The following is a 57,671-nucleotide window of genomic DNA, read 5'->3' as shown; positions in this document are numbered from 1 at the left end:
AAATATGTAGCTACTATGAAAAGCAAACCGGCAGAAATCGTTGTTATGTGCTTGGTGCAAATCAGGTGCAGCGCCTCAGCATTCCTGTAATGAAAACTGAGGCTGCCAAAGTACCTTATGCGCAAGTAAGGATAGACTACCGCCAGCGCTGGCAAGACAACCACTGGCGAACGATTTACTCTGCCTATGGCAAAGCACCTTACTTCGAGCATTATGCCGATGAACTTAAAGCCGCTATCTACTCAGGCGAGGAGTATCTGGTGCAATTAAACCTTAAGATGCTGACACTTTGTCTTTATTTTTTGAAAATGCCTGTCAATATTTCAGTTACAACGCATTACCAAAAAAGTTATGAAGGCACTTTAAAGGATATGAGAGGACGAATAGCCTATCTACCCGATGATACGACTGACAGGAAAGGCTATATCCAGCTATTTGGTCAGAAATTTGTCCACAATCTTTCCATATTAGACCTTTTATTTTGTGAAGGCGCGCAAAGTGTATGCTACTTGCAGCAAAACCTGCTGGAAATGCAATAAAACAATAGTCTTCAGATTTGGGTTTTAAAATTTAAATGCTATCTTTACAAAAAGCCAAAAGAGGAATTAAATGGAAGCAAAGTTCTCAAAAGTCGTCAAAGACGTAATCTCTCTTAGCCGCGAGGAAGCGCTTCGGCTCGGACATGATTATATCGGTACCGAGCATTTGACTCTCGGGCTTATCCGCGAGGGAGGCAGCATGGGTGTGATGCTGCTCAAGAAGTTAAACGTACCTTTTAACGACTTACGCGAGGCGATTGAACATGCTACGCGTAAATCGGTTAATTTTAATGTGCGCAATCTGGCGAATATTCCTCTGACCCGTCAGGCTGAAAAAGTACTTAAACTAACAGTTGTGGAAGCAAAAAACTTTAAAAGCGATATTGTAGGTACTGAGCATTTATTACTGGCAATTCTACGCGATGATACAAGTGTTGCTACCCAGTTGTTAGCGCGATTCAATGTTAATCACGAAGTTGTTCGACAGTTGTTAGAATATCACTTGCAAAATCCTACTGCAGAGTTGCCTGATACCGATGATTCGGACGAGGACAGCGGTCGTATGTTCGGCTCGGGTGGAGGCGCCTCAAGAGGAAGCGAAAGCAAACCAGGTGAGAAATCTCGCACTCCTGTATTGGATAATTTTGGTCGCGATCTGACTAAGATGGCTGAAGAGGGTAAACTCGATCCCATTATTGGTAGAGAAAAGGAAATTGAGCGCGTAGCACAGATCCTCAGTCGTCGCAAGAAAAACAACCCTATCTTGATCGGTGAGCCGGGCGTTGGTAAAACTGCCATCGCCGAAGGTCTGGCGCTGCGTATTGTGGAGAAGAAGGTCTCTCGTGTACTTTTCGGCAAGCGTGTTGTTACCTTAGATCTTGCTTCATTAGTTGCAGGAACCAAGTACCGCGGTCAGTTTGAGGAGCGCATGAAGGCTGTAATGAACGAACTTGAAAAAGCACCAGAGATCATTCTTTTCATTGACGAAATTCATACTATTGTAGGTGCAGGCGGAGCTTCCGGCTCGCTGGATGCTTCCAACATGTTCAAACCTGCGCTGGCTCGCGGCGATATCCAATGCATTGGAGCAACCACATTAGACGAATACCGCCAGTATATAGAAAAAGATGGCGCATTGGCGCGTCGTTTCCAGATGGTTATGGTAGAAGCTACTTCACCTGAGGAAACCATTGAAATCCTGCATAACATTAAAAACAAGTACGAAGACCATCATCACGTTTACTACGAGCCCGGAGCAATTGAGGCCTGCGTCAAACTGTCTGATCGCTACATTAGCGACAAGTTCTTGCCAGACAAAGCAATTGACGTGCTGGATGAAGCTGGCGCCCGTGTACACATCAGCAATATTCACGTCCCTGAAGATATTGTCAAACTCGAAGAACAAATCGAGCAGATCAAAAAGCAGAAAAATCAGGTCGTGAAAAGCCAAAAATACGAAGAAGCAGCCCAATTGCGCGACCGTGAAAAGCGCTTGATGGAACAGTTGGAAATGGCTAAAAACCGTTGGGAGAGCGAAACACGTAAGCAGACCTATCCTGTAACTGAAGAGAACGTAGCAGAAGTAATTGCGATGATGACAGGCATTCCTGTCAATCGCGTAGCGCAGAGCGAAGGTCAGAAATTGCTGACAATGAAAGCCGACCTGATGGGCAAGGTTATTGGTCAGGACGAGGCAATTATTAAACTGACTAAGGCAATCCAGCGTACCCGCGTCGGACTGAAAGATCCCAAGAAGCCCATCGGCTCGTTTATCTTCCTTGGCCCTACAGGTGTAGGTAAAACCGAACTTGCTAAGGTATTGGCTACTTACCTGTTCGATCGCGAGGATGCACTCGTCCGAATTGATATGAGCGAGTACATGGAGAAATTCTCTGTATCGCGTCTGATAGGAGCCCCTCCCGGATACGTTGGTTACGAAGAAGGCGGACAACTGACCGAGAAAATTCGCCGTAAGCCGTACAGCGTTGTGTTGCTCGATGAGATCGAAAAAGCACACCCGGACGTATTCAACATCTTGCTGCAAGTGCTTGACGATGGTATCCTGACAGACGGCTTGGGCAGACGTGTAGATTTTCGCAATACGATCATTATCATGACTTCCAATATTGGAGCGCGCGATCTGAAAGACTTTGGTACAGGCATCGGATTTGCTACAAAAGCAAGAACAGAAAACCAAGATATGCTGATGAAAAGCACCATTCAGAGTGCCCTCAAGAAAGTATTCTCGCCTGAGTTTCTGAATCGTTTGGACGATGTGATTGTATTCAATCCATTAGAACGCAAGCATATCCATCAGATCATTGATCTCTCGCTGGGTAAACTGTTCCATCGCATTACTAATCTGGGCTATAAAATTGTCTTGACAGAATCGGCCAAAGATTTCCTTTCAGAGAAAGGCTATGATCCTCAGTACGGGGCACGTCCGCTGAACCGCGCGATTCAGAAATATTTGGAAGATCCAATTGCAGAGGAGTTGCTCAAAGGTGAAATTGTCGAGGGCGATACAATCCAAGCCGACCACGAGGAGGGTAAAGACGAACTAACTCTTACAATTCTCAAGCCGGTTACAGAAGAACAAGCCGGATAGCACGGTAAAAAGGTGTAGAAAATAAAATGAAAAAGGTTACCTGAATTATTCGGGTAACCTTTTCATTTGACGAAAGTAGTAAAAAAAGCAGTTCATGGTTTGTTTTCACCAGCGATGTAATACTAAAATGACTCATCTACCATGCAGTTTTTATCTCGTAGGAACTGTGTTCAAATGCAAGCCAGAGAGATTGCATGTTGGTAGCATTGAAATCATCGCTGCCCCCTTTTTTCTGAGGCTGTCCAAAAAGGCTGAATATAGCACAGACTTTAGTCTGTAGATATTTGATTATCAAGTGATTAACAAATCACAGACTAAAGTCCGTATTACTTTGGACACCCTCTGGTAACTGGTGAAACTCTTAATGGAGCAATCGAAGAGGGGATGCGACTATTACATTACCAATATCTAACCCACTTCGGGGTAATTTACCCATCATGCAATTCATAATGGTATCAGCTATAAAGCAAGCGTTAGCTAACTTTAGGTGCGCCGGCGAGGATTTCCTCGTTGGCTAATTGGCTGAACTTTTCAAAGTTATGTACAAACATGGCAGCAAGTTGCTGCGCCTTTTCATCATAGGCTGCCTTGTCTGCCCATGTATTGCGCGGTATGAGCAACTCATCCGGCACGTTAGGGCATGAAACAGGTACTTCTACGCCAAATACCGGATCTGGCGTCATAGCTATCCCCGACAGACTGCCGTCCATAGCTGCGGTAATCATTGCGCGGGTGTAAGACAGTTTCATACGAGAACCTACACCATACGGGCCACCTGTCCAGCCGGTATTAACCAGCCATACGGTCGTTTCATTTTCTTCTAACTTTTTGCCCAGCAGTTCTGCGTATTGCGTAGGGTGCAATGGCATAAACGGCGCACCGAAGCACGTTGAGAATACTGCCGTAGGTTCAGTAACACCCAACTCGGTACCGGCTACTTTGGCTGTGTATCCCGACATAAAGTGATACATCGCCTGCCCTTTAGTAAGACGCGAAATAGGAGGCAAGACTCCATAGGCATCACATGTAAGGAAGAAGATATGGCGCGGTGGGCCGCCTACTGAGTGTTCTAAGGCATTGCTAATGAAGTAGATAGGATAAGAAACGCGCGTATTTTCGGTAACGCTTGTATCTGTAAAATCTACTATACGCGTACCTGCTTTGAAGCGCGTATTTTCCAGTAAAGAGCCAAAGCGGATGGCATTCCAGATGTCCGGCTCATTTTCTTTGCTCAAATTGATAACTTTTGCATAGCAACCGCCTTCAAAGTTGAAGATACCTCTGTCTGACCAGCCGTGTTCATCATCACCGATCAGGAAGCGCTTCGGATCGGCAGAGAGGGTGGTTTTACCTGTTCCCGATAAGCCGAAGAAAACAGCAACGTCGCCGTCTTTGCCTACGTTAGCCCCGCAGTGCATCGGCAGTACGCCGTGATCTACAGGCAGCAGGAAGTTCAGAATGCTGAAAATGCTTTTCTTGGTTTCGCCGGTATAGCGTGTGCCACCAATAATGACCAATTTTTTGGTGAAGTTTATAATTACAAAATTTGGACTGCGCGTACCGAAGACCGTAGGATCTGCTTCAAATTCAGGAAGAGCGAGTATTGTAAAGTCAGGTGTAAATCCGTTCAATTGCTCGACTGTCGGACGGATAAACATATTGTAGCAAAACAGGTTGTGAGAGGCATGTTGCCCAATGATACGGATGCGAAAGCGGTACTTTTCGTCAGCGCCCGCGAAGGCATCGCGCACAAACAGATCTTTGCCTGCTGCCCATGCAATCATGGCTTGTAACAAAGCATCAAATTTATCCGCATCGAATGGTAGATTGATATCGCCCCACCAAACTTTATCTGTCGTGATGGCATCTTTTACAATGAAGCGATCTTTGGGGGCGCGCCCTGTAAACTTGCCTGTGTCGTACATTAGGGCACCATTATCGGTTAGTGTGCCTTCTTTTCTTTCAATTGCCAGCTCGACCAGTTCGCCGACAGATAAATTGTAAAAAATTTTGCCCGGTTTTAATCCTAAACCTGCTAGTCCTTCAGATACATGAGTTATGTTTTGCATGAGAAAAATTTGTGTGTTGTTAGTAACTGAGATTCAATTCCGATTTCCAACGCTGATATCCCTTGACAGCCAATATAAGCAAAATTGCATATACGAGGCTGGTCGCAAAAAGATCTTTCATAAAATAGATACCTATGTATAAAACATTGACAAAAATCCAGAAAAACCAATTTTCAATTTTCTTTCTGGCTAACAGCCACTGAGCAATCACGCTGAAGGAGGTCGTTGTCGCATCCCAATATGGCAGTGAGGCTGGGGTGTAGTTCGCCAAAATTTCTCCAAATATAAATGCTGTAACCGAACTGACAATGATGTAAGTCACCAATTCTTTTCTTGTGAGTTTGGTAACAGGCAGTTTTTCCTCTTTCCCCCTGCCGTGCAGCCAGTTATACCATCCGTAGATGCTTAAAAGCAGGAAATAAATATTGAGCATGAAGTCGCCCAACAGATATACTTCATAGAAAACCCAGATATAGCAGACGATGCTCAGAATACCGATTGGCCATCCCCAAATATTTTGCCTTGTATTGAGCCATACGCAGACGACCGTTAGTATTGCGCCTAACAATTCGATTGGGCTATTGTAAAAATAATCGGCAATAGCTTGCCAAAACTCAGTCATTAGGAGTGGCTACGGTTTTACGAGTTGCTTTTAAGCGTCTTGAGCATAGTGCGGACGTGTTGGCTGCTTTCAAAGATAGCTTCGTGCACAGCAGCAATTTGATGGGAGGCATCTAAAAGATAGGTAATCCGCTTGGGCATTCCAATAAACGGCATTGTTGCGCGGTACAGTTTGGTAACGCTGCCGTCTTGATCTGACAGCAGGTCAAACGGCAACTGATATTGTTTGATAAACCGCTGATGTGTAGCTATGCTATCTCTGCTGATGCCGATAACGGCTACCTCTAAATCGCGAAAGGCCTCGAAGTGGTCGCGGAAACTACAGGCTTCGGCGGTGCATACACCTGTGAAATCTTTGGGATAAAAGTAAATTACACATGGCTTGCCTGCCATATCGCGCGAGAGTTGAAAATTGCTGCCGGATGTAGAGGGCAGTATAAAATCGGGCGCCTTCGTACCAATTGCTAAAGCCATAACCTACGGGGGATATTGTTTGACTAATAAAACAACAATGCCACAGGTTTGTTCTGTGGCATTGTTATGTAAAAATAAATTTATTTTACACGCTCGATGTACTCGCGAGTGCGCGTATCTACTTTGATTTTTTCGCCAATATCGCAGAACAAGGGTACTTTGATTTGTGCGCCTGTTTCCAATGTTGCAGGTTTCAAAGTTTTAGTTGCTGTATCGCCTTTAATGCCCGGTTCAGTATAGGTGATTTCCAGTACTACTGTATGAGGCAATTGCCCTTGAACGGGAGTTTCACCATCAAAACTTACCATTACGGCTGTGCCTTCTTTCAGCAAATCTACATTATCGCCAAACAAAGTTGCGCTGATATAAGGCTGCTCATATGTTTCGTTATCCATACAAACCAGATTATCTCCTTCGCGATAGAGATATTGTAATTCGCGCGTTTCTACACGAACGATCTCAACGGATTCGTCTGTGCGGAAGCGTGTTTCTGCTTTACCGCCGGTGCGCATATTGCGCATAGTTGCTTGATAAAAAGCGCGTAGGTTTCCCGGCGTGCGATGCTGCCACTCAATAATTTGACAAATATCACCGTTATACCTAATGAATGAACCTATCGAAAGATCTGATGCTAATGCCATAATTGATTTTTTTGGCGCAAAATTAGCCAAAATAGTCTTTCAGTGCCTGCTGATTAAAATTTAATTTCGCGAGCAGCGTTATTTGTAAACACTTGCTTAGCTAAACACCTTTATATTTCATGGATCATTTTCGCCTTGGGATATTGCGTCATATCTTTTTACCAGTCGTTTTGTGTATCTCTGCTACAGCAGGCGCACAAGTAAAACCGATCCCCTTACTCGATTCTGCAGCACTTGCCAAAATTAAGCCATATACTTCGTTGGAAGCGGCACTTAAAGAACCGCAAAAAGTCATACGCTTGCACCTGACCCGCAATCTGGATGATTTTTGGGATGTGAACAGCTCTGATACCCTGCATACCCTGCCCGAAACTATCACCCAGTTGGTCAATCTGCAAGAGTTGGTTATTGTGGACTACAACCTGCGGCGGCTGCCCGCTTACTTAGGTAAATTGCGCAACCTGCAATTCATCAGGATTCAAAAAAGCAACTTGATGATGTTGCCGCGTGAAATCGGCCTACTGCACAATCTACAAGTGCTTGATCTACAGGGAAATATGCTGGAAGCGCTGCCCGAGTCGGTTTCCTTACTGGTAAAATTGCATACCCTGAACCTTGCAGACAATAGATTTTCGCAGTTTCCGCGACAAATCTATTCCTTGAGCAAATTGAGAAGGCTCATCATGAGCGGCAACGAACTGATGAGTTGGACAATGCCGCAGACAGAGACGGCCGTCTTACTCGAAGAAATAGATCTTTCAGAAAATCATCTCAAAACACTGCCTCGAAATCTGACATTGCTGCCCAAACTGGCAATGATTAATGTACAGAACAATCAGTTGCAAAGTATCCCCCCCGGATTTTCTAAGGCTGTACAGATCCGTCATTTAGATTTATCGCTCAATTCGCTGGATGCGCTTCCGATAGACTTTGCTCAGTTGCAGCAACTGGAAAGCCTAGATCTGTCGCACAATTACTTCACCACTGTTCCGGAGGTATTAGCGCAGATACCATCGCTGCAAAGTCTGGATATGTCCCATAATTTGCTCCGCGTACTTCCCGAATCTATCGGTAATTTGAAAAACTTGCGCCAACTCAGCCTGAGCTACAATAAAATCGTCAGTTTGCCGCGCAGCATCTCGCAACTTAAGCAATTGAAAGAGTTGGTACTCTGGAAGAATGAAATCAGCACCTTGCCTGCTGAGCTGTTCGATCTGCCTTCATTAGAAAGTTTGGATCTTAATTCCAACAAAATTTCTCATTTACCTGCCGAAATAGCTAAATTACAACGCCTAAAGGTTTTAATATTGTGGGGCAACAAACTGACGCAAATTCCTAATGAAATTTGCAAACTTGGCGAATTGCTGGCTATAGACCTGATGAATAATGAGTTGACCTCCTTTCCCGGTTGTATTAGTCAAAGTAAGTCTCTGAAAGTGATTGAGTTAGGAAATAACCGTTTTTCTGCCGAAGAGAAGCATCGGCTCTATCGCACATTTGATAAAGTGCAGATATCATTAGACTAAACAAACAATGAACGCAAGAAAAATTGCTATCGGATCCGATCATGCCGGATTTTACTACAAAGCAGCCATTATTAAACATCTGGAAGCGGCAGGTTATCAGGTAATTGATAAAGGCACGTATTCGGAAGCCGCTGTAGATTATCCTGACTTTGCGCACCCTGTAGCAGCAGCTGTGGAATCAGGCCAAGCCGATAGTGGCATACTGATTTGTGGCAGCGGAAACGGTGTGGCTATCACGGCTAACAAGCATCAAGGCATTCGTGCGGCACTCTGTTGGACAGTTGAACTTGCAGCACTTGCCCGCCGGCACAACGACGCAAATATTATCAGTTTGCCTGCGCGGTTTGTGTCTTTGGAAGATGCAATTGCTATGGTAGATACTTTCCTCAATACTGCATTTGAAGGCGGCAGACATCAGAACAGAATCAATAAAATTGCTTGCTAAACTAAAAATTATTTCTCGTCATGAAAATCGCTGTTATTGGAACAGGCTATGTAGGGCTTGTTTCGGGTACTTGTTTTGCAGAAACGGGCAACCACGTAGTGTGTGTGGATAACAATGTTGAAAAAGTAAATAGGCTGCTCAAAGGCGAGTTGCCAATCTATGAACCCGGTTTAGAATTGCTTTTTGAGCGCAATACTCGCCAAGGCAGGTTGAAGTTTACCACCAATTTGGAAGAGGCGATCAAACAAGCAGAAATCATCTTTCTGGCGCTGCCAACTCCTCCCGGAGAAGATGGCTCGGCTGATCTTTCCTATGTATTGGGTGTAGCTCATCAGTTGGGTAAAATTATTGACAACTACAAAGTGATTGTAGATAAAAGTACTGTACCCGTAGGTACAGCCGAAAAAGTGCATGCAGCTATTGCTGCCAATGCAAAAGTAGCGTTCGATGTAGTGGCCAATCCTGAGTTTCTGCGCGAAGGGGTTGCGGTCGAAGATTTTCTGAAGCCAGATCGCGTAGTTATAGGTACTACCTCACAACGCGCCCGCGAGATAATGCAACGTCTCTACGAACCTTATGTTCGCCAAGGTAATCCTATTATCTTCATGGACGAGCGTTCGGCCGAGATGACCAAGTATGCGGCAAACTCGTATCTGGCGATGCGTATTAGCTTTATGAATGAGATTGCTAACCTCTGCGAACTTGTCAATGCAGATGTAGATAATGTGCGCAGAGGGATGGGCAGCGACAAGCGCATCGGCCCCCGCTTCCTGTTCCCGGGCGTAGGCTACGGCGGCAGCTGCTTTCCTAAAGACGTACAGGCACTCAGCCTGACGGCTAAGCAATACAAGTATGATTTCCGCATCCTCGATGCAGTAATGGCAGTGAACTATAAGCAGCGCCATGTATTAGCTGAAAAAATCAAGGATTTTTATGGCAATGAACTGCGCGGCAAGCAAATTTCGATTTGGGGACTTGCTTTTAAACCGAATACGGACGACATCCGCGAAGCGCCTGCTTTGTACATCATAGAAGACTTGCTGGAGCAAGGCGCTATCATCACAGCGTTCGACCCTGAGGCGATGGAAAATACACGTAGCGTACTTGGTGATCGCATCAATTATGCAGCAGATCCTTATGAGGCACTACAGGGTGCTGATGCCTTAGCTATCGTTACGGAGTGGAGTGAATTCCGCACACCTGATTTGGAAAGAATGGCTGCCTTAATGCGCGCTAAAGTAATTTTTGACGGACGCAATCTGTACAACCTGTCCATCTTGCAACAGGCAGGTTGGTACTATGCCAGCATTGGCAGACGCGTAGTTGTTCCGCAATAATACCATATATCCTTTAGCGCATGACTATGTAACATGCCTTCTTCGGTTGAGGCTGTCCAAAAAGGCTATATGTAGCACAGACTTCAGTCTGTAGCCGTCTGATTATCAAGTAGTTCAATGATCACAGACTAAAGTCTATGTTACTTTTTTGACAGCCTCAAAAACTGCATGGCAGATGATTCATTTTAGCATTATACAAACTCGTTAGCTTGCCACATTTGTTTTTAACAGATGCCTACACCTGATTTGCATACCTTATTTTCACTGCTTTTGGGTTCAAACAATGGGGTACACTGCAACCCCCAAATCCCCTCTCACCCTATCTTTGCGGCATGAAAAATCAGCCGCTACAACCTGTTCGCCAAGAGGACTTCTGGTACGAACTGCCCGATGAGCGCATTGCCCGTTTCCCGCTGGAAGAGCGCGATGCTTCTAATTTGTTGGTGTATCGCGAGGGCGACATTCGCCACAGCCGTTTTCGGCAAATCGCGGAGGAGTTGAAAAGCGGCGACACCCTGTTTTTCAACAACACTAAAGTGATTCCCGCAAGGATTTACTTTCAGAAGGAAACCGGAGCGCTCATCGAGGTATTTTTATTGCATCCTGTAGCCCCTACGTCGGATGTAGCGCTGATCATGCAGCAAACCGAACGCTGCACATGGGCTTGCGCCGTCGGCAACCTGAAACGCCTCAAAGACGATACACTGTTGGAGCGCGAAGTACAAATAGAGGGCAATACGGTCAAACTGCAAGCTACTTTGCAAAACCGCGAAGTACAATGGATTGATTTTCAGTGGAATAGCTCAGATGTAAGTTTTGCTGAACTGCTAACCTATGTAGGTGTAACGCCGCTGCCGCCATACTTGAAACGCCAAGCAGACGAGAAAGACAAGCATTTGTATCAGACTGTTTATGCCCAACAGGAAGGCGCTGTTGCCGCACCTACCGCCGGCCTGCACTTTACCGATTACATCCTCAACGAAGCGCTGCCGCAAAAAGGAGTGCAAACCGATTACCTGACGCTGCACGTGGCTGGCGGGACTTTCCAGCCAATTAAGCACGAAAATGTGTTAGACCATCCGATGCACTCCGAGCAGATGATTGTCAGCGTAGAAAATATGGATCGTTTGCTGGCTGCCGAAGATGTGGTAGCTGTCGGAACGACATCTATGCGCACATTGGAAAGCCTGTATTGGTACGGCGTACTGCTCGGCGAAAATCCCGATGCGACTTTCTATATCCCCAAGTTGATGCCTTATGGTTATGAAGCCGCACAGCTGCCTACACGCAAGGAGGCCATTGCCCGTGTAAAGGATTACATGCAGCGCCATCAGCTCAAGAAATTGCAGGGCGAAACCGAAATTATGATTATTCCGGGTTATGATTTCAAAGTTTGCGATGCATTGATTACCAACTTCCACCTGCCGGGAACTACGCTGATTATGTTAGTAGCGGCTTTTATTGGTCAGGATTGGCACAAGGTTTATCAGGAAGCATTGGCAAATAACTATCGTTTCCTGAGCTTTGGCGATTCGTCGCTGCTGTTTCGCAGGAGGCAATAGGGTAGCAGTTTGAACGCATACCAAAAACACATGAGGCTGTCCACAAAGGCTACATGTAGCACAGACTTCAGTCTGTAGCCGTCTGATTATCAATTATTTCAATGATCACAGACTAAAGTCCGTGTTACTTTTTGGACAGCCTTATGCAACAGCGCTACTTCAAATGCTAACGATCGTTAGTCTTCGGAGGTAGTTTTCTTATTTTTTCCTGTGAAAAACTTAAGCCTGATCACCTCTTGCTGAGTCAGGAAGCGCCAATGACCGCGTGGAAGTCCTTTTTTGGTCAGGCCTGCATAGGTTGCGCGATCCAGTCTTACAACCTCATAGCCGAAATGCTCAAAAATGCGCCTGATGATGCGATTTCTGCCGCTGTGGATATCAATAGAAATAATCTGGCGATCATCGGTCATGTACGACATGTTATCAGGTTTGATAAAACCGTCTTCCAGCTCAAAACCTTTCATAATCTGGTCAAAATGGGCTTCCTCCAATGGTTTATTCAATTCCAACTGGTAGTTTTTCTTTACCTGATTGGAAGGGTGCGACAGTTTTTCTGCTAAGGCGCCGTCGTTGGTGAGTAGCAGCAAACCCGTTGTATTTCGGTCTAAACGTCCTACGGGGTAAATACGCTCTTGGCAGGCATCCTTAACCAGTTCCATCACTGTTTTGCGTTCTCGTGGATCATCGGTTGTAGTGATGAAATCTTTAGGCTTGTTGAGTAATACATAAACCAGACGCTCGCGTTTTAGTGTTTCGCCGTCCAACTCTACGCGATCGGAAGGTTTTACGCGATAGCCCATCTCAGTAACTACCTGATTGTTGATCTTGACACGTCCGCTTTCGATGATTTTATCAGCTTCGCGGCGCGACGAGATGCCCGCATTTGCGATAAATCTATTCAAGCGAATACCTTCATTGGGGTTTTTGCGGATGCCTTTAGACTCGGCAATACTTTTGATCTTTGTTAAGTCGTAGTCAGGTGTGCGCAGCGTACCTGCCCGACGCGGACGCAGTACTTTGTTTTCGTCTCTGCGGCTTTTGTTATTGCGCTCGTAGCCTTTAGGAATATCTTTCCACCAGTAAGTGCCTCTCTCTTTATTACCTCCGTGCTGATTGCTACTGCCCTTGCTGTCATTATCAATGCGCTTGCGGAATGGCGGACGATCGTTATTGCTGCCACCACCATCGTTGTTCCCTCCCTCGCGGCGGAGCGAGGGTTTGGTATTAAAATTACCTCTGTTGTTGTCGCTTGAGGAATTGCGGAAAGATTTTCTGCCGCCCTTAGCCTGACCAAAGCCTGATTTTCCCAGCTTTGTTGGTTTCTTGTTCATAAAATAGATGCTTGGAAATTAATTAGCATATGGTTGGTCGCTTTACGGTCTATCTCACGACAGGCCGAAAAAATAATTTTATTGGAATATGCAAAGGTAAGCGATCTCAATGGATAAATCGCAATTTACTCGCTTTCAGGGGTAAGGAAATTTTGTGCTTCCTCTTCCGGCAGATCTTTGGGCTGTGGCAGATCCTTCAAATCGTTCAGGTTGAAATACTGCATAAATGCGGGGCTAGTGCCGTAGAGCAACGGGCGACCGGGGCCTTCGGACTTGCCTCTGATTTCGATGAGTTCTTTCTCTAATAGCTTCTGTAGGGCATAGTCGCAGCCAACGCCTCTGATTTGCTCGATCTGAGCCTTAGTAACCGGTTGTTTGTAGGCAATGATGGCGAGAGTTTCCAAAGCAGCCTGCGACAAGCGTTTTTTAGACGTGTGCTTGAGCAAAATAGCAACACTTTGCCTGTAGGCTGCTTTAGTCAGCAATTGGTAACCGCCAGCAACTTGTACCAACTGGATGGCACTATTGTCTGCATTGTAACGCGCCGTAAGTGCTGCAAGCGCATCGCTGACATCGGCAAGGGGCACCTCGATAGCCAGCATTTCCGACAAACACTGCTGCATATCTTCCAAACGCACAGGCGAAGGGGCGCAGAAAATCATCGCCTCTACGTGGTTAATCAGAAATAAGGAGGCTTCGGGCATGGCTATAATAAATATGCTGCAAAACAAAAACAATCCTGACAGATTTTCAAGCCTGTCAGGATTGTTTGGCAGTAGATATGCAAAAAATATCAGCGTGTTTTATTAAGTTTGGCTTCAATTGTTTGCTGGGTGTGCGGTACTGCTCTGAGGCGCTCTTTCGGAATGAGTTTGCCTGTGTCTATGCAAACGCCATATGTACCATTCTTGATGCGTACAAGTGCATTTTCAAGTTGGGTTATATATTTCTGAGTACGAGCAGCCAACTGATTGAGTTGTTCTTTTTCCAACGCGTCTGCACCGTCTTCCAACGATTTCAGGCTGTTTATATTATCATCGCTGCCGGTGTTTCTGCGCGTGATAGAGTCTTTTAAATGTTGCAATTCTTCCCTAGATTTTTGCAACTTGCTCATAATCAGTTCTTCAAATTCCTTTAGTTCCGATTCAGAGTAGCGAAGTTTTTCTTCAGATTTCATACGTTGTTAGCCTGATGATTTTGTGCGCAAAAGTAAATGAATCTCGCTTAAACTGCTAACGGTGAACAGCGCCACGACTTTAAGTTTGTATGAATATTAATACGCACAAAACCAATTAGGGTTGTAGATTGTTTGACAGAGAAATTTATTTGCATTCCTTAACACTTTTTTCCCATGCAACAGGCACTTTTAACAGGGTCGCTTCAGGCGGTTAGCGTAGTTACCAACTGCTGGCAGCAAAGTTTACGATTCTATAAACAGGCACTCGGCTATCACATCCAGAAAGAAGGCACGCTGAATGCGGCGCAGCGCAATGCTTTCGGGCAGCACTTGGGGCGCTACGCACTGCTTGGGCATGAGGAAGGTTCGCTGGTGCGCCTTATCGAAAGCGCGCTTGCAGATGCACTGCCCAACAGGCTGGGGGCGCGTCCATGGGACTTGGGCATGGCGGTTATCGAGGCAGGCACTCCCGATATTGAAGAGGCCTATTACCGCGTATTGCGCAATCGCTTCGGAGCAATTTCTGAGCCTGCCGAGTTTGATGCCCAAGGCCCCGAGCCGCTGGGAATGGTGGTAATGAAAAGTGCAGCATTTATGGGCCCAGCAGGCGAGCAGTTATTTGTTACACAGATTGTCCGCCGCAAAGGAGGCGTTTCGCTGCTCAAAGAGTCGGCAGTAGCAGGCATTAATGCGCCTGCCAACGTAGTCATTTCGATGAAAGACCGCCGTCCGATCGAACAGTTTTGGCAGCCTGTACTAGGTATTTCACCAGTCAACGACCTGCCGCTGAAGCAGCCGCTTGCTGCCAAAATCATGGCAGGGCCGCCCGATATGGGCTTCGATATGCTGCTCATGGGGCATGGTACGCATCGCATCGGGATGGAGCAGCACGTTTATGCGCCGCACAATCCTACCTATGACTACGTAAGTTTTCCCTGTTCGTTTGAAAAAACCGGCATCGCATCCGCCTGTTGGCAATCGGCAGATCTGGAACTGGCTGCACAGAAAATTGCTACAGCAGGCCATGAAATCATCAGCCGCGTAGGACTACCTGTACGCCATGAGGAAGCACCCGAAGCCGTTGTTTTCAGAGGCCCGCTGGGCGAGATCATCGAATTGATAACTACCTGATAATCTGCAAAAAATAGCGCCTACCTATTGCAAAGGTATTGGGATGTGTATAACTTTAAGAACTAATTGACCCAAAGTCAAAAGTATTGACTAAGTTTCAAGTATGGGAGTACTGGAACGTCAGGAACGCGAGCAAGCGATTATCCGTGCAGCTGAGGAGGTTTTCTTCAGCAAAGGTTTTTATCATGCCAAAATGGATGAGGTTGCAGCTAAAGCCGGGCTGAGCAAAGGTTTGCTATACTTCTATTTCAACAGCAAAGAAGATTTGCTCATGGCGATCACTTACAAGGCTTTTAAATTGATTATCAGTACGTATGAGCAGTTACTTGCGGGAATTTCGGAGCGTACAGGCAAGGAAAAAGTACTGGCTGTGATGCGCAGTTACACCGAGTTCAGTAAAAAATATTTTTATTACCACGAGGCAATCCTGAATTATATGTCTGCCATCAGACTTTCTGTACGACAGCAAAAAGAGGGCGAGAAGGGAGTGCTGAATACCGAAGTTGCGCAACAAAGCAGCTATTACCAAAAAATCAGAGCCATTCACAACCTGCCCGTTTCTATTGTGATTAATCTAATCAAAGAAGGGGTAAAAGATGGCAGCATCCGCAACACGCAAAAGCCACAAACAATTTATGTAACGCTTTGGGCAATTATTATTGGTTATGTAAAGCTCAATATCAGTATGGGCGATCAGGATACAACTATTTATCACGTGAACCCCGACCAATGGCAGGAGTACTTGTTTCAAATCGCTGATCATATTCTTTCTAACCCCTAACAACAGCAGTTCGCCGCAACAATCAATCTATCAACCCAATTTAAATTAATTAGAATAATGAAAACACTCTACACCAAAATGCTCAAATTTCTGATATCTGTTTTACTGTTGCTGCTTACGGCGGCTTTAGCCTATGCGCAGCAAAGTATCACAGGTGAAGTTAAAGACAGGGCAGGTAATCCTGTCATTGGTGCAAACGTTTTACTGCAAGGCACGAATAGAGGCACACTGTCCGATGCTGCAGGCAGGTTCACAATCACGGGTGTTGCTCCCGGAAAATATACGCTTGTCATGTCGTTTATCGGCTACAAGACAGTGCGTCAGGAAGTAGAGGTAGGAAATGAGCCGCTGACAGTCAATATCAGCACAGAGGAGGATTTGCTTTCGCTAGACGAAGTAGTAGTAACCGGTGCTTTTGACGAGCGCACCAAACTTGAATCCAGCATTGCTATTACGACGCTCAGCCCCAAGTTGATGGATATGCGCGCCCCCCGCGGTACAGGCGACCTGTTGCAAGCCGTTCCTGGAGTTTGGGTAGATAACTCTGCGGGTGAGGTAGGCAACCGCGTAATTACGCGCGGAGTTACGCCGGTAGGTAATCAAAATATTGGTTTTCAGTACGTTTCTCTCCAAGAAGAGGGACTGCCGGTAATGGCTTCCCAACTGGGGTTTGCCGTAGTGGACATGTTCCACCGAAACGACCTGACCGTGGCACGCATGGAAGGCATTCGCGGCGGTAGCGCTTCTATCGCTGTTGCCAATGCGCCGGGCGGCATTTTTAATTTTATTTCTAAAATGGGCGGACTAAAAACAGGTGGTGCGGCAAGGCTGCAAACAGGGCTGCACAACAACGGCAAAATGTTGTATCGCGCAGATGTGGAAGTTGGCGGTCCGCTTGCCGCAGGCTGGACGTACCATGTCGGCGGCTTTTACCGCATAGATGAAGGCGCTCGTACTATGGATTTTAACGCTAACCAAGGCGGGCAGTTTAAAGCCAACATTAGTAAAAACTTTGCTCGCGGACAGTTCCGTCTGTACGGCAAATATTTGAATGACCGCAATACATTTTTCAAAGAAATTCCACTGACCAGCGATATGAAAAGTGGCTATGGGGGCTTTGATATTATCAACTCCACTACTTTTCTGAACATCAGGACAACTATTCCTGACGCATCGCGTTTTCGCCCCGAAATTCCTTTTGATCAATTACCAACGCGCACTTTTGATGCTTCCAGAGGCATTACTAACAAATCCTTAGCTTTTGGCGCCAGCTTCGATTACGATTTGGGCAATAACTGGGGGCTAAGTTTAGCTACCAAATTCAGCGACTTTGATCAGGACTACCTGCAATATCAGGGTAATGTAACTATGTCAGTAGTGCCGAGCGCAGCTGACCCCGGCTACGCGCAGTTTGGTCCGGGGGCTTATCCGGCGGTAGGCACACCTATTCCGGGCTTTTTGTCGCCGACTTATTTCGATTCCCGCACAGGCGAGGTGCTCGCCCGCGTGATCAACGGACAGTTAGACCCTAACACTCCTAATAGACTGGGGCGCTACCTCTTTGCTACCGCGCCGTTGAATATGAACAATCAAATCAGCGACTTGCAAGGTATTGCTCGATTGAACAAACAGGCTGGCAAACACAACCTCACATTGGGCTGGTACACAGGGCATACCTCGATGCAAACCCGTTGGTTTGTAGATGGTATCGCTTCCTCTTTCGATGGTCGTCCGGTGCGCATCACTTTCCCCTTTGCAGGGCAGACCGTACAAGCGACCGATCCTAACGGATTCCTGCTTTGGAGCGGCTTAGCCTACACCGTTACCGACATGCGATCTAACATCAACGCATTTTTTGCTAATGATCTGTGGAAAGTTAATGATAAGTTAAATATAGATTTGGGCGTGCGTTTTGAGTCTGTCAATCATAGCGGCACGAAGGAAGGTTGGCGCACCGGTGCCAGCGTAACAGCAGGCGCGCCGGGATTAGCCGCACTGGGAGGATTGGATCGCAATCCGTTTACTTCTTATGACTTAGGCTCGCGTCTTTTCAATGGTGTAACTTACGATTGGAACGAAACCTATAACTATTTTTCGGCCTCTTTAGGCATCAACTACAAAATCAGCGATAAATCAGCAACTTATGTGCGTTTTTCGCGCGGTAACAAAGCGCCTGAATTAGATTACTACGCCAATAACTTCGTTAATGTGCCTATCAAACGTGGCGTAATTGAAACAATTACGCAGGCTGAAATTGGCTACAAAATCAATTCACAGAAGATTTCCGCCACTATTACGGGTTTCTACAGCTATCAGGACAACGTATTGCTCCAGTTGTTTATTACGCAGGGCGCAAATAGTTTCTTCACTGACCCAACTTTTAACGCCTCCCGCACAATAGGCGTAGAAATTGAAACGATCTGGCAGCCTGTAAATAATTTCAATATTCGTTTGTCTTCTACGCTGCAAGATCCGCGTTTTGCCCGTCTGACTTACCAAAATACGGCACGAGGAACAAATCCTGATAATTTTTTTGATGAAGACTTCTCGGGCAACCGCGTGGACTTCTTGCCCGTTATCATGTTTGACATTACGCCCTCCTACAAAATCGGCAAATTTACCCCTTATATCAACTATCGCTTTTTCGGCAAGCGCTATGGCAATCGCCGCAATACAATCGAACTGCCTGCTTACGGCGTTGTGAGCGCAGGCATCATGGCAGACATCAACCGCTTCAACTTCGCCTTGCAAGGCAGCAACTTGCTGAATAGCACAGGCATTTTAAACTTTGGCGGCTATGGCGCTTTTGGATCTACTGCCGAAGATTTGGCGGTTGGAGGCATTCGCACTCCTACTGGAGCCATACTTTCCAACTCTGACATTACGGCTTTAAACGCCGCTGATTTCCCCGTGTGGGCGCGTCCCATTTTGGGCCGTCAGCTAACGTTATCTGTTACTTACAGTTTCTAATTGCATCACGGGCTAATTTGAATGAGCCGCTTCATAGTTGCGAGGCGGCTCATTATTTTTACATCAACACGTTCTTGATTTTGCCGGGCAGTTTTTTGCCTAAAATCTCTTCCATTTCGCGGGCAATGTCAATAATGGCTGCTATGTCAATGCCCGTTCGGATACCCATTTCGCTTAGCATATGAATTGTGTCTTCAGTGGCGATATTGCCTGTCGCTCCTTTAATGAACGGACAGCCGCCCAGCCCTCCAAAAGCAGTGTCGAAGTGGCGAACGCCTACGCGCATAGCAGCTACGAGGTTGGCGAGCCCTTTTCCCTCGGTGTCGTGCAGGTGGAGCATGACTGGTACGCTGCCTGCCATGTCCACAATGCGACCCATTAGCTCCTCCATCTGGCGCGGGTCGCCCATGCCGGTGCTGTCTGCCAGCGCAATCTCGTCTATGCCTAAGTCCAAATGCCGTTTGCTGAGGTCTAAAACCCGTTGGGCAGGAATTTCGCCTTCGTAGCGGCATCCAAACGCACATTGCAAGCCGCCACGCACGCGCAAACCTGCGGCTTTGGCAGTTCGAACCATGCTTTCAAACTCGACCATTGCCTCTTCTAAGCTCCTGTTGGCATTTTTGCGGCTGTGTGTGTCGCTGGCAGAAATAGAGGCAGCTATATGCGTAAATCCCGCTTCTACGGCGCGTTCTACTCCTTTGGTATTCAGTACTAAGGCATTAAGCGAGACATCAGGGCGCTTGTGAACAGCAGCAAAAACGGCTGCCGTATCTGCCATCTGCGGGACTAATTTGGGATTGACGAAGGATCCGACCTGAATCCGTCGCAGTCCTGCATCTATCAGGCGGTTGATGAGTTCAACCTTCTTCTCGGTAGGCAGCAGGGTGCTTTCCACTTGTAGCCCGTCGCGCAAACCTTGCTCTTCCAAAATAACTTCTGCCGGATACATAGGCGCTTCGTTTTTTATTGCGTCGTAAAATTAGGACTTTTGTAGTTCTAACCGTTGGGAATTAATGGCGCAAATAACGCATCAAGAAGTGGCAGCGGCATTTATTGCACTGGGCAATCGGCTGCAGCAACTCTCCGATCAGGATATGGAACGACTGTGTGCGGGCGCTGCTGCACGTAACAGTTGGTTTATTGAGTCGCACGTGCGGGCTGCTTTGGCAGGGGTTGTGCATATGCTGGAGCCTGTAGCGCTGCAAAACTGGCTGTCTGCCTACGATTTACCGGCCGGCAGGCGCAAAACCGTTGGGGTGGTAATGGCAGGCAATATTCCGTTGGCCGGTTTCCACGACTTCCTCTGTGTATTGCTTAGCGGTCATCGGCTGGCTGCCAAAATGAGTTCGCAGGACAATTTTCTGCTTCCGCAATTAGCCGAAATGTTGTTTGAAATAGCCCCCGAACTTCGCCAGCGCGTACAGTGGGTAGAAAAACTCAAGGACGTTGATGCAATCATTGCCACAGGCAGCGACAACTCTGCCCGCTACTTTCAATATTATTTCAGCAAGTATCCGCATCTGATCCGGCAGAATCGCGTATCGGCGGCAGTGCTGGACGGCTCTGAAACTACAGAAGAGCTTGCCGGATTGGCTTACGACGCGATGCTGTACTTCGGTTTGGGTTGTCGCAGTATCGCCAAACTGCTCGTGCCAGCAGATTATGATTTCACTCCTTTTTTGCAACAAACTGAAAAATTACATGCAACCGTCAACAGCCACAAATACCGCAACAATTACGATTACCAGAAATCAATTCTGTTGGTTAATCGCGTAGCACATTTGGATAGCGGCGTGTTGCTACTTACTGAAAACCAAGCCTTTGCCTCGCCTATGTCAGTAGTTTATTACCAGACCTACAGCAGCCGCGAAGAAGCGGCGCAAATTCTTGCAGCGCAAACGAACAAGTTGCAATGCGTTGCTACACACGATACCCGCCTGTTCAGTCGAACGGTAGATTTTGGTCAGGCGCAGCGCCCCGGCGTTGCCGACTATGCCGACGGTACGGATACAATGGCTTTCCTGTTGCAAGTATAGTTGCTGTCAAAACTTTTCTTAGACAACGGCAAACATTTTGCGATTAGTATCGCTTATTAATGAGTTAGTGAGCGCGTATTTTTAGACTCATAAGATTGTGCGATGTCCAACACGCCTATTTCTATCATCTTTTGGAAACGACAGTTTTGACAAATACACCGAAAAAAATAGCTGATAACGACCCTACAGCAGTAGCCCGAAAGAAAGACCACATTGAGATGGCATTTCGTTCGCAGGTGGCTCAGGCACAGTTAGACAGTCGTTTTTTTTACGAACCTGTACTTGCTGCCCATCCTCGCAGTATCGAACCCTTCAGTTTCTTGGGTAAAACTTTCTGCGTGCCGATGTGGGCATCGAGCATGACAGGCGGTACGCAAATGGCGCGAACGATCAATACCAATCTGGCTCGCGCTTGTGGAGAGTTTGGTTTTGGTATGGGTTTAGGTTCATGCCGATCGCTGCTCTATTCCGACGAGCACTTTGAAGACTTCAACGTGCGCCCGATCATGGGATTCGAAGTGCCACTGTTTGCCAACTTAGGTATTGCGCAGGTAGAACAACTCCTGAAAAACAATCATTGGCACATAGCCGAGGAGATGGTGTTGCGTTTGCAAGCCGATGGACTCATTATCCATATTAATCCCACGCAGGAGTGGCTACAGCCTGAAGGCGATCTTTTAGACAACCCTCCCCTACAGATTATTGAAGAGGTGCTCTCGCTTACCCAAATGCCAATTATTGTAAAAGAAGTAGGTCAGGGTATGGGCCCCGAGAGTTTGCGTGCCTTGTTCAGATTACCGCTTGCTGCTGTTGATTTTGCTGCAGCAGGAGGCACTAATTTTGCCCTGCTGGAACTGCTTCGCTCCGATCAAGAACAACAAAACACATATGAATGCCTTACTACAATCGGACATTCGGCACAGGAAATGACCATATTTACCAATCAGGTAGTGGCAGAATTGGGCGAAAGTTGCCTGTGTCGCCATGTAATTGTTTCGGGCGGAGTGCGCAATTTCTTAGATGGTTACTATCTGATCCATCAGCTCAAAGTACCTGCTGTGTACGGGCAGGCCTCAGGATTTTTAAAATATGCTCGCGAGGATTACGCCCTTTTACATCGCTACATCAGCTTACAAATAAAAGGCTATTCCTACGCACAACAATATCTCAAAGTTCGCTAAGATCAACAAACAACTGCAAACGAAACAAAATGATTGCTTATTTTACGCTTAACTCATCACCATGCAAACCATCTCAGGATACTCAAAATTGAGCAAAGAACAAAAGTTAGAATGGTTAGCCCGTCAGGTCAGCGATGAGCCACAAGCCTTTGTGGACGAAATGAAAAGCTACTGGCATACCGATCGTGCCGTACAAAAGTTGTTTGACGAGTTCAGTGAAAATACACTGACCAATTTTTATATGCCTTTTGGTATTGCCCCCAATGTGTTGCTGAACGGGGAAATTTATGCAGTGCCGATGGTAATAGAGGAAAGTTCGGTAGTTGCTGCTGCATCGCGAAGCGCCAAATTCTGGCAAACCCGCGGCGGATTTAAGGCAAAAGTAATCAGCACTAAGAAGATAGGTCAGGTACACTTCCTCTGGGAAGGCGATTTCCTGAAATTAGATGTCCTGTTCGATGAGTTGAAAGAAAAAATGCTGGACAATACTGCGCTGATTACCAAGAACATGCGTCAGCGTGGCGGAGGCATTACCGACATAGAGTTAGTCAATATGACGCATATAGAACCGCACTACTACCAGTTCAAAGCAACCTTTGAAACATGCGATTCTATGGGCGCAAACTTTATTAATACTTGCCTCGAAGACTTTGCGCGCACCTTCCGGCAGTGGGCAGCGGAGCAGGAAGGTTTCAACGAGCGAGAGCGCAATCCAATGGTGATTATGTCCATTCTTTCCAACTACACGCCCGAATGTCTCGTAAAGGCATGGGTAGAATGCCCGGTTGCTGATTTAGGAAATTTTGATGAGATGGATGCCGAAACTTTTGCTTTCAAGTTTCAAAAGGCGCTAATGATTGCCAAAAATGATGTTTATCGGGCGACAACCCACAACAAAGGCATCTTCAACGGCATAGACGCTGTGATTTTGGCCACAGGTAATGATTTCCGTGCCATAGAAGCCTGTGGACATGCCTATGCCGCCCGCGACGGTCAATACCGCAGCCTGACAGACTGCTCGGTCGAAAACGGGATCTTCCGTTTCTGGATTACAATTCCTATGGCGCTGGGAACAGTTGGTGGGCTGACCAATCTGCACCCGATTGTGCGTCGTTCCTTCGAAATTCTGGGGCATCCCAACGCCGAGCAACTGATGAAAATTGCAGCAACTATCGGGTTGGCACAAAACTTTGCCGCCGTTAAATCATTGATTACCACCGGTATCCAAAAGGGACACATGAAAATGCACCTCATGAATATCCTTAAGCATTTTGACGCGACTGAAGCCGAAACTGCCGCAGCAGTAGCGCATTTCAAGAACCATGTGGTTTCTTTTAGTGCGGTGCGCGACCTGTTAGATGCTTGGCGAGAGGCAGCAGAAGCTAAACGAAACAACGATGCTGATTCAACCTTTGTGTAGATTCTTACAAGCAAATGCGGCATATGCAAAATTTTTACGGCAGCGGCAAATTGTTGCTCAGTAGCGAATATTACGTATTGGATGGCGCCCTTGCACTGGCAATGCCTACGCGCTTTGGACAAAAACTGAAAGTTACTTATCAGGCTTCCGAGCACAAAGTTTTGCACTGGAAAAGCTACGACAACGAAGGCAAACTTTGGTTTGAAGCCAAATTTGACACAGAATCTTTTGACTGCTTAGACAGATTCATTTCGCAAAAATCGCTTACCCTGCAAAAGATACTGCGCATGACGCGCCGACTGGCAGGTAACTTCCTGAAAGGCAGAGAGTACGTGCTGGTAGAAACCTATCTGGAATTTCCGCGCTGGTGGGGACTGGGCAGCAGCAGCACACTGATTCACAACGTCGCACAGTGGGCAGAGGTAGATCCTTACGACTTGCTGTTCGGTACATTGGGAGGCTCAGGCTATGATGTTGCCTGTGCAGAGGCCGCTGGGCCGATCCTGTATAAAAAATCAGCAGATGGGCCACTACACCGCATCGTAACCTTCGATCCGCCATTTAAGCAGCACCTATATTTTGTTTACTTAGGCAAAAAGCAATCCTCTGCAGCGGGAATCGAGCATTACCGTTCGCTGGGGCATAACAAAGCCGCTTTTGTCGAACAACTGACCCGCATTACAGAGGATTTTCTTAAAGCCGATACCTTAGAGCAATTTGATGCATTGATAGAAAAGCACGAAACCCTGATTGCGCAAAGTCTGCACTTGACCCGCATAAAAGATCTGTTTTTCAAAGACTTTTGGGGGGAAATCAAGTCGCTGGGAGCTTGGGGGGGCGATTTTGTACTCGCTACCAGCACCCGAAGTGCAGCGGAAACCCGCCTCTACTTTGCCGAAAAGGGTTTTGACGTGATGCTGACCTATGCAGAAATGATTAAAGAATCAGCAGACAAAGAAAGAAATATAGCAAGCGAACGCAGCGCAACGGTTGCAATGTCCTAAATTTGCTGTGGTTTAATTTCTTCCACCTCAAATAAGTCTGTTTTGGCACTACATCCGCAAGAGCAGGTCGTCTATTGGCGCGTTCCTTCAAATATTGCCCTTGTTAAATACTGGGGAAAACACGGGATACAACTTCCGCAAAATCCGTCGCTTAGCTTCACGCTGCGGCAATCTTATACCGATATGCAGATTTTGTATCGCCCATCTGATACAGGCAGCCGTACTGTAGATTTTTATTTTGAAGGCAAACCTAACGACAAGTTTAAGGCGAAGATTGTAAAATTTCTGGAGAATCATCCCGAAGATTTCGCATTTACCGAAGGGCTACAGCTAACCATCAAATCGCTTAATTCTTTTCCACACTCGGCAGGTATCGCCTCTTCGGCTTCCAGCATGGGAGCGCTTGCTATGTGTCTGGCTACGCTGGCACAGCGGCAGGGAGTCAGCCTTGGCAGCCCCAAAGAAGTACTGCAAAAGGCTTCCAACTGGGCAAGGCTTGCTTCGGGTAGCGCCTGCCGCTCCATCTACGGCGGCTATACAGTCTGGGGCGCAACCGACGAAGTTGCAGGCAGTTCCGACCTTTTTGCAGTACCGATACCAGCCGAACAAATACATCCTGTCTTTGCCGATTTTTGTGATACTATTCTCATTATTAGCGGGGAAGAAAAGGCAGTTTCCAGCCGTGCCGGTCATGCGCTGATGAACGGACATCCCTTTGCAGCCGTTCGCTACGAGCAAGCAAGGCAGCACCTAAGCCGCCTAATAGCCGTATTGCAAAGCGGTGACGTGGACACATTTGTACAAATAGTTGAAAACGAGGCGCTTACCCTACACGGGCTAATGATGAACTCGCATCCTTCGTTTGTACTAATGAAACCTGCGACGCTTGCAGTCATAGAGGAGCTACGTGCCTTCCGATGCGATACGCGCATTCCGCTGAGTTTCACATTAGACGCAGGCCCGAATGTCCATTTATTGTATCCTGCCGCTTATCAGGCAGAGGTGTACGCGTTTGTTAATGACCGAATGGCAAACTATTGTCAGGAAAACCGCTACATTCACGACGGCGTAGGCAAAGGCCCTGAACTTTTTAATTAATCGCGGGTAACAGCAATGACATATACCAACACCAGCTCCCCAACATTTCACTCCAAAATACTCCTTTTCGGTGAATATAGCCTGATTCTCAACTCAATGGGTCTTGCATTACCCTATCCGCTGTTTCAGGGGCGGCTGTTGCTCAAGCACATTACCGACAGCTCGCGGCGGATAGACCAGTCCAACCGCGAACTGAAAGCCTTTTGCGACTACATGAAACTGCGTAAGCGGCAGCAGGCGCTCAGTTTTGATTTTGATATTAACTCGATGGAATTTGACGTAGCGCAGGGGCTTTACTTCCAGTCCAATATCCCGCAAGGTTTTGGGGTAGGCAGTTCAGGTGCGCTGACCGCAGCACTCTACGACCGCTACGTGTACGATAAAGTTATTCTCAACGGACACCCAACCAACGATGAGATTGTTTGCCTGAAAAAGATTTTTGCCGAGATGGAATCGCATTTCCATGGTTCCAGTTCGGGGGTAGATCCGCTGATTTGCTACTTGGATCTGCCACTGCTCATTCGCAGCAAAACGGAAATAGAGGCTGTCCAACTGCCGCAATCTACAACTCAAGGTGGAGGTATCTTCCTACTCAACACGGGCAGACCGCGCAAAACAGAGCCGTTAGTCAATCTGTTTCTTGAAAAAATGCAGAATCCCGAATTTGCGGACTTGTGCAAAAACCAATTGATACCCTACAACGAAAACTGCATCTACTACTTTCTGGAAGGGGAAACGGACAAACTCTTCCATGAGTTAGCCAAATTATCTACATTCCAGTTGCAACACCTCAATCAGATGATTCCGCCGCTGTTCCGCCAGATTTGGCAATACGGGCTGGATTCGGGCTTGTACTACCTCAAACTTTGTGGTGCAGGCGGTGGAGGATTTATTCTGGGCTTTACCAAAGACTTTAGCGCTACGCGTGGACATCTGGAAGAGTATCAGTCGCGCATTGCCTACCGATTGTAACGAATTTATTACTTGAGCCATGAAAAAATTACTGCTGTTACTTTGTATGATTCCGCTGTTTGCTATGCAAGACAATCCCGCCTATCTGCTCTACGACCGCAACGGCAAGGCTGCCAAATACAGCGAACTGCTGGCGGCTGCACAAAAAGCCGACGTTATCTTTTTCGGGGAAAGCCACAACAACCCCATCTGCCACTGGTTGCAACTGCGCCTCACCAAAGATCTGCACAAGGCGGTAGGCGACAGGCTTGTACTTGCTGCCGAAATGTTTGAAGCCGACGATCAGTTGGTACTCAACGAGTACCTAAGTGGACTGATCAAAGAAAGCAACTTTGAAAAAGAGGCCAAAATCTGGAACAACTACGCCACCGACTATAAGCCTTTGGTAAACTTTGCTAAGCAAAACCAACTGCCTTTTGTGGCGAGCAACATCCCGCGCCGCTATGCTTCCATGATCGCATCGCAGGGTTTGAGCAGCCTTGAGAAGTTAGATGCCGAGGCTAAGAAAATGCTCCCGCCGCTACCGATTCCTTTAGATCGCGAATTGCCCGGCTACAAAAATATGGCAACGATGATGGGCGGGCATGGTGGCGCCATGAGCGACAACCTTGTTGCAGCACAGGCCTCCAAAGATGCTACTATGGGCTATCGCACGGCGCTTGCATGGGAAAAAGGCAAGGTCATTATCCACTTCAACGGTTCGTATCACTCCGATAACTTCGAGGGAATCATCTGGTACTTGAACCAGTACAAGCCCGGTCTCAATATCCTGACAATCAGCGTTTCCGAGCAAGAGGAGATCAGTACTTTAGCAAAAGAATCGCTCAATAAGGCAAACTTCATCATTGCTATTCCGGCAGACATGACCAAAACCTATTAATGATCTGCAATCAGATATTCAGCCAGTAGGTCAGTTTGGCAACAAGCGCCCTGTTTTTTACGAGCAGCGTATCGGCAAAGTAGTTGTCGGTATATACCAGAAAGAAATCCGAAACCGGCTTAAATCTCCATTGCAGGCGCGTATTGATGTTGATGTTGTTAATCTGGCTGTTGTATTGGAAAAACGTTGTCAGGAATAAGTCGCGGTTGAAGGTCAGATCGAAACGCGGGCCGAGCAGCCACAAGTCGGCGCTGTTGTAAGGCGCAGGAAAACGCAGGCGGTTGTATGTAAAATCCAACGAGATCAGCGCATAGGGCTGAATGCGGTAGTTAATGTCTCCCGAAATACTTATGCGATTGCCGTTGAAAAACTGCCCGACATAGCCTTGCAGGTTGTAATAAAATGCATGGATCGTATTGCCCGTATAGTTAGCGGTTAGGCTGTAGTAGGTATATGCCGAGCCGGTAGGCAGGCGCTCGCCTCCTGTGTTGGTAGGATCGAACGGTCGAAAGAGCAGCGTGTAGTCGCGGGAAAGTACCACGTCAAATTCGGTAGTGCTACGGAAGCGCATCGTGTGCCCAATAGCGATGTTGTGGTCGGTCAGCCCGTCTTCGGCGTTCCAAATCACATCGGTAATGGCAAAGAACCCGTAGCGATTGATCTTTTTCGAATTGGGGAAAAAGTTGCGCACAATGCGCGGGGCTACGCGGCGGAAGTTATTGCGCGGAATAAATCCCACAGGGGCGGTGTAGTTTTTCCCAACAATCTGATGCGTCCATTCCACAGTTAGCGTAGGCTTGCTATACACCAAATTAGCGCCATGTACAAAAGACTCAGGGCGGCTTGCTCCTTCAATGCTTTTGTGATAGAAAAACTTACCTGTCCATTGATTGCTTTTCGAGGCAAGGTTGTAATCCAAACCTACCAGCCGGTGGAAACGCATCGGGCGATTGATCGTATCAATTTCGCTAGCAGGCGCAAAGGTTTCCTTATTGACCAGAATGCCGCCGATATTGGAGCGGCTGAAAATCTTGCGTTGCAGCGCTGCTACCGAATAGTTATAGCCTGGCAGCCCAATAGCATCGTCAGGGGCTGCTTGCATGGTCATCAGGCCGGTGCGCCAGTTGTTGTTCAGTTTGCCGCTGAGGCGTGCGCCAAAGTGAATCGGGTTTTGGATGTTCTGCCCTGTGCGCTCGTCTATTGCTACGCCGATCCGCCGCGAGAAGAAGGGGCGCAGCCTATTCATACCAAAGTCGGCAAATAAATCTGCATTTTCCAAAAAAAACTGCCGCCTTTCGGGGAAGAAAATCTCAAAGCGATCTAAGTTGGTAACTTGTCGGTCAACTTCTACCTGCGAAAAGTCGGGATTAACCGTCAGATCCAGATTGAGCGCGGGTGTGATCGCTATTTTCGCGTCCATACCAATGCCGCGCTGGTAGCGGGTGTCGGTTTCGGTTAGGTGGTCTTTAGCTGCGCCGCCCGCCACGTAGGGAATCGCTACCAGATTAGCCCCCGGCTTTTTCAGAGGCTTGTCCCAGAGTAATTCGGCAGTGTATGCCAGTGAAAACAGCTGAAAATTGCGCGGGATAGGCACCCATGTAGAGCGCTCATTATATTTGCTGTCAATGCGGTAAAAATTGATGAACCATTTGTCTGTATCTTCTTTGAAACGCAAAGTCTTGAACGGAATGGCTACCTCGACTGTCCAGCCACCCGGATGGATTTTGGTTTCGGCATACCATTTATTGTCCCATGAGAGCGCAAAGTCCCCCGAAACACTGCCTCCGTTGGCAATCAAGCCCTCGCGCTGCACCCCAAAAGGGCTGATACCAAAGAAAAAACCATTGGTGCGGTCGCAGAAAGGATCAATGACAATAGTGAAGCCGTCGTAGGCAGGCCCCCGAAAGTCGCGCCGCAGCGAAGAGATCAGGTAGTTGCCCTTCAGATCGTTGTAGCAGACCGCACCGATGTACACAAACTGGTCGTCGTAGGTCATCCGCACTTCGGTTTTAGCATCCGAGTAGGAACTATCAAAGGGAAAGTGTTGGAAAAAATCACTCGCTTTTTCAGCAACATCCCACTCGGGTTCATCTAATACACCATCTAACGAAATTTTTGTATTGGCTTTTTGGATATGGATAGATTTTCCTTCCTTGCGGGCAGCCGCAGATTGTGCCTGCAAGTAGTTGTTAATCAGCGTAAAAGTACCCGCGAGGAGGGTAATAGTAAAAATCCGGAACAATAAAGTACAGCGTTGTCGTAAAAACGAAAATCAGTAAAAATTCAGGCTGATATGTAGGACTTCACTATAATGCAAAAGTACGGCGTATTGTTTTTATGCGTTATTTTGAGTCGCTTATTTTTTTGATGAATCGTTATGGAAATCAATCAGATACCCGACAATATTTTGGCGCAGGTCAGGAAGTTAGAGGAGAAATACGAGGTGATGGGGCAGGATCTGTCTTCTTATTTGGATGGGCTGCTCTATGCCAACTATCTCACCTATTGGGACTACATCCATCTGGATACGCTGCTCAGCCTGCAAAACCCGAAAACAGACTTCCCCGATGAAACCATTTTCATTGGCTATCACCAAATTACGGAGTTGTATTTCAAACTTTGCCTGCACGAAATCAGGCAGTTAGCCGAGGGGCAGCCCGACATAAAAATATTTGTGGACAAAGTGCGCCGCGTATCGCGCTATTTCAAACAGTTGGTCAGCTCGTTTACGGTGATGGTAGAAGGCATGGATCAGGAGCAGTTTCTTAGGTTTCGCATGTCGTTGCTGCCCTCCAGCGGTTTCCAGTCGGCCCAATACCGCATGATTGAAATTTGTGCGACAGACTTTAAAAATCTGGTAACCAAAGACTTCCGCCCACAGATAGACACACATACCACCATAGAAGAGATGTATGAGCACGTTTACTGGAAAAAAGGCGCAACCGAGTTGGCAACGGGCAAACAAACGCTGACCCTCAAGCAATTTGAAGCAAAATACTCCGAACAGTTGATTGCGCTGGCACACCGCTACCGCAACTGCAACCTGTGGCGAATGTATCGCATGTACTTTGCCGATAAGGAGGCTGCCAAAGAAGCCCTGCGCGAGTTGGATGCTTTGGTCAATATAGACTGGCCCTTGGCGCACCTAAGCGCTGCGATGCGCTACCTCAAACGCGAACCTGCCGATATTGCCGCTACGGGTGGCACCAATTGGCAAGAATATCTGCCGCCGCGCTTCCAGAAGCGGATTTTCTACCCCGAACTCTGGACAGCAGAAGAGCAAAGCGAGTGGGGCAAAACATGGGTGATACAAAAATTGAAAGGATAGTTATGAAAAATCAGATATTGGGAGTGATTCCGGCTCGCTATGCCTCTACGCGCTTTCCGGGGAAGGTACTGGCAGATATTGCCGGAAAAACCATGCTGCGCCGCGTCTATGAGCAGGTAAGCGGCTGCGCATCGCTTGCAAAGGTAGTAGTGGCTGCCGACCATCCGTTGGTTGCCGAAGAGGTAGAGCGCTTCGGCGGCGAGGTGGTGTTTACCCGCGAAGAGCATCCCAGCGGCACCGACCGTTGTTTTGAGGCGCTGCAAAAAACAGCAGGTAGCTTTTCACATGTGATCAACATTCAAGGAGATGAGCCATTCATCAAACCCTCGCAAATAGATTTGGTGGCAGCGGCGCTACAACGCGAAGGCGCAGACATCGCCACGCTGATTATCCGGGTGGACAAAACCGAGCAACTCACCGACCCGGGCGAGGCAAAAGTAGTGATCAAAGCCAACGGCGAAGCGATCTACTTCAGCCGTCAGGCAATCCCGCACTTGCGCGGTATTCCGTTTGAAAACTGGCTGCAACACCATGTTTTTTATCGGCACGTAGGTATTTACGGTTATCGCAGCGAGGTGCTGGAGGCTATTACGCGCCTTGCGCCTTCGCCGCTGGAAGTATGCGAAAAGTTGGAGCAGTTGCGCTGGTTGGAGCATGGTTATCGCATCCAGACGGCATTGACAACAGAGGACAGCTTCTGCGTAGAAACTCCCGAAGACCTCGTGCGGGCAAATACAATAGTACAAGACTTGCAAAACAGCGCCATCTAACCCAAATTGATATGTTACCTCGTTTAGTAATTCTTTCCGGTGCGGGCATCAGCGCTGAAAGCGGCATTCCCACCTTCCGCGATTACAACGGGCTGTGGAACAACTACCGCATAGAAGAAGTTGCTTCGCCCGAAGGCTGGCGGAAAAATCCGCAGGCTGTACTCGATTTTTACAACATGCGCCGTAGAGATGCGCAAAGCGTACAGCCCAACCGTGCGCACTATGTGCTGGCAGAGTTGCAAGCCGATTTTGATGTGGTGATTATTACGCAAAATGTGGACGATCTGCACGAGCGGGCAGGCAGCAAGAACGTTGTTCACCTGCACGGCAGCCTATTTAAGATGCGCAGTTCGCTGGATGAGTCGCTTGTATTTGATATCAAAGACGACATCCGCTTGGGCGATACATGTCCTCTGGGTTCGCAGTTGCGCCCACACATCGTTTGGTTTGGCGAGGCTGTGCCGCTGATCGAAACTGCCGCCGAGATAGTAGCTACGGCCGATGCTTTTGTGGTAGTGGGTACTTCTTTGCAGGTATATCCCGCCGCAGGGCTGATTGAAGAAACGCGCACCGGTATTCCTAAGTTTATCGTAGATACGAAAATTCCCTATGTGAGTCCGCGTCTTGGTTTTACTGCCCTCGAGGGCAAAGCCAGCGAAGGTATGGAGCGCGTAAAAGACGAATTGCGGCGTATTTTTGCCAATAGATGAAGAAAGTTCTGATCATTTCCTACTACTGGCCGCCCAGCGGTGGTATTGGCGTATTGCGCTGTCTCAAAATTGCGAAGTATTTGCGTCAATACGGCTGGGAGCCTGTCGTTTACACTGCTGCCAACCCACATTATCCTTCCTTAGACGAGAGCAATTTCAAGGATATTCCCGCAGGGATGACTGTGCTCAAGCAGCCAATTTTTGAGCCATATGCTTACTACAAAAAGTTTTTAGGCAAACCTGCCGATGCAAACGTCAATAACGATTTGGTAGCAGCGGGACGCAGCGACTGGAAGTACAAACTTTCAGTATTTATCCGCAGTAACTTTTTTATACCCGATGCGCGAGCTTTCTGGATTGCGCCTTCGGTAAAATACTTGCTCAACTGGCTGAAAACCAATAAAGTAGATGCGATTTTATCCGATGGGCCACCGCATACGAACACAGTGATTGCGTGCAAGATCCGACAGGCGACGGGTTTGCCTTGGCTGGCCGACTTTCAGGATCCTTGGACGCAGGTGGACTACTACCAGCGCCTGATCTTGACCCCTTGGGCAGACGCTAAGCATCGCCGCATGGAGCAAGAAGCCCTCCGAACAGCCAATGTTACGACCATTGTCAGCCCGACATGGAAACGCGATTTAGAGCGCATTGGCGCAAAGAACGTACACGTGATCCCATGGGGCTACGATGAAGACGATTTTAAAAACATAAACTATGCTCCCGACTGGAAACTGACGCTCACACATGCGGGGCTGATTGGCGATGATCGTAATCCCGAACAACTCTTTGCTGCAATGGCTGATCTGGCACGGGAAATCCCCGATTTTGGGCAGGTGTTTACGCTGCGGCTTTTTGGGCAGTTAGACGCTTCTGTGCGGGAGTCTATTGCCCGCCACAAGGTGCAGGGCATGACCGAACTGCTGCCTGCTGTCAGCCGCGCCGAGTCGCTGAAACGCTTGGTAAATTCACAGGCGCTGCTGCTGATCCTCAACAAGGCTGCTAATGCGCAAGGGCGCATTCCGGGAAAACTGTTTGAGTATTTGGCAGCTAAACGTCCTGTACTTGGCATTGGTCAGGTAGGGAGCGATACAGACCATATTTTGCAAACCTGCAAGGCGGGGTGCTGTGTAGCACATGAAGATACGGAAGGTATCAAAGCAGCCTTGCGCTACTTTTTTAACACTTACAAACAATACGGAAACCTGCCCGCCACAAACGGCGATCAAATCAGCCAATATACCAACCGAAAACTGACCGGACAGTTTGCGGCGCTGCTGGATCGGATAGTTGCCACGTGATACTGATGAAATGAATCATGCGCCACGCACATTTTTACTCCGTTATTGGTAGCGTTGAAATCTGAACTTGTTTTAAAGCAATTGGCGCGGTCTGGTTAGCCCAGCCTGAAGCCTATGACCAAGATGTCATCTATCTGACGCTCGTTTTGCATCCATTCCATCAGTTCGGAGCGAAGTTCGCGCCGCTGATGTTCCATAGACAGTTGGCAGTTGTCTGCAAAGAAGCGCTTTAGCCTGCTGATCGAATACTTGCTGCCTTGAGCGCCGCCGAATTGATCCTGCATACCATCGGTAAAGATATAGAACGAAGTAGGTACTTTTAAGGGGATAGTGTGTTTAGTAAAGCGACGGTTTTTTTCCTTTTGCATGCCCCCTATCGGCACTTTATCGCCTTTGATGTGATGCACTACTTCGGGCTGGTCGTGCCTGATGTAGATGAGTGGATTTTTTGCACCTGCATACTCGAGTACTTGCCGCTGCTGATCAATGACACACAGGGCTATGTCCATACCATCGCGATTGTCTGTTGCTGCCTGTTTCAGTGCGCGGCGCACGTGGCTATGCAGGGTATCGAGGATCAGTTCCGGCGACTCGACATTGAGCAGCGACACAATTTCGTTGAGGAAGTCATTGCCAATCATGCTCATAAAAGCACCTGGCACGCCGTGTCCGGTACAGTCAACGGCAGCAATGAAGATCTTACCTTCTTTTTTGAGGAACCAGTAAAAATCGCCACTCACAATATCGCGCGGACGGAAAAGGATAAAAGAATCCTTTAGTTCTTTTTGTATCGCAACTCGATCGGGGAGCATTGCCTGCTGGATGCGGCGCGCGTAGTTGATGCTTGCCGTCATCTTATCGTTCGTGCGGCGAATATCTTCGTTTTGTGCTTCTATCTTGCGGTAGGCTTCTGCATTTTCGATCGCATTGGCTGCAAATACGGCGAGGCTTCGCAAAATATTGAGGCAGTATTCGTCGTAGGCATTTTTGCGGAAACTCTGTACCGTAATTACCCCGATGACAATATCCTTGCTGATCAGCGGCAGGTAGATGATGGATTCGGGGTCATCACCTGCTTCGGGTGGTTTGATTTCCTTAACGTACTTGTTGTATTCTTTCGAGTAATCATTGATGAGCACCTCTTTGCGGTTTTTGATTGCCCAAACCGAAAAGCGCTTGTCGTCATTCATCGAGTGGTAGAAGTTGGGTAACTTTTGTCCTTTTTCCATCGCACCGCGAAACTCTATGCGGGCGCGGGATTCGGTCAGGATACCAATAGCAAAGGCTGCGGCATCCATCAGCGAGTTAACTCTTTCGTAAACTTTCTCAATGATTTTGTCAGTAGAAAGCTCGGTGGTGATCTGCAAACCGATTTCGCCGAGCAGTTTTACATTCTGATAGGCTTTTTCTATTTGGGCATTGCTTTCTTCCAGTTCTTCTTTCTGCCGCACCACCTCTGCTGTGCGTTCTTTCACTTTGTCTTCCATTTCCCGATAGAGCCTTGCGTTTTCTACCGCAATGGAAATATAAGCAGCCAGCGATCGGAGCAGATAGACGTGGTTTTGCGTGTAGGCATTTTTTTGGAAACTCTGTACGGTAACAGCGCCGATACACTCTTCTTTTGCCATCAGGGGCATGTAGATAATAGAGAGTGGAATATCGCCGAGGATTGCCCCTGAAAAAGTCTTGATATAGCGGTGGTAGTCGTTGGGGTAGTCGTTGAGCCACACTTCGGATTTATTGTTGAAGCAATAAGCAGCTAGGCGGTTTTCGTCGGCCATATCCAACTCGAAGTAGGGGAGGGTCTGCCCGCGCTCTTTGCCGCCAACGAACTCTAGTACATGCTTTTGCGGATTATAGATGCCAATCCAGAAAACAGAAGCATCCATTAGCGTATTCAAACTCTCGTGAATGCGTTCTGTAACGGTTTCTATGTCGAGGCTGGAAGTGATCTGCTGTCCTAACTGCCCAAGTAGCTGAATGTTTTGATAAGCCTGTTCGATGAGTTCCTTCTGGCTCTCGATCTCCTTATATGCGGTTGCATTTTCCAGTGCGATGGCTGCATAAACCCCCAAATTGCGCAGAATATTGACGTGGTTGGTCGTATAGGCATTTTTCTGAAAAGCCTGCACAGTGATTACGCCAATAGCTTTTTCTTTGACTAATAGCGGCAGATAGATGATTGATTGCGGCATTTCGCCCATGATAGGCGGTTTGTAAACGCGTACATATTTATGGTACTCGTTTTCGTGGTCGTTGATGTGTATCTCTGCTTTATTAATGAAGCAATGCACAGCCAGCCGATCAATTTCTGTAAGCGGCAGCTCGAAGTAGGGAAGCACTTCGTCGCGCTCTTTTCCGCCTACAAACTTCAGACAAGAGCGATTTTCGTCATAAATGCCAATCCAGAAGATTGTAGCATCCATCAGATGGTTCAGATTGGCGTGAATCCGCTCTACAATCGTTTCGCTGTCCAGACTCGATGTGATATTTTGCCCCATCTCGCCGAGCAGCTGTATGTTCTGGTAAGCCTGCTCAATGGCATTTTTTTGTTCGCTGAGTATGAGGTTTTGCTTTTCTATCAGTTCTTTTTGTTGCTCGATCTCCTCATAGTTAGACGCATTTTCCAGCGCAATAGCAATGTAAACAGCCAGATTGCGCAGCAGCCCCATGTGGTAGGGTGTGTAAGCATTGAGCCGGAAACTCTGCACAGTGATCGTCCCGATGACCTCGTTCTTGGATACCAGTGGCAGATAGATGATAGAATTTGATTTTTTCCCCAGAATTGGCTGAGGAACAGGTGCATCCGGAATGTATTGGTTATATTGCTTATGAAAGTCGTTGATGTAAATTTCCTGCTGATTAAGGAAACAATGCACTGCCAAGCGATGACGGTCGGTTTGAATAGAATAGGTATGGAAAGGCAGCCTTTCTCCTTCCTCAATACCACCCGGAAACTCCAAACATTGCGTCCGTTCATTGTACAGACCAATGTCAAATACTGCCACATCCATTAGCAGCGAGAGATTTTCAAAAATTACTTCGATGACCCGCTCTATATCGAGTTCTGCGATGATCTTCTTACCAACTTCTGCCAACAGGCGCACATCCTCGCGGGAATCTGTATTTCCTTCTCTATTTGCGTAAACCTCACTCAACATCATACGGGTAATTGGCTACCATTAGTATCAGTATGTAGAAAATTGCTCTTGAAAGACCCGCAGGTTGGCAGCCGATCGCGCGCGAATCACTCATTTGCGTTTTGTAGGGGTAGCCAACAAATTTAATGATAAAGCAATCATTTTTTAACGCTGTTCCGTTGTTTTTTGATGGCTGATAAGGCGAAGATGCCAAATACCAACCAGCCCATAGCGTATATGACAACGGATTCTGTTAATTTAGCAGGCAATCCATGAATTATGTATCGCTTTACCCCTCACTGGCAGATCAACAAAAGAGATTGGGACGAGTGTATCGCCGAGTCGCCGCAGCGAACGCTATATGCTTTTTCATGGTATCTGGATATTGTTTCTCCCCGCTGGGATGCGGTGGTGCACGAACGCGCAGGCCGTTATGAGGCTGTGATGCCGCTGCCTACCCGTAAACGATTCACCTTTCGCTACCTCTGGCATCCGCTGTTCTGCCAGCAATTAGGTATTTTTATGCGGCAGGGACATGTCAGCCCCGATGTGTTAGCTGCTTTTTGCCGATTGGGTTTAGGCTCATATTCATATGCTGCCAACTATCCGTTCAATGTGAACAATTCGCAGATAATCGCCGAGTGTCTTTTGAAGGAGGACTGGCGGGCAAGCCCTGATTTTTCAGACATAATTTTTCAGCCGACGTATACGCATCACCTCAATCTGGCGGCAGATTACGCGCAAATCAGCAGCCACTATACCGCCGATCGGGCAATGAACCTCAAACGCGCCGAGCGGGCAGATCTGCAAATTGTTGAGGGGCAGAACATAGAACCACTGATCTTGATGTTTCGGCGCAGTGCCGAGCAAAAAATTATCGGAGGTATCCATCCGCGTACCTACAGATGGCTGCGTGCTATTTACACTGCGCTGCAAATGCGTGGCAAGTGTCGCCTGCTGTATACCAAAAACAACAAAGGTCAGTTGGGTGCAGGTGCGCTTTTTGCCTTCGACGGAAATAAGATTATCTACCTCTTCAACGCGGCTTTTGATGCTATGCGCAAGGAAAACGGACGCACGCTCCTACTTGACTATATGTTCCGCGAGTATGCCGGGCAGCCGCTGATCTTTGATTTTGAAAGTCCGCAGGCAGCTTCCGTTGCGTCATTTTATAGCAGCTTCGGAGCCGAGCAGGTTTCTTTTTACACCGCACACTTCAATCGCCTCCCTTGGCATATTAATGCGCTTTGGGAACTGAAGAAAAAAATATTACCTGCCTGAGCAGCGCAATTTCATTAACTTTGCCCGACAAAAGTCGTGTTTATAAATCTCTACAACCAACTATCATAGGTCATGGAATTTTCTGTCGGAATTATATCCGCCTCGCCGCAAAAAAATAGTAACTCGTTGCGCTTTGCCAAGTTCTTGCAAAAAATAGTGGTAGAGCAAGGCATCAACAATGTCGCACTGGCAGACTTTGAAAACTACGATATTCCATGGGTGGGTGCGGGTAGTATCAATCCTGCTCAACTAACTGATTTCCAGCATCAACTGATCAGCCTTTGGGAAAAAAGCGATCTAGTCTACATCATTTCGCCCGAGTATAACTGGAGCTTCAGTCCGCAACTGCTCAATGCCTTAGATCAGTTGGGAGATAAAACATTTGCTCATTTGTTCGACAATAAAGTATTTGCGCTGGCGGGGGTTTCCTCTGGGCGCGGTGGCAGACAACCTGTCCTCCAACTGACAACAACGCTCAACAAGTTGATCAATTTTCTGGACGGAACGTCGGTTATTGCACCACGCATCTTTGAATCGCATGAGACCAACCAGATGCTGGATGCTGATGGTAACTTCGTTGGCGCGGAGGCTTACAGCAAAGGCGCTGAGGCTTTTGTAGAATATTCGCTGCGCATCGCACAACGCTGGTTCCGGTAGTTCTTAAATCTGCCTCTATACCAAAATGAATTCAGCCTCACCGGTAATTTTACCCGTCGGGCTGAGTACTTGTGTAAAATGTGGCACGCCCTTCAGGGTGTGTATATTGCAGAGTTATGCACTTGCCTCTTTGATCTCCAAGTGCGTCATTTTGCCCGACGCATCGAATTTGCCCACAAATACAAAATCATCTTTGGTTGCTGTAACCTCTTGCTCAGTAGCTGTCAGGGGCAGCCCTTTTGCAGTCAGGTAATGCACGAATGCGTTGCGCTGGTTCATCGGATAGAGGTTGCAAATAGCAGGGAAAATATCGGGTATCGCGCCCAGATCTTCTTTAGTACGGTTAGGTAAGCGGGAATTGTAAACTGTGAGCAGCAGCGCTGTATTGTCGCTCAGGTTGGCGATAAAGTAGCCCGTTGCTTGAAACATCCCCGAAGCAATCAGCCCCAGTTTGTGCAGATCGGTTTGGTCTGCCTGAAAGCCGTGATAGCGTAGAAAGTCGTTCTGATGCTGCTCGCCGTAGGCCTTTAGCTGGCTGGCATGATTTAGCGCCGCTTCAGGAAAACCCGCATCCGGAGTTGCCCAGGCGTAGAGCCAAGCCTGTGATTTGGGGATATAGGTGCCGATCACCTGGATCGGGCATACGATATTACCGCCGAAAATGATATGCGAACCTTCAATATTGATGTGCCAGGGCTGGCTACCGATAATCTGATAGAAAGCAATTTGCTTTTCCAGAGCAATCGCGCCGTAGCGTTCTATGAGTTCCTGCTCGGTTGTGCAGGGCGTTGTTTGAACTGTCATGTGGGTAATAGGTAAAGCCGCCTTTACAGGCTAAATCAGGATGCAAAGCTATGTGTTTTCGGCTGATTGCCCTAAAAAAATGGCAGTTGTGCTGTACCGATCAGCTCCTGCGTTCGTAAACCAGCTCAAGTACAATCATATGGGGCAGGGTCAGTACCGAAAGCGCAATGAAGAAAAGCATCAGCGGATTAATCGGGATCCATTCGTAAACGGTGGTCATCAGCAGCAAACCAATACCGATGACGCTGATGAATGTAAAAGGCAGCGCTTCTTTGTACACACGCCACAAGGTATATTCGGGCTGTATCGCCTGAAAGCTGCGGGTAATGGTCATCAGCGACTTGGTGCTGTGCCAGATGCCGAAATAAATCACAAAAGCCATTAGTACGCCGCTGTAGCGGGCTGCCAGCGCAACAGCAGCCAGCGTGAGCAGTTCCGAAACTACTGCTATGCGCAGTTGCGTATCAAAAAACTTGACCAAAAGAAAGAGGAGAGGAGGCACAAGCAGCAGCAGCGGCACTATCCACGCAATTTCGAGGAACTGCGCCCAGCCCTCCGAGCGGATCAGTTCGGGTACTACGGGCGCTATGATCGCCTCGCTGGCATCAATATTCCAGCACAAGATCAGCGAAAGCACCGCCATGCCCCAGTTGAGGTAGAGCAAACGCCCTACGGCACTGCCCGCAGGAAAAAAATAATACCACTGCGATTGCCCGAAATGATAGCAGGACAGCAGGATAAATATGAGCAGGCTAAGCGTAGGCAGCAATACCCAAACCAGCGCATAAATGGCGATCAGCGAAAGATAGCGCAGCAAGAAGCGCAGCATGGTTCGGCTATTGACAGTATCTTTCTGTCCATGTCTGATGTGCAGCAAGTGGTCGAGCGCACCATGCGGCAGCCCTGTCAGCAGCATAACAAGCGCAAAAACTAAATAGTCCATAGGTGGTTGCCACCAGTTGCTCATGCGCGCAACAATAATCAGTAGCGTTACGGGCAGCAGCAGCAAGTTGTGGCGCTGTTCAACTTGGCTTAACGAGGTATTCATGGTAAATGGCTTTGAAAAAAGGCGCCCAAGGCAGGCTGCTAAAGATACGGCTTTCCTGTCCGATCGAGCTTTCTTCCGACAAAAAAGTCAGGATGCGCGAAGTAGGGTTGCTCAAGAACAGCTTTTCCATGATCGGACGCACTTCCTGCGGACTGCGCAGCATGATATTGAGCAGCAGACTATCGTAGAAGCGGAATCGCCCCGAGTATTTGGGTAAACTGACGGCGCGCCCCGCAACAATATCCGCTGCCAGTTGCCTGCTGTAGCGCCAAACGTTCATAAAAGTATAGCCCGTAGTAGGTTTGGTAAAGCCGCCGCTCGTACCGATGGTCAGGTAGCGTTCCTTGCTGACACCTCTGATATGCATCGACATGGGAATTTGTCCCCTTTCAGCGCCGGTAATGTAGTAGTGAGCGCCCTTGAAAAAGCGCTGCATGTAGGCTGCCATGTGTTGTTCGTACACTTGGTCGGGCAGTATTTCGGTCGACATCAGCGTAAACTCGATCAGCGCGGACTTTTCGTCGAAGGGGAGCAGGTACATAAACGCCGGCCCGTGCGATTGGTCTACCCTGAAATCCATCAGACGAAACGATTCGGTATCGAAAACCTCCTCGTCGCAAACAATCTCCCAGCCCAGAAAGTGCTGCCAGATGATCGGCTGCGGCAACTGCCGCCGGGGGATGCTGTCAAAAACAAAGCAGTTTGCTTCAAGGTTGCCAGCATCTGTAATCACATGATTACCGGTAATTTGCAATACGTTTGTCTTCATCAGCACAACGTTGCTGTGTGCAGCAAAATGCTGTAAAAGCGAATTCATAAAAGCCGACAAATCGAAGCAATAGTACTGGTAAGGGCTTACATCTTCACAGGTTTCTCCCGAAAGACCTGCAAAGAAGGCTTTGTTCCATATATTTTTGTAAGAAATCGGCAGATCAGGCGGCTCTTTTGCCCAGAAGCAGATATTTCGCGTGGGGTACTCGTACAGGCGAGGATCTATGATGAGAAAAGTAGCTTGCTGCAACTCCTCTTTTTGGAGCAACTCTGAGGCAAGCAGTAAGGCAGACATTCCGCCACCTGCGAAAATATAGTCGTATCGCTTTTGCAAATAGGTAACACGCGTTTAGATAGTTACCATTAAGACAAGGCAGGGGGCTGTTTTGTTTGAAAACGGGCAAATCATCGTTAAAAAGCTATTCCTACATACAAATGGAGCTATGATTTTGTCATTTTATACCATTACGAAAGTGGTATTAGCAAAGCAGTTTCCGCAACGACCAAAGCAAAAAAACGCCTGCATCAGAAAGACACAGGCGGTTATATGCAAAAGCCAATCGAACCTATCGGCTCAGGGCTGCAAAATGCTGGTAGAAATAAGGGATCGTTTCGATGCCTTTGTAGTAATTGAAAAGCCCGAAATGTTCGTTGGGCGAGTGGATCGCGTCTGAGTCCAAGCCGAAGCCCAGCAGTACGGAGTTTACGCCGAGCATACTCTTGAACAACTGCACAATCGGAATGCTGCCGCCGTTGTGCTGAGGGATTGGCTTTTTGCCGAAAGTCTGCTCCATGGCAAGTTCGGCAGCTTTGTATGCTACCGAGTCTGTAGGTATTACGATAGGCTCGCCGCCGTGGTGAAACGCTACTGCCACTTTAGTTCCTTTGGGTGCCAGAGAGGTAAAATAATCGGCGAACAGTTTGCTGATTTCTGCTGAACGCTGATTAGGCACCAAGCGCATCGAAATTTTGGCATATGCCTTAGATGCAATCACTGTTTTAGCACCTTTGCCTGTGTAGCCGCCCCAAATACCGTTTACGTCCAGCGTAGGACGAATCGATACGCGCTCCAATGTGGTGTAACCTTCCTCGCCCGCTACGTCTGCAATACCCAAATCGGCTTTATAGGTTTCCAGATCGAAGGGTGCTGCTGCTATTGCTGCGCGTTCTGCGGCGCTCAGTTCCACCACCTTATCATAGAATCCGGGAATAGTGATACGCCCTTTGTCGTCCTTGAGCTTGGCAATCATTTCGCACAGCGCATTGATTGGATTGACTACTCCACCGCCGTAAGTACCCGAATGCAAATCGCGATTGGGGCCTGTCAGCTCTACTTCTACGTATGAAATGCCGCGCAGACCTACCGTAATAGAAGGCACATCGTTGGCAATCATCGAAGTATCGGAAATGAGAACTACGTCCGCAGCAAGTCTTTCAGCGTTGTTTTTAATGAAAGTCGGCAGATTTTCAGAGCCGATTTCCTCCTCGCCTTCAATCATGAACTTGACGTTGCAGGGCAGTTCGCCTGCTTTCATCATCGCATCAAAAGCCTTGATGTGCATAAACATCTGACCTTTGTCGTCGCAAGCGCCGCGAGCGTAGATCTTGCCGTCTTTGATGGTTGGCTCAAACGGAGGCGAATCCCAAAGCTCTATCGGGTCGGCAGGCTGTACGTCGTAGTGTCCGTAAACCAATACAGTAGGCAATTTGGGATCAATTATCTTTTCGGCATACACGATCGGATGGCGATCGGTTGGGCATATTTCTACTTTATCTACACCCGCTTCGATCAGGCGATCTTTGATAAATGTTGCTGCACGTTGCAGATCTGGTTGATGATCGGGATTAGTACTGACGGAAGGTATGCGAATCAGGTCAAAAAGCTCGTCCAGAAAACGTTGTTTATTTACCCGTATATATGCTTGCGTTTGTTGCATAATGTATTGTATGGGGCTACAAAATTAACTTTTTCTGTCTCAAAAAAACTATTGTCTCAGAAAGTTGCGTACGGCTTGCTCGGTTTCTTGAACGATCTCTTCGTTTGTTTTTCCGCTGCGTTCGATGGGTGGCAGCACTGTACAGCGCAAGTGTACACCTATCGGAATAGGTTTGAAACCGTAGCGGGCTAGTTCCCATGAGCCTTCTATGGCTACAGGAATTACGAGTGCGCTTGGCATGGTCTTCAACAAAATGCTTAGTCCTTGTGATTTGAAGGGTTTCATCAGCCCATCGCGCGAGCGCGTACCTTCAGCGAAAATGCAGCCTGCATACCGATTGGCCTCCAAATATTCGCCAAACTGCTTCAGCGCGGGGAGAGACTGCCGCGGATCTTTCCGATCAATACAAACCGAGCCGCCGTGCCGCAGGTTATACGAAATACTCGGAATGCCCTTCGACAACTCTACTTTGGAAACATATTTGGGATGATGTCGGGCAAATAAAAGCCCCAGCATAGGAATATCGTACATGCTTTGGTGGTTGCTGACAACAATCAGCGGACGGTCGGTGGGTAGTTCGTAGGGCAGGTCGAGCGTGATGCGCGTACCCAGCATGATCCGCAGTTGCCACAGCAGCGCAGCAAGCAAACAGTCCACTGATTTTTTGTGGGCTTCATAGCCTCCAAAGGTACGGGCAAGTACTTGTATCACATGAAAAATTAGTAGTAAGATGAAAAATACAGTTACAAAAAATGGCCAGATCAGCCATGCGATGATTTTTTTAAGTGTCATAACAAAACAATCCTGACAATTCGCTCGCAAATATATGGTTGCAGCAATAGGGTGCGCAATGCTGTGCAGTTTTTTTGCTAATCTGATCAGTCGCTAACCATGCTCCTTTTGCGGGTTTTGGGCTGCAGGCGACGCATATCTGCCACGATTCCAAAGGCGCTGATGCCACCCGCTACATGCCGCACCTGATAGCTGTAGTTAAACTCTATTGTTTTGATTTTCAGGAACATGCCAAAGGAAAATCCGCTGAGGGCGCGTCTTTGTCGCAAGCCGAGTTCTTGCCTGTGCAGCACGTTGTAGCCTGTCCGTAGTTGGAAGTTGGGGTGCAAAACCAATTCTCCGCCTGCAACCAAGCGGCGCGTCAGTTTTTGGAGTCCGGTGGTTGTGTAGGTAAGCGGATTGCCGTTGGCATCAAAACCTGCAAAACGCGTAGGGTCATTGTAAACAATATCGCCACTTGGGGCTAATTGCCAAGCGGTCAGCGAAAATCGCAAGGGCATTTTTTCGGGCTTGAAACTCACTCCTAATTGTGCGTCGAAGGGCATTTTCCAGTCCGAAGCATCGGTATAATTGCTTACGGCAAAGCCAAGGTTGCGCACGGTCAGCCCAACGCGAAAGTCTTGTCTGGGGTGCTGGAAGAGTGCGCCTGCATCCGCCAATACGGCGGTAGAATTAAATGTGGCGATAGACGAGCCTGCCACTTTGAGCGTAGCGCCCAGCGTAAAGGGGGCAATGGTGTGCGCATAGTTCAGCGAGAGTACGTATTCGGCAGCCGTAAAATTGCCCGTAGCCGCTCCTGTAGCATCGAAGCCCTCAAACTGTCCGTAGCCAATGTATTGCAAGCCGATTCCCAGCCGTTGATGTTTGCGCAGGGGCAGCACATAGGCCAGCGAAGTATGCAGCGCCTGCCCGGAAAGCGATTGGAACTGCAAAGCCGCCTGATGGTTTGCCGAGTCGGTATTGAGCGCGGGGTTGCTCAGCCACAGCGAAGGATCGGCACCAACGGAGGCTACCTGTACGCCACCCTGCGCTACTGTACGGGCATTGGGCGGCAGTTGCAAAAAGCTAAAACTTTGCCCTCCGCCAGTCTGTGCTTGGGCATAAAACGGCAGCAGGACAATTAGGACGAAGATATGACTACGCCATCTGTCGGTATCTACGTACCGACAATTACTACTCAAAATCCGCATAGAGTAAATATTTTTTGCGCATGGCTTTATAGGCTGTCAGATCGCTTGCCCAAGTGGCGCGGATCGCATCTTCGCTCATGCCTGCGGCAATCTGCTTGCGGAGTTCGCCCGTGCCTGCCAGTTTTTCAAAGAAAGGAATGAAAAACTTGTCTTTTTGCGGGGCAAGCCGATACATTTCCATGAGCGGTTGGAGTGTGAAGCCAAAATTGCTGATATCCATTGTGCGGTAGTCAATGCCGTAGCAAGTGATGTCTTTGTAGGGTGGATTTTTCGCGCCTTCGGCGCTGCGTGGTGTAAAGCTGTACGTTCTATCGGGATTTTCAGGGAAGCCGATCATCTGAAACGGAGCTTCGGTGCCGCGCCCTACGCTGACAATCGTTCCTTCAAACAGGCACAAACTTGGATAAAGGGCAATCGCACGGTCGTTGGGCAGGTTTGGTGATGGGCGCACCGGCAGCGAATAGCGCTTGGTGTGGTCGTAGTTGGAGCAGGTAACTACCTGCATGCGGCATTGGACGCCGTTAGCCAGCCAGCCCTCGCCGTTAATCATCTGCGCCAATTCGCCTACGGTTAGCCCATGCACAATCGGTATGGGCTGCATCCCAACAAAAGACTTGTACTGCATGTCCAATAGCGGCCCATCTACGTACCAACCGTTGGGGTTGGGGCGATCCAGAATAATCAGGTCTTTGTCTTGCTCGGCGCAGGCTTCCATGAGCAGGTGCATCGTATTAATATAGGTGTAAAACCGCGCCCCTACATCCTGAATATCAAAAATAACGACATCCACATCCTTCAGGTCTTCGGGGAGTGGTTTGTTGCGTTTGCCATAGAGGGAAATAACGGGTAGCCCAGTGCGCTTATCTTTTTCGTTATCAACTTTTTCGCCTGCATCTGCCGTGCCGCGAAAGCCGTGTTCAGGGGCAAATATTTTGACAATATTAGCTTTTTGCACCAACAGCGTATCTACGATATGCGTCGTACCGATGGTTGCCGTATGATTAACTGTTAGTGCAACCCTTTTGCCTTGCAGGGCGGGCAGGTACTGATCGAAACGGGCTGCGCCTACTACGATCGTCGTACTTTGATTTTGATCCTTATCGTGCTGATTGGCAGTGGGTTGTGCCGTTCCGCAGGCAATCATAGACAGCCATATAAACGCTATTAGGCACATGCGCAGGAGAGGTTTCATCAACAGAAGCATCGGAGAAAAATTGGACATGAAACAAAGCGGCGTTAAATTGCCGTTCCTTCAAAGGTAGTGAATTGAACGATTTTTCGGGATTGATGATTCAGGGGAAAAAAAAGACAGCAGCATTTGCATGGTTGATCGCTTCGCGCTTGCAGGATAACAGCCAGAAAGGCAGTTTTTCGGCATTAGTAGCGCAGATCGCCGTCGCGAGCATAGGCATAGGCGTTGCTGCCATGATCCTGTCTTTTATGATTTTTGAGGGATTCAAGCACGAGATTCAGGAAAAAATATTCAGCCTTGCAGGACATATTCGCCTGACCAAGTTCGACGGCAATGCTTCGCCCGAAGGTTCGCCGCTGCCGCTCAATACGCGGTTCATGCAAAAAGCCCCGCAAATCAAAGAGTTGAGTCGCGTAGAGTTTTTTAGCCAAAAATCAGCCTTGCTCAAAACCGACGAGGAGGTGATGGGCGTGCTTATTAAAGGCATTGACTTTCGATCGGACAGCAGCTATTTTGCCAAAAATCTGATCAGTGGCAGGTTTTTGCAATTCCCCGATACGGCAGCGCACTCCTCCGACTTGATCCTGAGCAAGCGCATTGCCGATAGACTCAGGCTGAAGGTTGGCGATCGGCTGACTGCCTATTTCATCCAAGAACCGCCCCGTGCGCGGAGGCTGACGGTCTGCGGCATTTACCAAACCGGATTAGAGGAATTTGACGAACTGATGGTGCTGGCAGATAACCGCATGGTGCAGCAACTCAACCGCTGGGGCGATACGCTCACAGGCGGCTACGAGGTTTATGTGCGCGATTTTAATCAACTCATGCAGGCGGCAGAGAAAGTCTATGAGGCAATGGACTACAAGATGCAAATGGAGACGGTCGACAGCAGGTATGTGCATTTTTTTGATTGGTTTCTGCTGCTCAATCGCAACGTTACTGTATTGCTGAGCATCATATTGGCTGTAGCGGCTTTTAATACCATTTCAATTCTGATTATCCTGATGATGGAGCGCACCCAAATGATCGGCTTACTTAAAGCAATGGGGGCTGCCAACAAGCAAATCAGGAGTATTTTCTTCCTGAAAGGTTTGCGCATTCTTGGACGCGGACTGCTTTGGGGCAACTTGATTGCTCTTGGGTTGGCCGCGCTGCAATATTATTTCAGGCTGATCCCCTTAGATCCTGAAAACTACTACATGGATACCGTGCCGATTCGTTGGGAATGGGAGGCTTTTGCGATAGTCAATGTGCTGACGGCGCTGGTAGTAGGGGTAACGCTCCTCCTGCCGACCATGCTTATTACCCGCATTACGCCTGTGAAGGCTATTCGGTTCAACTAAATACGCAACCAGCAGCAACCTTTGCTGCACGCGCAACATCTTTAAGTCCTAATCAGTTTTTTATTGTCAGCATCTCCTCAATCATCCATGAAACACCTTGTGCTGCCTGTTCTGTTGAGTCTGTTGGCTGCTATGGCACAGGCACAAAAAATACGCGGGCGCGTTACCGACGAGCAAAACCAGCCGATGCCCTACCTAACTGTTTTTGAGGAGGGTACTACCAACGGCACAACGACCAATTCTGAGGGCGAGTATTTTCTGGAAACGGGCGAAGGCAAAAAACGCATCGTTTTCCGCTATCTGGGCTACCAGACCGAAACCCGCGAAGTAGATACCCGCAAAGGACAAACGCTGACCTTAGACGTACAGATGAAGCCGCAACCCGTCGTGCTGAGAGAAGTACAGGTTAGCAGCAAAGACGAAGACCCCGCCTATGCTATCATCAGGGCGGCGCAGCGCAACCGCAAATTTTACCTCAATCAGGTGGATAGGTTTGAGTGTCAGGTCTATATCAAAGGTTTGCAGCGCATTGTAAACGCACCCAAGAAAATTCTGGGGCGCGACATCATCCTGCCCGGCTTGGACAAGAACCGCTCGGGCATTATTTACCTTTCCGAATCGCTTTCGCGCTACTATTTTCAGGCTCCCAACAAGCAAAAAGAGGTGATGCTTTCCTCCAAAGTCAGCGGCAACAATCGCGGGTTTAGCTGGAACAGCGCGATGGCTTTTAAGTTCAACTTCTACGAAAACTCTATTGAAAGTTTTGCCGATCGCAATTTCATTTCGCCGATTGCCGCGACTTCATTGGTGCATTACCGCTTCAAATACATTGGCGAATACAAAGACAAAGGCGTAACAGTCAATAAGATACAGGTTGTCCCGCGTGCGAAAGGCGCACCGCTTTTCAGCGGATACATCTACATTCAGGACAGCACTTGGCGCATCCACAGCACCGACCTCTACATCACCAAAGATGCAGGCGTGGACTTTATAGATACGCTCCGCATCCGTCAGCAGTACATTCCCGTCAGCGATCAGGTCTGGATGCTCGGCTCGCAGGTGATTGAAGGCGGCGGCGGTATTGAAGTGCTTGGCATCAAAGTTAAGTTTACAGGTAGCTATACGGGTGTGTTTTCTTCCTATGTCCTGCCGTCAAAATATTATACAAAAACCACAACCCAGCCAACAGCGCAACAGCAGACAGTAGTAACTAACAAAGCTACTCCGCGCCCGCAACAGCGCAAAAAATCGCCGCCGGTTGCTCGTCAGCAGACAAAGCAGCCTGCACAGCTCGCCGCCGCTACGGACAGTACGGCAGTGGCAGTTACGATACTTGACCAGCCATATGACAAGAATTTTTTCAATGGCGAATTGATCAAAGTAGAAAAAGAAGCCAACCTATCCGATACGAGCTACTGGGAGCAGGTGCGCCCCGTACCGCTCACTGAAGAGGAGCGCACGGACTATATGCTCAAAGACAGCATCCAACAGGTTGTAGAATCGGTCATTTACAAAGATTCGGTAGATAATATTCGCAATAAGTTCAAATTAGTTGATGTGCTGACGGGCTATCGCTACAATAAATCGTCCAAGCGGCTGAATTTTGATATTTCTGCGCCTATCAATGGCATCCAGTTCAACACTGTGGAGGGCTGGGCGCTTGATCTCAATGTGCGCATGAACCGCTACGACAGCGCCCGCACGCGCAATACTTCCGTTTTTAGCAACCTGCACTACGGTTTTACGCTGCAACGACCCTACGGCAGTCTTGGGGTTTCGCACCGCTTCAATTCCACTAACAGGTTCTATGTGCTTGCAGAGGCAGGCAACCGCATTACGCAATTCAATCCCGATGCGATTCCGTTTACCCACAACACCGCCTACACGCTGTTTGCGGAACAGAATTTTATGAAATTGTATGAAAAAGCCTATGGCACTGTGCAGAGTGGCATACAGGCGGCTCGCGGACTGAACCTGCTCGCATCGGTGCAGTGGGAGCGCCGCAGCCCGCTGACCAATGCCGAGACACTGCCCACCTTCTTGCAGCGCGACCTTGCCAATCGCGAATTTACAAGCAACGACCCGCAAAATTCACTAAACAACAACCCTTCGTTTGAGGCGCACAACGCATTTATTATCAGTATGCGGGTGCGCTACCAGCCCGGCAGCCAGTACCGCAACTTCCCGAACCGCCGCATTTTCTTAGGCTCTAAGTACCCGACTTTTACGCTTGCCTACCGCAAAGGTATGGGCGGAGTAGATTTTGACTACCTGCGCCTGTCGGTGGAAGACGAGCTTAACATGGGTATGCTTGGCAGCTTTGCGTACGATCTTTCGGCAGGTACTTTCCTGAATAACAGTAACTTGCAATTCATAGACTTCAAACATTTCAATACCACCCAAACGATTTTCAATCCTTCGGGGCTGCGTAGTTTCCGCGCACTGCCTTACTATGCGTACAGCACTTCGGGCAGGTTCTTTGAAGGACACGCCGAGCATCATTTCAACGGCTTTTTATTCAATAAAATACCGCTGCTGAAAAAACTACGCTGGCAGGAGGTGGTCGGGCTGCACGTACTTTACACCGACCAACTGCGCGAATACGCCGAACTAACCGTTGGCATTGAAAAAATCTTCAAAATCCTGCGCGTGGATTATGTGATGGTGCTGCAACGCGAGCAATCCCTTGGCAATGCCTTCCGCATCGGTATCGGATTTTAGGAAATCAAAATTATTTCGTATGTTTACGGCATACGAAATATGATGCAAGCCAAAACCCAAGAATTTTCCGCTGATTTACAGCTCATTGCGCAATATGCGCGGCTGTTATCGCACCCTGCGCGGGTGGCGATTATCCGCCTGTTGGCAGAAAAAAAGCAGTGCATTTCAGGAGATATTGCACAAGAGTTGCCGCTCGGTCGCTCTACTGTAAGCCAGCATTTGCAGGAACTCAAAGAGAGTGGACTTATTAGAGGCGAGATTTCCGGGCTAAATGTGAACTACTGTCTCAATGTGGAAAAGTGGCAGGAGGTGTGCGGGTATTTCGAGCAACTATTTAATGAAACTACGGCTACCGACCTAAATTGTAACTGTTGATTGCGACATGAAAAATATTTCTCTCATCCTTTTTCTTATGCTTGTAACCATTATGCCTGCTGCTGCACAAAAATTATTGCCTGCCTTGCAAGATTATTGCAAAAGTGTTGAAGCCGAATTTGACCAAATCAGCGATGAACGCAAAGAAAACTTACAAAAAATCGCCGATTATGTAAAGGCACGAGTTGATGCGGAAGAAACAATCCGCCTGACTTTCATTTGTACGCACAATTCGCGCCGCAGCCAGTTTGGGCAGGTATGGGCAAAAGTAGCGGGTACGTACTACGGCATCCCCCCCGAAAAATTAGCAACCTATTCGGGCGGAACGGAAACAACCGCCTGCAACGAGCGCACCATAGCCGCTTTGCAACGCGCAGGTTTTCAGACAGCTACAGATGGCGCCATCAGCCCGACCAACCCGATTTACACCGTAACTTTTGCCGATGCACAAGCTCCGCTGCGCTTGTTCTCTAAGGTGTACGACGATGCTGCCAATCCGCAAAAGGACTATGCCGCCGTGCTGGTTTGTTCGCAAGCCGACGAAGCCTGCCCGATGGTGCGCGGCGCGACAGAGCGCATCTATCACGGCTACGAAGACCCCAAGAAATCCGACGGAAGCCCCGAAGAATCAGCTACTTACGATGCCACCTGCCGCCTAATTGCGCGGGAATTGCTCTATGTTTTTGCCTCGCTGAAAAAATAAACAGCGGTGATACCTGCAACAGGCCTTGAAAGCACAATAATTTTTTATATTCCGACACCAAACAAAATTTTTTAACATGAAAACAATCAAGATTCTGGGTTCTGGTTGTGGCAAATGTAAAGCCACAGAAGCCAATGTGCGCGAAGCTATTGCACAAAGCGGCATCGCTGCCGAAGTCATCAAAGTGGAAGACATTCAGGAAATTATGAAGTATGACGTACTCACTACACCCGTTTTGGTAGTAGATGAGGAAGTTAAAATCAAAGGCAGGGTAGCCACTGTGGAAGAAGTCAAACAACTGTTGGCGTAATATTTAAAAGTATCGCCATGTTTGACCTGATTCAACAATTTGCTGACTGGTTGGTCTATCAAGCGTTGGGAATTGCCAAAGATTCTCACTTGGGCAGTTCCCTGAACTTCTTTGTGTACGATACGCTGAAAATTCTGCTGCTGCTTTTTCTGATAACTTTTTTGATGGGTATTGTCAATTCTTATTTCCCGATTGACCGCATCCGCAATTTTTTATCGCGACACAAGCTCTATGGATTGGAATATTTGCTTGCCGCTACTTTTGGCGCAATTACGCCGTTTTGCTCCTGCTCGTCTGTGCCTTTATTCATCGGTTTTGTCAAAGGCGGCATTCCCTTAGGCGTAACTTTTGCCTTTCTGATTACCTCGCCTCTGGTCAATGAGGTGGCAATAGCCATGTTTATCGGCATGTTCGGGCTGAAAAGCACGCTGATTTATGCCGGCAGCGGTATTTTACTTGGCGCCATCGGCGGGCTGCTGCTCGGCAAAATGGGGCTGGAAAAATACCTTTCCGAATGGGTGCAGGGCATACTGTCTAAGGCAAAGGCAGAAGATGTGCTGGAAGTAGAAGAGCAATCTTTCATGCAGCGCTTGCCCACTATTGCCAACGAATCATGGGGAATTGTTAAAAGTGTTTTCTGGTACGTCATTATCGGCATCGGTATTGGGGCGCTCATGCACGGCTTCATCCCCACCGGATTTTTTGAGCAATACATCAGCCGCGATAACCCGCTGGCCGTGCCCATCGCCGTTATCTTAGCTGTTCCGATGTACAGCAATGCGGCGGGCGTACTGCCAATTGTGCAGGTACTGGTACAAAAAGGCATTCCCTTAGGCACAGCCATCGCCTTTATGATGGGCGTAGTAGGGCTGTCCATTCCCGAAGCCACCTTGCTCAAAAAAGTCATGTCAGCAAAACTTATCGCTATTTTCTTTGGGGTAGTTACGGTTTGCATCATCTTTTCAGGCTACTTATTCAATTTGGTTTTATGAACACTTCTCACTATCATGCGCTTTGGCAGGAAGCCCGCACGCGTTTTTCCAATCAGTTGCAACAACTAACCGCGCAGGACTTGTCCAAAAAACTCGGCGCAAGCCCCAATAGCGTGGGTTTTCTGATTCGCCACATTGCGGACGTAGAATTGCTTTTTGCTAAAAATGTATTTAAAAAAACTGATATACAGGTAGTTGCGCGTACTGTGATAGACAAGCGCGACACAGGCCAATGGACTGACCTTGCCGACCTGCTCGCCTATCAGCAAACAGCGTTTGAGCAGTTGCAGGCAGCCATTCTGGCAACCGCCGACTGGGACAGCGCCATCACCACCCCTGAATTTGGAACCAAGACCAAAGCCGAAGCGTTGGGGCGAATCGTTTCGCATACCGCCTATCACGCCGGACAACTGGCGCTGGCGCTGAAATACGGCGCATGAAATCTGTAACATAGGCTTTTTACACACCCTAAAGGGCGTGCTACATGCTGTACAACTGCTTTGTCATTCATTCAACCAATTCAAAAAAAATCGTGAACGCTAACAAAAAACAACTGTCGTTTTTAGACCGCTACCTGACCGCATGGATCTTTCTTGCCATGTTTGCAGGTGTGGCTATCGGCTACTTTTTTCCGCAAACTGAAAATTTTCTCAATCAATTTCAGGTAGGAACGACCAATATCCCGATTGCCGTAGGGCTGATTCTGATGATGTATCCGCCGCTGGCAAAGGTGAAGTACGAAGAACTGCCTACGGTGTTCCGCAATCGGCGGATTCTGGGGCTTTCCCTTGTGCAAAACTGGATCATCGGGCCGCTGCTGATGTTTGGGCTGGCGGTGATTTTCCTTCCTGACAAACCCGACTATGTGATTGGGCTGATTATGATTGGCATTGCTCGCTGTATTGCCATGGTAATCGTATGGAACGATCTTGCCAAAGGCGACAATGAATATGTGGCGGGGCTAGTCGCTTTCAACAGTATTTTTCAGGTGCTTTTTTACAGCGTTTATGCCTACGTTTTTATTACGCTGCTGCTGCCGGTATTTGGTTTTGAAGGCGCGGTAGTCAATATCGGCATTGGCGATATTGCCGTCAGCGTACTGATTTACCTCGGAATCCCGTTTTTTGCCGGAATGCTGACGCGCTATTGGCTAACGCGCATGAAAGGCAAAGAGTGGTATCAGCGCGTATTTCTGCCCAAAATCAGTCCGATAACGCTGGTGGCGCTGTTGTTTACTATCCTGATTATGTTCAGCCTCAAAGGACAAATGATTGTGGATATTCCGCTGGACGTGTTGCGCATCGCTGTTCCGCTGACTTTTTACTTTGTCATCATGTTTTTCACAGCTTTTTGGCTTGCCAAAAAAGCGGGCGCAGACTATGCCAAAAGCGCCTCGCTGGCATTTACGGCGGCGGGTAATAATTTTGAACTGGGCATTGCCGTAGCTGTTGCTGTCTTCGGAATCCAATCGGGGCAGGCCTTTGCTTGTGTCGTCGGTCCGCTGATAGAAGTTCCTGTACTGATTTTGTTGGTCAATGTTGCTCTGAAGTGGGAAAAAGGCTTTGCAAAGAAGCCTATTTAACATCCGGCAGGTTACTTTTCTTTTCAGCCACGAAGGCGACAATTTCCTCCCAAAATTGGGAGAACTCTGCTGCAAAGTTGTAGTAGTGGGCTTGTAGTTCTTCGGTTCCGGTTTCGATGCCCGAAGGTCTTGCAATGCGCCGCGCCATACCTTGCAACACGCGCCCTATGACATCTATCTCGGCATAGGCTGCCAGAATATCGCGCTCGGCTGCATATTGCAAAAACAGCCGCGAGGTTGGCGGCAGCAGTTCATGATTCCTTTGCATCAGTGCGTATATTCCTTGCGAAAATGCAGGCAGCGGTAGAGCCATGTAGCGCTCCCAAGAAGCAGCCAGAAAGTGATCGTAGAAAATATCTACCAGTACGCCTGCATAGTGGCGGTAGCGCGGACGGAGTCGTTGTGCACTCTGCCTCGTCAGCGGGTGTGTGTCGGCGAAGTGGTCAATAGCACGGTGGAGCAAAATGCCTGCCTGTACGGGCGGCGCAAATGCTTGCCAGCGATTGCCCTTCACATGGTCGGCTATGAAATTACCAACCAGCAAACCCTCGTCGGGGGCTGCCAGCGCCATGTGTGCCAGAAAATTCATGCCCGCTTGTAGCTTGCTTCTTCATTGAGGCGGTTTTCGCTGTTTTTGCTCACCATGTTGATGATTCTGTCTAAGGCAGAAAAGAAAAACTCGACGCTGTAGCCTGTCAGAAAGGCAACCGCCAGCGGTGAAAGCGATATGGGCAAGGTGATGGAGGTATCTTCCGGTACAAAGAACAAGCCGACCGCAAGCCCTGCCATTGCGCCCAAATGGATACGCAGAACATACTTCAGATCGCTTTCTTTGGTATATACCATCTGGCGCGTGTCTTCGGTAAGTTTGCGCAGTACAAACGCAAAAGCGCCCAGCAGCCCATACAGCAGCGGCAGGATATACAAACTTGCAATTAGCAAAGGGTACTGAGCTACTTGCTGCACTTTTTTCATCAGGCTGATGCGCTCCGGCTCTGTCAGCGTTTTGATTTTCTCTTCCTTGAGCATCTCTTTTTTGTAATATTTGTCGCGTAGGATCAGCGCATTGATGGGCGTGAGCCAGTTGGACAACAACTCTACGCTGCTTTGCAAATCGGAGGACAGTTCGTCTAATTTGGTCGTATTTTGGGTGATTTGCAGGATCACATTTTCACCCGAAAGCATGTTGAGTTTGGCTATATCGTCTTCGATCAATTCCATTTTTTGATTGATTGCCGAGATATTATTCATCAGCGTATTGCCAATGAGCGAATAAATCTGGATCACCAGCATAAGCACTACCCAGAACAGCCCCATCCATGTATAACGACGGACGGCGTTCTGCGCTTGTGAAGCGCTGCGGTACACCTTGACACCCAGCAGCCGAAACAGGAAATAGCTGGGTTGCAGCGTATCGGTTGCAGCCCTAAGGCTGTCTGTTGTTACGGGGCGGATAATCTGACTGATCGCATTGTAACCGTTCCAGAATTGCGCCTCTGCTTCAGGTGTCCACTCGCCCGACTTGTTTAAGTACTTTGCCTGTATGAGTTGTTGCGTAACTTCGGGCGGGACTTCAATGCCGCGTTCGGCTGCATAAGATAAAATCAGCATGACGTCTTCAATTGCTTGTCGCAACGGATCGGGATAGCTGGTATATTCGGGGCTAGAAACGGGTTTATTGGAGTAGGTCGTGCTCATGGTACGCGAAACTGGTAAGACAATTCTCTTCCGTTAATAATAATCGGTGTATTGTCGGCATACACAGGGGTAATAACCCAGCTGCCGGAGGTTATGCGTTCGTGGGCGGTTTGCGTCCGGTAAGTGATCGTACCATTAGGGTTGCGGCTGAAGTTGTTGCTGCTGTTGGCGTTGCTGTCTTGCATGACACTGGTAATGAACATCCGCGCTCCGCTGAAGCGAAACCATTTGAAAATTATAGGCATACGGCGGCTGCCCTGCAAGCGCAACCACTCTTGCTCACTAAGGATAAAATCCAATTCGAAACGCACAGATTGGGTACGCACCCCTGCCGGAGCAGGAGGTAAACTAAGCACCTGTTCGGGTGCGCAATCGTAACGCTGTTCGCTCACTACCATCACTGCCCGATCTACCCGCAGGGCAGCAGACTGTTTCCACGCAGGCAAAATTAACAACAGTAATATCCTAACAAGTGTGTACAGCATTTTTCCTTTTATACAAAGCTACTCATTTATTTTATTGATAATCCTTTCGGATCTCGCAGGTTAAGCCTGCCCCATATGAACTAAACGCTATCCTCCGACATCCTTTTTCTAATCCTTCAACAAACCTAACAAAATAATGAATAAAAATTACCTTGTCGAGTGCGAGGTACTCGCAACTCTAAAATCTTCCCTCGTCGCACTTTTTTGGGGTATCCACAATGGGGTTGCGTATATACAGAGGCTGTCCAAAAGTAACACGGACTTTAGTCTTTGATTTATTAATCACTTGATAATCAAATATATGTAAACTGAACTTTGTGCTACATTCAGCCTTCTTGGACAGCCCCTACATATTGGTAGCATTGAAATGGTATTAGAAGCTATCTCAAAACTCAATTTTGCGTATATATGTTATAGAAGTGAGCTTTATTTGATTATCTATGGATTTAACAGATATGCAGTGGGAGCGCGTGTCGGTTGTCTTTGAGCAACCTTATGCGGGTACTGGTCGTCCACGCAGAGATGCCAGAGAAGTACTCTGGCGGGATTCTTTGGGTGCTGCGAACAGGTGCAGCATGGAAAGATTTGCCGGACAGATATCCGCCCTATCAAACCTGCCATCGCCGCTATCAGCAATGGGTAAGAGAAGGGGCGATGGATATGGTGCTTCACAGCCTGGCTCAGGATCTATTAGATCGTGGACAAATAGATGTAAGGGAATGTTTCATCGATGGTTCT

General features: G+C 48.0%; 51 protein-coding genes (1 of these 51 running past the window's edge). 31 read left to right on the top strand and 20 right to left on the bottom strand.

Annotated features, from left to right (window positions below):
- A protein-coding gene (locus ACWIP2_RS13215) for a WbqC family protein (protein ID WP_448520415.1) crosses the window boundary here: on the top strand, nucleotides 1-539 show its 3' portion. It extends 88 nt beyond the left edge of the window; the window shows 539 of its 627 coding nt (coding positions 89-627); its start codon lies beyond the left edge, outside the window; the stop codon is at nucleotides 537-539.
- Nucleotides 540-609: 70 nt separating this feature from the next.
- Nucleotides 610-3,147: an ATP-dependent Clp protease ATP-binding subunit gene (locus ACWIP2_RS13210; protein ID WP_448520414.1), complete on the top strand. Its 2,538-nt coding sequence runs from the start codon at nucleotides 610-612 to the stop codon at nucleotides 3,145-3,147.
- Nucleotides 3,148-3,620: 473 nt separating this feature from the next.
- Here ACWIP2_RS13210 and pckA read toward each other — a convergent pair whose 3' ends face one another.
- The 4 genes from pckA to efp all read right to left on the bottom strand — a co-directional run bounded on the left by pckA (nucleotide 3,621) and on the right by efp (nucleotide 6,952).
- Nucleotides 3,621-5,216 carry a phosphoenolpyruvate carboxykinase (ATP) gene (gene pckA / locus ACWIP2_RS13205; RefSeq protein ID WP_448520413.1) on the bottom strand — a complete coding sequence of 532 codons (1,596 nt, stop codon included), beginning with the start codon at nucleotides 5,214-5,216 and terminating at the stop codon, nucleotides 3,621-3,623.
- A 19-nt stretch (nucleotides 5,217-5,235) separates the two neighbouring features.
- Entirely contained in the window at nucleotides 5,236-5,838 is a 603-nt protein-coding gene (gene pnuC, locus ACWIP2_RS13200; RefSeq protein WP_448520412.1) for a nicotinamide riboside transporter PnuC, read from the bottom strand.
- Between the two features lie 17 nt (nucleotides 5,839-5,855).
- Complete coding sequence (locus tag ACWIP2_RS13195; protein ID WP_448520411.1) at nucleotides 5,856-6,311, bottom strand: peroxiredoxin; 456 nt, start codon at nucleotides 6,309-6,311, stop codon at nucleotides 5,856-5,858.
- A gap of 80 nt (nucleotides 6,312-6,391) precedes the next feature.
- Nucleotides 6,392-6,952 carry an elongation factor P gene (efp, locus tag ACWIP2_RS13190; RefSeq protein WP_448520410.1) on the bottom strand — a complete coding sequence of 187 codons (561 nt, stop codon included), beginning with the start codon at nucleotides 6,950-6,952 and terminating at the stop codon, nucleotides 6,392-6,394.
- A 119-nt stretch (nucleotides 6,953-7,071) separates the two neighbouring features.
- On the opposite strand from efp, the gene ACWIP2_RS13185 reads away from it, so the two are divergent.
- From ACWIP2_RS13185 to ACWIP2_RS13170, 4 genes are all read left to right on the top strand, one after another.
- The gene (locus ACWIP2_RS13185) at nucleotides 7,072-8,478 is read left to right on the top strand and encodes a leucine-rich repeat domain-containing protein (protein WP_448520409.1); all 1,407 of its coding nucleotides are present in this window, start codon (nucleotides 7,072-7,074) and stop codon (nucleotides 8,476-8,478) included.
- Between the two features lie 7 nt (nucleotides 8,479-8,485).
- Complete coding sequence (gene rpiB, locus ACWIP2_RS13180; RefSeq protein WP_448520408.1) at nucleotides 8,486-8,923, top strand: ribose 5-phosphate isomerase B; 438 nt, start codon at nucleotides 8,486-8,488, stop codon at nucleotides 8,921-8,923.
- 20 nt (nucleotides 8,924-8,943) lie between these two features.
- Nucleotides 8,944-10,260 carry a UDP-glucose dehydrogenase family protein gene (locus ACWIP2_RS13175; RefSeq protein WP_448520407.1) on the top strand — a complete coding sequence of 439 codons (1,317 nt, stop codon included), beginning with the start codon at nucleotides 8,944-8,946 and terminating at the stop codon, nucleotides 10,258-10,260.
- A gap of 332 nt (nucleotides 10,261-10,592) precedes the next feature.
- Nucleotides 10,593-11,822, top strand: coding sequence for an S-adenosylmethionine:tRNA ribosyltransferase-isomerase (locus ACWIP2_RS13170; protein ID WP_448520406.1), 1,230 nt, complete (start codon nucleotides 10,593-10,595; stop codon nucleotides 11,820-11,822).
- A 176-nt stretch (nucleotides 11,823-11,998) separates the two neighbouring features.
- Here the strand turns inward: ACWIP2_RS13170 and ACWIP2_RS13165 are convergent, their stop codons facing one another.
- From ACWIP2_RS13165 to ACWIP2_RS13155, 3 genes are all read right to left on the bottom strand, one after another.
- The gene (locus ACWIP2_RS13165) at nucleotides 11,999-13,153 is read right to left on the bottom strand and encodes a pseudouridine synthase (protein ID WP_448520405.1); all 1,155 of its coding nucleotides are present in this window, start codon (nucleotides 13,151-13,153) and stop codon (nucleotides 11,999-12,001) included.
- Nucleotides 13,154-13,278: 125 nt separating this feature from the next.
- Entirely contained in the window at nucleotides 13,279-13,857 is a 579-nt protein-coding gene (scpB, locus tag ACWIP2_RS13160) for an SMC-Scp complex subunit ScpB (RefSeq protein WP_448520404.1), read from the bottom strand.
- An 89-nt stretch (nucleotides 13,858-13,946) separates the two neighbouring features.
- Nucleotides 13,947-14,330, bottom strand: coding sequence for a TraR/DksA family transcriptional regulator (locus tag ACWIP2_RS13155; RefSeq protein ID WP_448520403.1), 384 nt, complete (start codon nucleotides 14,328-14,330; stop codon nucleotides 13,947-13,949).
- A gap of 174 nt (nucleotides 14,331-14,504) precedes the next feature.
- Here ACWIP2_RS13155 and ACWIP2_RS13150 point away from each other — a divergent pair, with 174 nt between their 5' ends.
- The 3 genes from ACWIP2_RS13150 to ACWIP2_RS13140 all read left to right on the top strand — a co-directional run bounded on the left by ACWIP2_RS13150 (nucleotide 14,505) and on the right by ACWIP2_RS13140 (nucleotide 19,212).
- Nucleotides 14,505-15,461 carry a hypothetical protein gene (locus ACWIP2_RS13150; RefSeq protein ID WP_448520402.1) on the top strand — a complete coding sequence of 319 codons (957 nt, stop codon included), beginning with the start codon at nucleotides 14,505-14,507 and terminating at the stop codon, nucleotides 15,459-15,461.
- 103 nt (nucleotides 15,462-15,564) lie between these two features.
- The gene (locus ACWIP2_RS13145; protein WP_448520401.1) at nucleotides 15,565-16,242 is read left to right on the top strand and encodes a TetR/AcrR family transcriptional regulator; all 678 of its coding nucleotides are present in this window, start codon (nucleotides 15,565-15,567) and stop codon (nucleotides 16,240-16,242) included.
- Between the two features lie 57 nt (nucleotides 16,243-16,299).
- Nucleotides 16,300-19,212: a TonB-dependent receptor gene (locus ACWIP2_RS13140; protein ID WP_448520400.1), complete on the top strand. Its 2,913-nt coding sequence runs from the start codon at nucleotides 16,300-16,302 to the stop codon at nucleotides 19,210-19,212.
- Nucleotides 19,213-19,270: 58 nt separating this feature from the next.
- Here ACWIP2_RS13140 and ACWIP2_RS13135 read toward each other — a convergent pair whose 3' ends face one another.
- Complete coding sequence (locus tag ACWIP2_RS13135) at nucleotides 19,271-20,161, bottom strand: hydroxymethylglutaryl-CoA lyase (protein ID WP_448520399.1); 891 nt, start codon at nucleotides 20,159-20,161, stop codon at nucleotides 19,271-19,273.
- Between the two features lie 64 nt (nucleotides 20,162-20,225).
- Between ACWIP2_RS13135 and ACWIP2_RS13130 the strand changes: the two genes are divergently transcribed.
- From ACWIP2_RS13130 to ACWIP2_RS13100, 7 genes are all read left to right on the top strand, one after another.
- Nucleotides 20,226-21,248 carry an acyl-CoA reductase gene (locus tag ACWIP2_RS13130; protein ID WP_448520398.1) on the top strand — a complete coding sequence of 341 codons (1,023 nt, stop codon included), beginning with the start codon at nucleotides 20,226-20,228 and terminating at the stop codon, nucleotides 21,246-21,248.
- 131 nt (nucleotides 21,249-21,379) lie between these two features.
- Nucleotides 21,380-22,429, top strand: coding sequence for an isopentenyl-diphosphate delta-isomerase (locus ACWIP2_RS13125; protein WP_448520397.1), 1,050 nt, complete (start codon nucleotides 21,380-21,382; stop codon nucleotides 22,427-22,429).
- A gap of 61 nt (nucleotides 22,430-22,490) precedes the next feature.
- Nucleotides 22,491-23,849, top strand: coding sequence for a hydroxymethylglutaryl-CoA reductase (locus tag ACWIP2_RS13120; protein ID WP_448520396.1), 1,359 nt, complete (start codon nucleotides 22,491-22,493; stop codon nucleotides 23,847-23,849).
- Between the two features lie 23 nt (nucleotides 23,850-23,872).
- On the top strand, nucleotides 23,873-24,853 hold the full coding sequence (locus ACWIP2_RS13115; protein ID WP_448520395.1) for a GYDIA family GHMP kinase: 981 nt from the start codon (nucleotides 23,873-23,875) through the stop codon (nucleotides 24,851-24,853).
- A 42-nt stretch (nucleotides 24,854-24,895) separates the two neighbouring features.
- Nucleotides 24,896-25,951, top strand: coding sequence for a diphosphomevalonate/mevalonate 3,5-bisphosphate decarboxylase family protein (locus ACWIP2_RS13110; protein WP_448520394.1), 1,056 nt, complete (start codon nucleotides 24,896-24,898; stop codon nucleotides 25,949-25,951).
- A 96-nt stretch (nucleotides 25,952-26,047) separates the two neighbouring features.
- Entirely contained in the window at nucleotides 26,048-26,923 is an 876-nt protein-coding gene (locus tag ACWIP2_RS13105; RefSeq protein ID WP_448520393.1) for a GHMP family kinase ATP-binding protein, read from the top strand.
- Nucleotides 26,924-26,942: 19 nt separating this feature from the next.
- Entirely contained in the window at nucleotides 26,943-27,803 is an 861-nt protein-coding gene (locus ACWIP2_RS13100) for a ChaN family lipoprotein (protein ID WP_448520392.1), read from the top strand.
- A 10-nt stretch (nucleotides 27,804-27,813) separates the two neighbouring features.
- On the opposite strand, the gene ACWIP2_RS13095 is transcribed toward ACWIP2_RS13100, so the two are convergent.
- Nucleotides 27,814-30,045: a DUF5916 domain-containing protein gene (locus ACWIP2_RS13095; protein WP_448520391.1), complete on the bottom strand. Its 2,232-nt coding sequence runs from the start codon at nucleotides 30,043-30,045 to the stop codon at nucleotides 27,814-27,816.
- Nucleotides 30,046-30,180: 135 nt separating this feature from the next.
- On the opposite strand from ACWIP2_RS13095, the gene ACWIP2_RS13090 reads away from it, so the two are divergent.
- From ACWIP2_RS13090 to ACWIP2_RS13075, 4 genes are read left to right on the top strand one after another with little or no spacing between them, the layout of a single operon-like run.
- Nucleotides 30,181-31,131 carry a tryptophan 2,3-dioxygenase family protein gene (locus tag ACWIP2_RS13090; protein ID WP_448520390.1) on the top strand — a complete coding sequence of 317 codons (951 nt, stop codon included), beginning with the start codon at nucleotides 30,181-30,183 and terminating at the stop codon, nucleotides 31,129-31,131.
- Nucleotides 31,132-31,133: 2 nt separating this feature from the next.
- A complete protein-coding gene (gene kdsB, locus ACWIP2_RS13085) occupies nucleotides 31,134-31,901 on the top strand; it encodes a 3-deoxy-manno-octulosonate cytidylyltransferase (RefSeq protein ID WP_448520389.1) in 768 nt (255 codons plus the stop codon).
- Between the two features lie 11 nt (nucleotides 31,902-31,912).
- Entirely contained in the window at nucleotides 31,913-32,611 is a 699-nt protein-coding gene (locus ACWIP2_RS13080) for an SIR2 family NAD-dependent protein deacylase (protein WP_448520388.1), read from the top strand.
- Nucleotides 32,608-33,912, top strand: a complete 1,305-nt coding sequence (locus ACWIP2_RS13075; RefSeq protein ID WP_448520387.1) for a glycosyltransferase — start codon at nucleotides 32,608-32,610, stop codon at nucleotides 33,910-33,912. The genes ACWIP2_RS13080 and ACWIP2_RS13075 overlap by 4 nt, the downstream gene beginning before the upstream one ends.
- 95 nt (nucleotides 33,913-34,007) lie before the next feature.
- On the opposite strand, the gene ACWIP2_RS13070 is transcribed toward ACWIP2_RS13075, so the two are convergent.
- Complete coding sequence (locus ACWIP2_RS13070) at nucleotides 34,008-37,076, bottom strand: GAF domain-containing SpoIIE family protein phosphatase (RefSeq protein ID WP_448520386.1); 3,069 nt, start codon at nucleotides 37,074-37,076, stop codon at nucleotides 34,008-34,010.
- Between the two features lie 255 nt (nucleotides 37,077-37,331).
- Between ACWIP2_RS13070 and ACWIP2_RS13065 the strand changes: the two genes are divergently transcribed.
- A complete protein-coding gene (locus ACWIP2_RS13065) occupies nucleotides 37,332-38,333 on the top strand; it encodes a GNAT family N-acetyltransferase (protein ID WP_448520385.1) in 1,002 nt (333 codons plus the stop codon).
- 72 nt (nucleotides 38,334-38,405) lie between these two features.
- On the top strand, nucleotides 38,406-38,990 hold the full coding sequence (locus ACWIP2_RS13060) for an NADPH-dependent FMN reductase (protein ID WP_448520384.1): 585 nt from the start codon (nucleotides 38,406-38,408) through the stop codon (nucleotides 38,988-38,990).
- A 114-nt stretch (nucleotides 38,991-39,104) separates the two neighbouring features.
- Here ACWIP2_RS13060 and ACWIP2_RS13055 read toward each other — a convergent pair whose 3' ends face one another.
- From ACWIP2_RS13055 to ACWIP2_RS13025, 7 genes are all read right to left on the bottom strand, one after another.
- Nucleotides 39,105-39,794: a DUF6882 domain-containing protein gene (locus tag ACWIP2_RS13055; RefSeq protein WP_448520383.1), complete on the bottom strand. Its 690-nt coding sequence runs from the start codon at nucleotides 39,792-39,794 to the stop codon at nucleotides 39,105-39,107.
- A 100-nt stretch (nucleotides 39,795-39,894) separates the two neighbouring features.
- Nucleotides 39,895-40,842: a Brp/Blh family beta-carotene 15,15'-dioxygenase gene (locus ACWIP2_RS13050; RefSeq protein ID WP_448520382.1), complete on the bottom strand. Its 948-nt coding sequence runs from the start codon at nucleotides 40,840-40,842 to the stop codon at nucleotides 39,895-39,897.
- Complete coding sequence (locus ACWIP2_RS13045; protein WP_448520381.1) at nucleotides 40,817-41,947, bottom strand: lycopene cyclase family protein; 1,131 nt, start codon at nucleotides 41,945-41,947, stop codon at nucleotides 40,817-40,819. The genes ACWIP2_RS13050 and ACWIP2_RS13045 overlap by 26 nt, the downstream gene beginning before the upstream one ends.
- A gap of 232 nt (nucleotides 41,948-42,179) precedes the next feature.
- A complete protein-coding gene (locus ACWIP2_RS13040) occupies nucleotides 42,180-43,550 on the bottom strand; it encodes a dipeptidase (protein WP_448520380.1) in 1,371 nt (456 codons plus the stop codon).
- A gap of 48 nt (nucleotides 43,551-43,598) precedes the next feature.
- Nucleotides 43,599-44,261, bottom strand: coding sequence for a lysophospholipid acyltransferase family protein (locus tag ACWIP2_RS13035; protein WP_448520379.1), 663 nt, complete (start codon nucleotides 44,259-44,261; stop codon nucleotides 43,599-43,601).
- A gap of 167 nt (nucleotides 44,262-44,428) precedes the next feature.
- Nucleotides 44,429-45,532, bottom strand: coding sequence for a type IX secretion system protein PorQ (gene porQ / locus ACWIP2_RS13030; protein ID WP_448520378.1), 1,104 nt, complete (start codon nucleotides 45,530-45,532; stop codon nucleotides 44,429-44,431).
- On the bottom strand, nucleotides 45,516-46,724 hold the full coding sequence (locus ACWIP2_RS13025; protein ID WP_448520377.1) for an exo-beta-N-acetylmuramidase NamZ family protein: 1,209 nt from the start codon (nucleotides 46,722-46,724) through the stop codon (nucleotides 45,516-45,518). Before ACWIP2_RS13025 ends, porQ begins: the two co-directional genes overlap by 17 nt.
- A gap of 74 nt (nucleotides 46,725-46,798) precedes the next feature.
- On the opposite strand from ACWIP2_RS13025, the gene ACWIP2_RS13020 reads away from it, so the two are divergent.
- The 8 genes from ACWIP2_RS13020 (at nucleotide 46,799) to arsB (ending at nucleotide 54,750) form a co-directional block, all read left to right on the top strand.
- Entirely contained in the window at nucleotides 46,799-48,067 is a 1,269-nt protein-coding gene (locus ACWIP2_RS13020; RefSeq protein WP_448520376.1) for an ABC transporter permease, read from the top strand.
- Nucleotides 48,068-48,154: 87 nt separating this feature from the next.
- Complete coding sequence (locus ACWIP2_RS13015) at nucleotides 48,155-50,788, top strand: DUF5686 family protein (RefSeq protein WP_448520375.1); 2,634 nt, start codon at nucleotides 48,155-48,157, stop codon at nucleotides 50,786-50,788.
- Nucleotides 50,789-50,830: 42 nt separating this feature from the next.
- Nucleotides 50,831-51,163, top strand: coding sequence for an ArsR/SmtB family transcription factor (locus ACWIP2_RS13010; RefSeq protein ID WP_448520374.1), 333 nt, complete (start codon nucleotides 50,831-50,833; stop codon nucleotides 51,161-51,163).
- Between the two features lie 7 nt (nucleotides 51,164-51,170).
- Complete coding sequence (locus ACWIP2_RS13005) at nucleotides 51,171-51,866, top strand: protein-tyrosine-phosphatase (protein WP_448520373.1); 696 nt, start codon at nucleotides 51,171-51,173, stop codon at nucleotides 51,864-51,866.
- Between the two features lie 76 nt (nucleotides 51,867-51,942).
- On the top strand, nucleotides 51,943-52,176 hold the full coding sequence (locus ACWIP2_RS13000) for a thioredoxin family protein (protein WP_448520372.1): 234 nt from the start codon (nucleotides 51,943-51,945) through the stop codon (nucleotides 52,174-52,176).
- Nucleotides 52,177-52,193: 17 nt separating this feature from the next.
- Nucleotides 52,194-53,168, top strand: coding sequence for a permease (locus ACWIP2_RS12995; RefSeq protein WP_448520371.1), 975 nt, complete (start codon nucleotides 52,194-52,196; stop codon nucleotides 53,166-53,168).
- A complete protein-coding gene (locus ACWIP2_RS12990; RefSeq protein WP_448520370.1) occupies nucleotides 53,165-53,608 on the top strand; it encodes a DinB family protein in 444 nt (147 codons plus the stop codon). The genes ACWIP2_RS12995 and ACWIP2_RS12990 overlap by 4 nt, the downstream gene beginning before the upstream one ends.
- A gap of 92 nt (nucleotides 53,609-53,700) precedes the next feature.
- Entirely contained in the window at nucleotides 53,701-54,750 is a 1,050-nt protein-coding gene (gene arsB, locus ACWIP2_RS12985; RefSeq protein ID WP_448520369.1) for an ACR3 family arsenite efflux transporter, read from the top strand.
- On the opposite strand, the gene ACWIP2_RS12980 is transcribed toward arsB, so the two are convergent.
- Genes ACWIP2_RS12980 through ACWIP2_RS12970 form a run of 3 tightly spaced genes read right to left on the bottom strand, consistent with a single transcriptional unit; the run spans nucleotide 54,743 to nucleotide 56,933 of the window.
- On the bottom strand, nucleotides 54,743-55,339 hold the full coding sequence (locus ACWIP2_RS12980) for an acyl carrier protein phosphodiesterase (protein ID WP_448520368.1): 597 nt from the start codon (nucleotides 55,337-55,339) through the stop codon (nucleotides 54,743-54,745). The two genes, arsB and ACWIP2_RS12980, sit on opposite strands and share 8 nt — an antisense overlap.
- Nucleotides 55,336-56,448: a hypothetical protein gene (locus ACWIP2_RS12975; protein ID WP_448520367.1), complete on the bottom strand. Its 1,113-nt coding sequence runs from the start codon at nucleotides 56,446-56,448 to the stop codon at nucleotides 55,336-55,338. The genes ACWIP2_RS12980 and ACWIP2_RS12975 overlap by 4 nt, the downstream gene beginning before the upstream one ends.
- Complete coding sequence (locus ACWIP2_RS12970; protein ID WP_448520366.1) at nucleotides 56,445-56,933, bottom strand: hypothetical protein; 489 nt, start codon at nucleotides 56,931-56,933, stop codon at nucleotides 56,445-56,447. Before ACWIP2_RS12970 ends, ACWIP2_RS12975 begins: the two co-directional genes overlap by 4 nt.
- A 495-nt stretch (nucleotides 56,934-57,428) precedes the next feature.
- Between ACWIP2_RS12970 and ACWIP2_RS12965 the strand changes: the two genes are divergently transcribed.
- On the top strand, nucleotides 57,429-57,671 hold a 243-nt coding region (locus ACWIP2_RS12965; protein WP_448520365.1), incomplete at its 3' end, for a transposase.

It is taken from the genome of Rhodoflexus sp. (assembly GCF_053489755.1).
The sequence above is the reverse complement of the archived record's forward strand: the minus strand, read 5'-3'. Positions and strand labels throughout refer to the sequence as shown.

Excerpts from the sequence above, each read along its gene's own strand:
- ACWIP2_RS13210 (WP_448520414.1), top strand. The coding sequence starts at position 610 with ATGGAAGCAAAGTTCTCAAAAGTCGTCAAAGACGTAATCTCTCTTAGC.
- pckA (WP_448520413.1), bottom strand. The coding sequence starts at position 5,216 with ATGCAAAACATAACTCATGTATCTGAAGGACTAGCAGGTTTAGGATTA.
- pnuC (WP_448520412.1), bottom strand. The coding sequence starts at position 5,838 with ATGACTGAGTTTTGGCAAGCTATTGCCGATTATTTTTACAATAGCCCA.
- ACWIP2_RS13195 (WP_448520411.1), bottom strand. The coding sequence starts at position 6,311 with ATGGCTTTAGCAATTGGTACGAAGGCGCCCGATTTTATACTGCCCTCT.
- efp (WP_448520410.1), bottom strand. The coding sequence starts at position 6,952 with ATGGCATTAGCATCAGATCTTTCGATAGGTTCATTCATTAGGTATAAC.
- ACWIP2_RS13185 (WP_448520409.1), top strand. The coding sequence starts at position 7,072 with ATGGATCATTTTCGCCTTGGGATATTGCGTCATATCTTTTTACCAGTC.
- rpiB (WP_448520408.1), top strand. The coding sequence starts at position 8,486 with ATGAACGCAAGAAAAATTGCTATCGGATCCGATCATGCCGGATTTTAC.
- ACWIP2_RS13175 (WP_448520407.1), top strand. The coding sequence starts at position 8,944 with ATGAAAATCGCTGTTATTGGAACAGGCTATGTAGGGCTTGTTTCGGGT.
- ACWIP2_RS13170 (WP_448520406.1), top strand. The coding sequence starts at position 10,593 with ATGAAAAATCAGCCGCTACAACCTGTTCGCCAAGAGGACTTCTGGTAC.
- ACWIP2_RS13165 (WP_448520405.1), bottom strand. The coding sequence starts at position 13,153 with ATGAACAAGAAACCAACAAAGCTGGGAAAATCAGGCTTTGGTCAGGCT.
- scpB (WP_448520404.1), bottom strand. The coding sequence starts at position 13,857 with ATGCCCGAAGCCTCCTTATTTCTGATTAACCACGTAGAGGCGATGATT.
- ACWIP2_RS13155 (WP_448520403.1), bottom strand. The coding sequence starts at position 14,330 with ATGAAATCTGAAGAAAAACTTCGCTACTCTGAATCGGAACTAAAGGAA.
- ACWIP2_RS13150 (WP_448520402.1), top strand. The coding sequence starts at position 14,505 with ATGCAACAGGCACTTTTAACAGGGTCGCTTCAGGCGGTTAGCGTAGTT.
- ACWIP2_RS13145 (WP_448520401.1), top strand. The coding sequence starts at position 15,565 with ATGGGAGTACTGGAACGTCAGGAACGCGAGCAAGCGATTATCCGTGCA.
- ACWIP2_RS13140 (WP_448520400.1), top strand. The coding sequence starts at position 16,300 with ATGAAAACACTCTACACCAAAATGCTCAAATTTCTGATATCTGTTTTA.
- ACWIP2_RS13135 (WP_448520399.1), bottom strand. The coding sequence starts at position 20,161 with ATGTATCCGGCAGAAGTTATTTTGGAAGAGCAAGGTTTGCGCGACGGG.
- ACWIP2_RS13130 (WP_448520398.1), top strand. The coding sequence starts at position 20,226 with ATGGCGCAAATAACGCATCAAGAAGTGGCAGCGGCATTTATTGCACTG.
- ACWIP2_RS13120 (WP_448520396.1), top strand. The coding sequence starts at position 22,491 with ATGCAAACCATCTCAGGATACTCAAAATTGAGCAAAGAACAAAAGTTA.
- ACWIP2_RS13115 (WP_448520395.1), top strand. The coding sequence starts at position 23,873 with ATGCAAAATTTTTACGGCAGCGGCAAATTGTTGCTCAGTAGCGAATAT.
- ACWIP2_RS13105 (WP_448520393.1), top strand. The coding sequence starts at position 26,048 with ATGGGTCTTGCATTACCCTATCCGCTGTTTCAGGGGCGGCTGTTGCTC.
- ACWIP2_RS13100 (WP_448520392.1), top strand. The coding sequence starts at position 26,943 with ATGAAAAAATTACTGCTGTTACTTTGTATGATTCCGCTGTTTGCTATG.
- ACWIP2_RS13090 (WP_448520390.1), top strand. The coding sequence starts at position 30,181 with ATGGAAATCAATCAGATACCCGACAATATTTTGGCGCAGGTCAGGAAG.
- kdsB (WP_448520389.1), top strand. The coding sequence starts at position 31,134 with ATGAAAAATCAGATATTGGGAGTGATTCCGGCTCGCTATGCCTCTACG.
- ACWIP2_RS13080 (WP_448520388.1), top strand. The coding sequence starts at position 31,913 with ATGTTACCTCGTTTAGTAATTCTTTCCGGTGCGGGCATCAGCGCTGAA.
- ACWIP2_RS13075 (WP_448520387.1), top strand. The coding sequence starts at position 32,608 with ATGAAGAAAGTTCTGATCATTTCCTACTACTGGCCGCCCAGCGGTGGT.
- ACWIP2_RS13070 (WP_448520386.1), bottom strand. The coding sequence starts at position 37,076 with ATGATGTTGAGTGAGGTTTACGCAAATAGAGAAGGAAATACAGATTCC.
- ACWIP2_RS13065 (WP_448520385.1), top strand. The coding sequence starts at position 37,332 with ATGTATCGCTTTACCCCTCACTGGCAGATCAACAAAAGAGATTGGGAC.
- ACWIP2_RS13060 (WP_448520384.1), top strand. The coding sequence starts at position 38,406 with ATGGAATTTTCTGTCGGAATTATATCCGCCTCGCCGCAAAAAAATAGT.
- ACWIP2_RS13055 (WP_448520383.1), bottom strand. The coding sequence starts at position 39,794 with ATGACAGTTCAAACAACGCCCTGCACAACCGAGCAGGAACTCATAGAA.
- ACWIP2_RS13050 (WP_448520382.1), bottom strand. The coding sequence starts at position 40,842 with ATGAATACCTCGTTAAGCCAAGTTGAACAGCGCCACAACTTGCTGCTG.
- ACWIP2_RS13040 (WP_448520380.1), bottom strand. The coding sequence starts at position 43,550 with ATGCAACAAACGCAAGCATATATACGGGTAAATAAACAACGTTTTCTG.
- porQ (WP_448520378.1), bottom strand. The coding sequence starts at position 45,532 with ATGCGGATTTTGAGTAGTAATTGTCGGTACGTAGATACCGACAGATGG.
- ACWIP2_RS13025 (WP_448520377.1), bottom strand. The coding sequence starts at position 46,724 with ATGAAACCTCTCCTGCGCATGTGCCTAATAGCGTTTATATGGCTGTCT.
- ACWIP2_RS13015 (WP_448520375.1), top strand. The coding sequence starts at position 48,155 with ATGAAACACCTTGTGCTGCCTGTTCTGTTGAGTCTGTTGGCTGCTATG.
- ACWIP2_RS13010 (WP_448520374.1), top strand. The coding sequence starts at position 50,831 with ATGCAAGCCAAAACCCAAGAATTTTCCGCTGATTTACAGCTCATTGCG.
- ACWIP2_RS13005 (WP_448520373.1), top strand. The coding sequence starts at position 51,171 with ATGAAAAATATTTCTCTCATCCTTTTTCTTATGCTTGTAACCATTATG.
- ACWIP2_RS13000 (WP_448520372.1), top strand. The coding sequence starts at position 51,943 with ATGAAAACAATCAAGATTCTGGGTTCTGGTTGTGGCAAATGTAAAGCC.
- ACWIP2_RS12995 (WP_448520371.1), top strand. The coding sequence starts at position 52,194 with ATGTTTGACCTGATTCAACAATTTGCTGACTGGTTGGTCTATCAAGCG.
- ACWIP2_RS12990 (WP_448520370.1), top strand. The coding sequence starts at position 53,165 with ATGAACACTTCTCACTATCATGCGCTTTGGCAGGAAGCCCGCACGCGT.
- ACWIP2_RS12980 (WP_448520368.1), bottom strand. The coding sequence starts at position 55,339 with ATGAATTTTCTGGCACACATGGCGCTGGCAGCCCCCGACGAGGGTTTG.
- ACWIP2_RS12975 (WP_448520367.1), bottom strand. The coding sequence starts at position 56,448 with ATGAGCACGACCTACTCCAATAAACCCGTTTCTAGCCCCGAATATACC.
- ACWIP2_RS12970 (WP_448520366.1), bottom strand. The coding sequence starts at position 56,933 with ATGCTGTACACACTTGTTAGGATATTACTGTTGTTAATTTTGCCTGCG.